This window comes from Tabrizicola sp. (assembly GCF_030694085.1).
In the GTDB taxonomy this organism is placed as follows: Bacteria; Pseudomonadota; Alphaproteobacteria; order Rhodobacterales; family Rhodobacteraceae; genus Tabrizicola.
In genome coordinates this window covers 1-40553 of sequence record NZ_JAUXZE010000077.1, presented here as the reverse complement: position 1 = coordinate 40553, position 40553 = coordinate 1, and the positions used below count along the sequence as shown (strand labels likewise).

The following is a 40553-nucleotide window of genomic DNA, read 5'->3' as shown; positions in this document are numbered from 1 at the left end:
GCGCCGTTCCCTGCAGGGCGGCGCGGGCGTGAAGCTCTACCTCACCCCGTCCGAGCAGAAGACCATCGAAGAGTTAAGCCAGGCCGTGGGCAAGACCACCAAGCGCGTGGTCACGCGGTCCCGCGCCGTTGGTCGCAATCCCTTTGAGGGGCGCAGCGTTTCCGAGCGGACAGAGGACACTCAGCTCCTGACCGAGGATCAGGCCCGGCGCATGGACCTCGACGAGGTGATCCTTGTGATCGACGCGCAGATGCCGATTCGGGCGCGGCGAATCAAGTATTTCGAGGATCCAGCGCTACGGGTGCTGCACGCAGGTCAGGCGGGGAGTTTCCCATACCCTGACGAGGACGGGCTGCGGCGAGATCGCCAGATGTCTGAGACAAGGGAGGCCATGGAAAAGCTGAAACTGGAACTGCAAGAGGTGCGGGCGGCTGCGGGAGCGCAGGGAGCTGCAAAGGCACCAGCTGAAGAGCCCCTCACGGAGCCACATGTTCCAAAGCCTGAAATCCCAGGTCGGGCGCGTGGCCGAGCGGCTCGGGCTGCTGCGGGTAGTGCCGGAGCAAGTCAATTATCCTTCGATCCGGTGGGGCTGGGACTCAGAGAAGCTGACCGAGCGGAACTGGCGGCAGCGGTTCAGACGACACGGGCGATCATTGCAGAATATGCGTGATACGGAGACGCAGGTCTTGCGGTTCAGGAGATGGGATGGATCACGCGTTTGATGGTGCTTCTTTCGCCGCAGCCACAGAATGCGAACATCTTCCCAGGAGTTGCGGCAATCCGCACGGACGCTATGGTTTTCCATCTTCTGGCACCATGGCCTCCCACTCAGTGGTAAAGATCGCCAGTTTAATCAATTGCACTGCTTCAGCTCGCAATTTCGTCGATGACGGCTTGGCGTTCCACCAGAGAAGGTTGAGCAACTCTGTCCACTCATTCTGATGGAAGCATGGACCGTGCGCGATACAGTGACATTCCGTCTGCAAACCTCACAACTTGCACTGGACGCGGGCGATGTGTTGCGCTTCTAACGGTAAGATCAAGACTTTCGGGCACCGCGGAAGCGTGGCCTTATCGAATAAGGTAAGTGCCCAATAGGAGCCCAACGGTTAATTTGTACGGGATTAATGTCCACGAAGTGCGTGTCGATGCGCATCAGTGCACGACTTCGAGCAAAGTCAATTATCCTTTTGGGTTCCGATGTGACGCTCAAGGACACTCATTCGGGTGTTGATGTGGCGTTGAGGTAAGCAGGCATCCATAAATGAAGATACAATCTCGATCATAATCATATTAAGCTTACATTCGCAAAGATAAAGAATTATTTTGAATTCTCTTGTAAATTTGCATTATTGGACGCTCAAAAGTTGCGTAATACAGAACCCCAACAAAAGTGCAAACAATCACAGATGCAATGATGGCGATCAACCATTCAGAACCCAAAAGACCAAAAGCACGCGACGTCAGGGAAAGAAGTGGATTGTGCGTCAGATAAATCGCGTACGATGCGGCTCCACCGAACACGAGCCAGGACGGTACAAAGAACCGCCCTGCCTCCTCGAATCTACAAAGACATGGCAACAAGGAAGCTATGGAAAGCCCAATCAACGCACTTTCATCTCGGTCAGCGCCCAAGACCAGAAAAGCAAAAAGAAACAAAGAAGATAAGCTTACTGACCAAGCTGTAGATGTCTTGTGCTTTGAGAGGAAAAATGACGCGGCCGCCACGCCCGCTATGAATTCAAGGTTTATCGGAGCAAGGGCAATCTTCAGAACTGGCAGTTCCGGGGCCAACCAGATGGGGCCTAGAATGATCGCCAAACCCCACAGAGCCAATCCTGAAGATATCTGGCTTGTGAAGAAGAGCGTTGCGTAGATGAGGTAAAAAACCAGCTCGTGCTGCAATGTCCACGCCACGCTGAGTGCGGGGGGTGCTTCAGTCGGGATTAACGTGAGAGTTGAAAGCCAGCTCCAGCTCCGTCCACTGTCACTCAGGGCAGGTAGCAGAGTGTAAGCAACTGCAAGAGCCACACCAACCGGCCAATACGGTAAAAGTATCCGCCCAAGACGATCGAGTGCAAATTGAGGTGCAGGCCTTGGCTTGAGTGACATCGTGTAGTGAATGATGAACCCGGATAGAACAAAAAAGAAATCAACGCCAAGGTAGCCATACTCAAGAAGGCTGTACACAAACCAAGGTGGAGTTTCGACGAACGCCGCCACACTGATAACCGCATGATGCAAAACGACAGCCATTGCCGCCATGAATCGACCAGCTTGTAGCGTGTTTATCATCAACAATCCCTGCACCCAGGGCCGTAGCCAAGACGAAGACGTTTTATGCCTTCACCAGCCCGACCACAACTGAAGGCTCGCCTTGGAGGCAGTGTTTTGGCCTACACAAGCCAACATGCACCGCGTCTCGAGCCGCTGACTTATGGCAACAAACCCACCGGACGCATTACGTTGGCTCTACGTCAACGCAGCGCGACCAAATGCGATAGCTCTTACAAACCAAAGAAGATTGATTTGCTCTTTTGGTATGGCGGCAAGGGGCCGCCGGTAACGACGTGGCCGCCCTAAGCCGGTGGACTTGTCCAGAAACAGCCCATGGACATCCTGCCGATATTCCGGCGTGCGGGACGGGGCCGCCATCAGCACATCAGCGCACCAGGCCGCTGGAAGAAACCGAATGGCTCTACATCACCGCGCCGGTCGAGGGCGTCTTGATATCCGTCGGGGATGTGTTGCTGCTGGGCGAAGATGTGCAGCGCTTCGAGGACACGCATGATCTTTTCGGCAGGATAGCAGTGGGCGGTGGGCTCAGCGAAGAGTGCGACTACGATTGGCCAGGAATGAATGCCGAAATCACGCGTCGCGTCTTCGAAGAAGGCCTGCTGCCTTCGCAATCCGCCTGGATCCGAGAACTTCAGGATTGGTTCGATGCCCGATCCGAAGATGGCGCTTCCCAGATGAGAACGTCATCGGTAGGCGGCTTAAACCCATTCTTGCGGCTCTGAAATTCAAGAAACCGAAGCGCTAGAACGCTTCCGTCTGCTCTGGGATAACGGCGTCGCAGACGTTGGGTCAGCACTGTGGACGAGGCGTGGCTTTGGCGTGAAGGCACTCGCCACAGCATTCACGCCTGCGCGCAGGGGTGTGTCCATCAGATGCGCATAACGCTGGGTCGTTTGCATCTGGCTGTGACCAAGCAGCTTGCCGATCATCTCAAGCGATGCGCCGCCGCTTACCAGCAGAGAGGCAAAGGTATGGCGCAAATCATGGATGCGCACGTCCTCGATACCGGCGTCGGCCTGAATTCGGCGCCAGAACCGCCGGACCTCCTGCACAGGTTGGCCCAGCGTGTCTCCCGGAAAATGCCAAGGGCAGTCTGGAAAGACATTCTGACGGCGTAGCCGTACTATCGTTGCTGCCTCGTCGGAGATCGGCACACGGTGCACGCGGCGCTGCTTCGTCGTGGTCGCAGGCTTTGTCCATGTCGGGCGCTCGAGATTGAAGCCCTCGAACTTCGCCTGTCGCACCTCCCCAACGCGGGCACCTGTCAGCACGCACAGTAGGATGACATATGCAGCACGCATGTCGTCGGCCGCATCGAGCGCCGCGGCAAGACGTGGGATTTCTTCTTGTGAGAGAAATCTTTCGCGCGGCGTTTCCATTCGACGAAGAAAGCCCATGGCGGGATTGTCATCACGCCAGCCCCACTTTGCGGCATAGGCGAACATCTTCCGGACAACCTCGCCAACAGGATTTGCGCGCACGGGCGTGGGCTTGGCACCCTGCAACTTCCGGACCCGGTTCTTGGGTTTTGCTTTCGAGGGTCTTTCGTGCCCATCCGCAATCTTCGTCAGCAGCAGTTTCACGTCATAAGCGCTGACTTCGGCGACCAGCATCTTGCCCCAAGCGGGTGCAATGAGCCTTTCCATCATTGAGCGCTGATCTGCGGCGCTCACCTTCGCCAGATGCGGCACGTGTACCTCGATGTATCGGTCGATCAGATCGGTGATACGAACTGGCGGCAGCGCTTGGGCGCCTTCATCGGCGGCTTCGATGCGGGTCAGCACCACCGACGGCTGCGAGGGTTCCAGGCGACGCGGGCCCATGTGAATGCGCTGATTGCAGCATCCGGTCCGGACATTACCGCCCGCGCGCGCTGGCTCGTGCGCAACCGGCCGAGACACCCGATCCCGCCAATTATGCCATTTCCTGCGGCATTGACTGGCTGGGGCCCGACAAGGTGCGGATTTCCATTACGGCGATCACCACCGACACTACTTTGACACTCGCCTCCGACCGCCGCACGATCCGCACCTCGGTCGCCCCGCCCGGCGCAGGCCCCGCCGAGGTGATCGTGCCCACCGGCGCGCGCTATGCCCTGCCTTGGGTCGAGGTGTTCGGCACGGGGCACCAGACCGATATCGAGATCGCCAGCCTCGAACGCCTGCCGCTGGCCTCCGTCCCCGTCGCCCGCACCTTCTATGTCACCATGGAAGGCCGCGACAGCAATGCCGGAACTTCGCTTACCGTGCCGCTGGCCACCGTCGCCGAAGGCCTCGCCCGTGCAGCCGCCCTCGGTCAGGCCGCCGTCACCATCATTCAGCCCGGCGAATACACCGTCCCGCGCGAGACCGTGATTCCCGCCAATTGCGCACTCTATGGATATGACCTCCGCGTCACGAAGCTGCGCCTGCTCTCGGGCAGCAGTCAGGAACGCCAAGGCGTTTGTTGCAAACTGGGCGCCCAAGGGTGGGCACGAGGTCTGAAGACGTCGGTGAACAAAAACTAATGCGCGGGCTGGATACCGCCGGCTTTTTTCTATCCATCTCAACAAGAGGGCGTCATGCCTGAATCGATCCGAACGTTCCGCCATTTCCGCGAAGTGCCGGAGAGCGCCTGGCGCTGGGGGAACTTTTCACCAGCGGAGATTGCCTGTCGCGGCACCGGGCAATTAAAGCTCCACCCTGAGGCCATGGACAAGCTGCCGGCCCTGCGCGATCGGCTGGGCAAGCCGCTGATCGTCCGCTCTGCTTATCGTTCGCCCGAACACAACCGTGCAGTGGGCGGCGCGAAGGGGTCGAAGCATACGGACGGCACGGCCTTCGACATTGCAATGGCGAACCACGATCCAGTCGCCTTCGAGAAAGCCGCGCGGGAGGTGGGATTCCTCGGCATTGGGTATTATCCCCGGTCCGGTTTCATGCACATCGACCTTGGGCCAGCGCGGACTTGGGGCGAGGAGTTCCCAGCACGGGCGGTGCCCTTTGCACGGGAACTACCGCCCGCCCGCGAAGTTTGGCCGAAAGCCGGAAATTGCGGGGCGCAGGGTCAGCAGGGGTTGCGACCATGGGCGCGGCGGCTGTCGATGTCGCGCAGGAATTCCTCGCAGAGGTGCAGGGGGGCGGTGCTGCCGCTTGTACCCCATCTCGAAAGCTTGCGCTGGATCTTCATCGCGCTCGCGCTGTCAGGCATTAGCGTGGCGATCTGGGCCCGGGTCGATGACTGGCGCAGGGGGATGCGGTGATGCTGGGCACCATGCTGGCCGCGCTATTCACCCGACCTTGGGCGCGGCGGATCATCGGAGCGGCGCTCGCCGCTCTGACCGCCGTGCTGTTCCTCTTCAACCTGCGCCGTGCTGGCGAGCGCGCTGGTCGCGCAGCCGAACGGTTCGAAACCCTGAAGGCTGTCACTCATGCTCAACGCCAGATGCTCGAAGAAGCGGCACGCCGTCCTCGCAGTCGGGATGATCTTCTTGACCGGCCACGCGACGGGGAGTTCTGAGCACGGCGCACGAACATACTGCCCGCCTGTAGTCGAATACAGCCGTGAAGAGCAGCGGCGGGTGGCGGATGAAGTTGAGGCTCTGCCCGAAGACGCAGTCATCATCGGCTGGCTTGCGGATTATGCCATGCTCAGGGGGCAGCTTGAACCTTGCAGATAAATGTTCGTGTTATGCTCTAATTCGGCTTCTTCAATTCCGCTTCGTCACCGAATTAGGCTGGCCAAGTAAGCACCATAGGCGGTTTTCCCGAACAGATCTGCACGGGCGACCAACTGCGATCCGTCAATCCAGCCTGCCCGAAAGGCAACTTCATCAGGAGACCCGACCTGCAACCCCTGCCGCTCCGTGAGGGTTCGGACGAAGTTTCCAGCGTCCAGCAAGCTGCCATGCGTGCCCGTGTCCAGCCAGGCAAAGCCCCGACCCATTTTCTGCACGCTGAGCATGCTATCCTGAAGGTAGCTTTCCAGCAGGCTTGTGATTTCCAGCTCACCGCGTGGTGAAGGACGCACGTCCCTAGCACGTTCGGCAGCGCTACCATCCACGAAGTAAAGACCGGTGACCGCATAGTTCGAAGGGGGCACGGGCGGCTTTTCAACGATGCTTTTCACCTTACCGTCGACATCGAAATCCACCACACCATAGCGCTCGGGATCGGCAACACGATAGCCAAAGACTGTTGCGCCCATTGTGGTTTTTCCTGCCTCTTGCAGCAACTCCGGCAGGCCGTGCCCAAAGAAGATGTTGTCACCCAACACCATGGCGGCGGGGGCGCCCGCCAGAAACTCCTCGGCCAGAATGAAGGCCTGAGCCAGTCCATCAGGGCTTGGTTGCACCTTATACTGCAGTGCGATGCCCCATTGGCTGCCGTCACCCAAGGTACGGATGAATTGGTCTTGGTCATGGGGCGTGGTGATGACCATGATGTCGCGAATGCCGGCTAGCATCAGCACCGTCAGCGGGTAATAGATCATGGGCTTGTCATAGATCGGCAGGAGCTGCTTCGAGACACCCATCGTGATAGGGTAAAGTCTCGTGCCTGACCCACCGGCCAGTATGATCCCTCTGCGCTCGGTCATGTGGTAAACCCCAGTTCTGTCAATGTGTCGGTCAGCCCTGTGCGCCAGTCAGGGCGGGTGATGCTGAACGTCGTTTCCATGGTGCTGCAATCCAGCCGTGAATTCAGCGGTCGGGAGGCAGGCGTGGGATAGTCCCGCGTCGGAATGCCCTGAACGCGTGTCGAACGGCCTGCCGCCCCGAAGATAGCGCGCGCAAAATCGCACCAGCTTACATCGGGTGCGCCACTGAAATGGTAGGTGCCCGATTTCCCCGGATCGACCTGAAGCTGCCGGGCGAGTTCAAGACAAGCGGCTGCAATGGCCCGTGCAGGCGTGGGCCCGCCGATCTGGTCGTCGACCACGCGCAGTTGGTGATGGGTTTCTGACAGGCGGAGCATGGTCTTGACGAAGTTGGTGCCATGGGCGGAAAACACCCAGGATGTGCGCAAGATTGCGTGGGACGCACCCGTGGCGCGAATACCCTGTTCACCCGCGAGCTTGCCTCGGCCATAGGCATTTTGCGGCGCGGTCGCATCGTTCGGGGCAAACGGGCGCGTGCCACCGCCGTCAAACACGTAATCCGTGGAGATATGCACCAAAGGAATGCGCAGCGCGGCACAGGCTTCGGCCATTGCAGCAGGGGCCGCGCCGTTGATTGCGGTGGCAAGAGCCTCCTCTGCCTCGGCCCGGTCAACGGCCGTGTAGGCGGCGGCGTTGATCACAGCAGTGGGCCGGTGGACACGGATGGCTTCAGCACAGGCAGAAGGTTTGGCAAGATCAACCGTGTCCCGGCCCAAGGCCTGCACAGGCGCGAGACGCCGCAACTCGGTGGCCACTTGGCCGCTGGTGCCGAAGACGAGAATCCTGTTCATGCCCTGCCGAGCCGCTGCCCCACACCCTGGCGCCCCAAGAGCGGGCGCCACCAATCTTCGTTTTCGAGATACCAGCGCACCGAGCGTTCCAGACCTTCTTCCACGCTCACAGAGGGGCGCCAGCCCAGTTCCGTACGAATGCGCGACGGGTCGATGGCATAGCGCGCATCATGACCGGGCCGATCGGTGACGAAGGTGATCAGATCGGCATAGGCGCCGGTTTCCAGCGGTCGCAGCCGATCTAGGATGCCACAGATGGTTTGGACCAGTTGCAGGTTTGTGCGCTCATTCTCGCCGCCGATGTTATAGCTGCGCCCGACTTGGCCCTGGCTGACCACCAGTAGCAGCGCATCGGCATGGTCTTCGACATAGAGCCAATCGCGAACATTGCTGCCATCGCCATAGATCGGCAACGGCTTGCCGGCGAGTGCGTTCAGAATGACGACCGGGATCAGTTTTTCGGGGAAATGGTAGGGGCCGTAATTGTTCGAACAGTTGCTCAGCACCACGGGCAGGCCATAGGTTTCGTGCCAGGCGCGCACCAGATGATCTGACGCGGCCTTGGAGGCGGAATACGGGCTGCGCGGGTCATAGGCCGTGGTTTCGGTGAACTTTACTGACGGGTCTGAAGGCAATGAGCCGAACACCTCGTCTGTCGAGATGTGATGAAAGCGAAACCCCTGGGGCCTGCCTTGCGCCATCCAATATTTGCGCGCTGCTTCCAGCATGTTGAACGTGCCGGTGATGTTCGTGTCGATAAAGTCGCCCGGACCGTCAATCGACCTGTCCACATGGGATTCGGCTGCCAGATGCATCACCGCGTCAGGGCGATGCGCGGCAAAAATGCGATCAAGCGCTGCTCGGTCACGAATATCCGCAGGTTCGAAAGCATAAAGCGGGCTGTCTGCAATAGCGGCCACGTTTTGCAGGCAAGCCGCATAGGTCAGCGCATCAAGGTTCACCACATGATGACCTCGCGCCACCGCCAGCCGCACCACAGCAGAACCGATGAAGCCAGCACCGCCTGTGACAATAAGTTTCATCGCTTATCCTTCGAACTCAAACGGGCTACAAAGATCGGCCAGAAGCGGGGCGTTGGCGTCTTTCTCGCTCAGAATAGCATCTTCGATGATCGGCCATTTGATACCTATAGCCGGATCATCCCAGCGCAGTCCGCCCTCGGCTTCAGGCGCAAAGTAATCACTGCATTTGTAGACGATTTCGCTGTCAGCCTCGAGCGTGACAAAGCCGTGGGCAAAACCCGCCGGAATGTAAAGCTGCGCACCATTCTCAGCACTCAACGTGAAACCCGCCCATTTGCCATAGGTTGGGCTGCCACAACGGATATCGACTACCACGTCGAAAATCGCGCCGCGCCCACAGCGCACCAACTTCGCCTGCGCTTGCGGAGGCGCTTGGAAATGCAATCCTCGCACGGTGCCAACTGCCGCAGAGAGCGAGTGGTTGTCCTGGACAAACGCAACATCAACGCCGAGCGAGGCATAGGTTCGGCAGCTGTAGGTTTCCGCAAAAAACCCACGATGGTCGCCGAACCGCTTCGGCTCAATTAGGATGACGCCCATTAGACGCGTGCTGTGCACTCTCATAGCAGAGGTCTTATCTGAGAAAACTGGGCAATAACATCAGAAACCGACCGGATCGCCACCAGGGAAACCAAAGATCCAAGTCTGATAAGGGATGTAGCACTGCTGGAAATGGTAGGACAATTGCGACCAGACTGTGAAGACCAGAAGCAACCCGAGGTAAGGCACGGCAGAATGGAAGGCCGCGTTCCGGCGGAACGGCAGGAACGGGAGACGGGCGAAGATCATCGTTTGGATGGGGATGAGATAGTATCCGAACCTGTCACCGATGACGGTCGAGATCGGAACGAGGAGAAACGCCAGCGCCATGCCGATCGCGCCGATACTTGCGAGGCTGTAATCTTTCGGAGACGCACCCATCCACGTCTTACGCACAAACATAAAAAAATACAAAGCTGAGAGACCGAGGATTCCGACCCTGAAAGCCGCGCCGGCAGCGTCGATACCACTATCGATATAGCGGCTTGTCGCCACCTCCGCGGCTTCGCTCGAGGCAAGAAAATAAGCGCCAGGAAGCGCAAGAATTGCTGCCAGCATCAAGCGGCCGCGTGTGTAGCGGCCCGTAGCAACAGTGAGCAGTAACATGAAAATCAGAGCGCTGGAATGGAACCCAGCGGCGAGCACGATCAAGATTGCATATTTCAACGGACGCCGATCAATGAACGCCGTGAAGGCAATACATATTAGCCCAATGGCTGCCCCCTGACGAATGCCTGACATCGGCATGTTGATGATCAGGATCGGAAACAAAAGCACGAGAAACCCGAGAGGGTCCGGCTGCCGGCGGGCAAGAACGTGTACACCGGCAAAGAAAACCGCACTCGAGATGACGTTTGCCACTGGATACGGCAAACCGCTTTCGTTGATCCAGGCAAGAATGGCCCACCAGATCGGCTCCTGAATACGTGTCAGGATCGACCAGTCAAAATTGGCAGTACCAGCATACTGAAAGTAGTATCCCGACCAATCGCAGCCAACCTGATAACGAAATGCGGAGAACAGGAAGAGGCTGAAAAGAACAACAGCATAGATCTGCTTGCGTGCGCCGCCCTGCTTTGCGAGGGCATATCGCAACAGAAACAGAAAATTCGTGAGGCCAAGATACAGCATCAGCGGCTTTTGCCCGTACTGGCCACATCTCGCAACATCTGCGCCACGCGCGGCCCCCAGACCTGAAGGGAATAGTCGCGCTCGACCTTCCGACGCCCTGCTTCGCCCATCCGCGCCCGCAAGTTGGCATCGCGCAATAGAGTCTGCAGCGCCTCTGCCCATTCTGCGTCCGAAGAGGCGAGGAGCCCGTTCACCCCATGCTCAACGATCTCGGCATTGACGCCCACGGGCGAGGCGATAACGGGAATGCCGCAGGCCATATACTGGATGAGCTTGTAGCCGCATTTCCCGCGCGCCCAGGGCGTGTCGGTCAGGGGCATGATGCCGATATCCATCTCATGGATCCGCATGACCTCGGACTCCTCGGTCCAAGGCAGGTTATCGAGCAGGGGATACGCCGCGGCTGCGCGGCCTGCGCCGACGGCGGCAATCCGACCCCCGGCAGCCTCGGCCGCCTGTGTCAGAAGCGGCAACTTCGGAGCCATGTATTCGGTCCAGGTGCTGGGGGTGCCGATCCAGCCGATCGTTGGGCCGCTTGCCGAGAAGGTGTCGGGCCGTAGGGTGTAGGCCGTCAGATCCACAACGGTGGGGACGATCTCTACCTGTTGCGCTCCGGCCATCTTGGCACGGTCCGCCAAGTAGCAGTTCCCCGCCGTGACAAGCGAAGCAGACGCCATGAGTCTGTCGAGCTTTCTGCCCAGCAGCCGCCGAACAGCTGCGGATGGATGCAGGTCATAGCGATGAAAGACCGCATCGTCGTAGTCGACCACGAGCGGAACAACCCGCGGCAACATGGCGCATTCTAAGGCCCATGGCAGCCAGGGCAGCGCCTCCTTTTCCAGCCACATGATATCGGCGTGACCTGCACGGATCAGCTGCCCGGCCCGACGCGCATAGGCGACCAATGTTGTGGCGAGGGTCGGGCTACCCGAATAGAGGCGGCGAAGGTAGTTGTCATCAAAGAACGGCTGGAGCGATGAGCTCATGCCCTGCAAGCCCAAAGGCCCTGCATATTGTATCAGCCGCAAGCGACTGGAGGCCCCTGACCTTTCATAGCGGGTGAGCATCAGGGCTTTCACGCGACGTGGGCCCTCCACGCCATCAGCATCAGCACGATCCAGAGCCGGTGGCTCCAGTCCCGTCGGCCTGACAGATGTTCGGCCCAGGTCTGGCGGACTGGTGCGGGATCAATCAGACCATCGCGCCGCAGATTTTCTTCCGATAGCAGATCCTCGGTCCAGCCGCGCAACGGCCCGCGCAGCCAATCCCCCAACGGGATCCCGAAGCCGGTCTTCGGCCGTTCGATCAAATCGCGCGGGACGTGCCGATAGAGGATCTGTCGCAGCGCCCATTTGCCCTGACCGTCGCGGATCTTCATCTGCGATGGCAGCCGTGCCGATGCTGCGAGCACATCAGGATCGAGGAAGGGAACGCGGGTCTCAAGGCTCACAGCCATGGCAGCCCGGTCAACCTTGCAGAGGATATCGTCAGGCAAATAGCTCCGCATGTCCTGCGACATCATGCGGCCCGCTGCGTCATCGGCCATGGATGCAGGAAGTGGGTCATCCAGCAAGGTGTGACCCGCCCCTCTCAACCCGCTTACCATCCTCTCCCCCGGCCATTCCGACACAAGACTGCGATAGAGATCGTCCACCGTCCGTACATCGCGCAGCCTTGCGGCGAGCCTGTGTGCTTTGTCACCCGGCCTTGTCACCCGACCCCCGGTCAAAGTTCCGATGCTGTCCCAGGCGGCAACCGGAACGGTAGCAATTGCACGGCCCAAGCCTTGGCGCAGCGGATGTGGCATCCAGTCCAGACGACGCCAGATGCGTGGACCCCAGAAATAGCGACAGTATCCGCCGAAGAGTTCGTCCCCCGCGTCGCCGGACAGAGCCACGGTCACATTGCTGCGGGCTGCCTTGCAGACAAGGTGAGTCGGAATCTGCGACGAATCCGCAAAGGGCTCGTCATACATCTCGGGCAGCAGTGGAATGACCTGACGCGCCTCGGTTTCGGTGACGGTCAGTTCGGTGTGATCGGTACCCAGATGCCGCGCGACGGCTGCGGCAAAGGGCGCTTCGTTGAAGGCCGGGTTCTCGAAGCCGATGGTGAAGGTGCGCACCGGGCGAGGCGATTGTGCCTGCATCAGCGCTACGATCAGGGAACTGTCGATCCCGCCCGAAAGAAACGCCCCCAGCGGGACATCGGCGATCATCTGGCAGCTGACGGCCCGGCGCAGCGCCTCATCGACTGTCGCCAGCGCCTCGGCCTCGGTCGCAAACCGGGTTCGCGCGCCGCTTTCGATCATCTCGTTCAGAGACCAGTAGCGCCGGATCGACAACGACCCGTGGCTTTCACCAGGGCGCAGGGGGGCATTCGGCGCAGCCGCGGGCAGCGCGCCGTCAACGGTCAGGATGCAGCCGGGTTCGAGCTTGTAGACCCCGGGATGGATGCTGCGCGGCGCGGGGACATAGGCAAAGCGCAGATACTGGGCCAGGGCCTGGCGACAGACGTCGTGCGGAAAATCGGGATGCTGGCGCAGCGCCTTGAGTTCCGATCCGAACACCAAGTCCCGGCCCGCCCACCCCCAGTAGAGCGGCTTCTCTCCGATCCGGTCGCGGGCGAGCGATAACCGCCTATCCCGCCGTTCCCAGAGCGCGATGGCGAACATGCCCGCGCTGCGGCGCAGCGTATCATCCAACCCCCAATGCGCGATCCCCGCCAGAAGGGTTTCGGTATCCGAATGCCCCCGCCAGTCAGGCGCCGCCCCCGCGGCCGCAAGATCGCGGCGCAGGTCGAGGTGGTTGTAGATCTCGCCGTTGAAAGCCATGACAAAGCGGCCGCAGACAGACCGCATTGGTTGGGCGCCGGCGGGACTGAGATCAAGGATCGACAGCCGCCGATGGCCAAGGGCAATGCCGTCTTCCGCCCAAATCCCGTCCGCATCCGGCCCGCGGTGAACGAGGGCCGTAGTCATCTTCTGAACACGGCCATGCAGGGAGTCTGTCGCCCGCTCCCGAGGGGCAAGGATCCCTGTCAGTCCGCACATGAGAGGTCTCCATCGGTCAAATGATGATACAGCCGCGCATAGGAGGCTGTGCCGGCCTCCAGTGAGAAGACCTCTTCTGCCGCCTTGCGGCAGCGGGAGGCAAGATCGGGATCCTCCAGCAATGCCAACAGTTCCGACCAAGCCGCCGACATGGCCTGCGGGTCAGGCCCTTGGGCCAGGACACCCACCCGGTAGTCGCGGATAACGCGGGCCACATCCCCCACGCCGTCATTGGCCACGACGGGCAGGCCGCAGCCGAGGATTTCGGCCATCCGGGTGGGCGAACGGCCCAGTTCAGAGACCTGCCCACCGGCATAGAACATCACCGACGCCGTCTGCCCCTGCAGCACACGCTGCACATCCTCGGAGGCCGAGGCTGCGATCCGCAGCCGTTCGCCCAAACGCCCATCCGGGTCAAGCGCTGCCCGCACATCAGCAGGATCGTCTCGCGTCGTCAGCTCAAAGACGACATCCGGATCGCCTGCGGCTACAACGGAGATGAACGAGGCCAACCAATCCAGCCGGAACCAGCCACTTAGCACCGTACCAAGGCAACCGATGATCTGGCGCGGCGGGCGCTGAACGGCCGGCACGAAGCGATCAAGGTCAGCGCAGGTCGGGATCACGGCGACCCTCTGCCCGGCCATTTCTGCGGGATAGGTGCGATTGAGGTGATCGACCGCTGCATGAGTCAGCGAAACCACCGCGCCCGCCCGCCGAAGACAAGCGCGTTCCGCCGCGACGATGGCGCGGTGTAGCAGCGATCCGCGCCGCAGCCGCGCGGCGGTGATGAGTTCCTCAGGCCAGAGAGCGCGCATGTCAAAGATGAAGGGCGCAAGGGTCAACCATGATACGATCATCGCCACAGATGCGGGAATATAGGATCGCGCATGGATCAGCTGAGCCCCTTGGCCCCGCACCTCGCGGCGCACGAGCCAGATCATCCGCAGCATCGACAGCGCCGGGGCGATCATCTTCGGCCGCGGCCGGAACCGCTGTGGCAGCCAACGAATGCGCAATCCTTCGCATTCAGCGCGCACTCGAGAAAATCTTGTCAAATCAAGAAGATCTTCATTTTTCTCATAAGTAATGAGGGTAATGTGAAAATTTTGAGAAAGTCCTCGCAAGTAAGAAAAAACTTGACTTTGGCCAAGCGGCTCAAGAAGACCGTTTCTTGTTAAGTATATCACCTGCGGCATACTTGGGAAATTCCCTGCATCGTGCACGATTTCTTCGACTATAATCATTTTCGAGTTCCGAAAACTTCACTTGCCAAAAGCGCAATAAACGCCTTGAAATTCCACTTTTGTTTGAGCGAAAGACGGAGGAAGTCATTGTAAAATTTGCCTCCATCAGCCCACCGAAGACTCAAGTAAATACGAGATTTTCGAAATTGAATTAGAGAAGCTTTCTTCGGGTATTTCGACACAATAATTTCTGATGACATCAAATGGTCTTGAATTTCTCGGAGTGACGGCGTGCGGATATCGAAGGAAGTAACATTACTTGAGTGTCTTCTGTGCCGAGCCAGCACCTCGTTTATAAAATTTATTCGCCCTCCACCTGCAAGCGTTTCAACCCAAAAAAGCCAATCCGACGCTATCGGAATGCGTTCATCAAAGCCGCCCGTCGGTGCGGCAGATCGACGAACCATACTTGATACTCCGCCGTTAAAACATCCATACTTAATAGCCAAATTCACATTTCCCTCAAGAGGACGGTCCACTTCACTCTTAAGGTAGATCTTGACATAATCCTCTGTGCGGAAGTACTCTAAATCATGATAGCATATAACACAGTCTGGATGACACTCCATAAAGCGAACTTGCTTGAAGATCTTCTCGGGCAACATAATATCATCACCGGACATCCAAGAAATGTATTTTCCAGAGCATCCCTTGAATGCTCGATTGTGGTTTTTAGTCACCCCTAAGTTTTCGGTCGCATGGCATAGCTTAATTTTATTTGGAAACCGCGAAACGTATTGCTCAACAATTTCTCTCGTGCCATCTGTTGAAAAATCGTCCGCCACGACTATCTCTAAATTCTCATAAGTCTGTGCAAGGACCGATTCTATCGCCTCTGCGACGAATGCAGAATGATTGTAGGTGATTAATGCAACGCTTACCAAAGGCTGCGCATGATAGTCCGCAAGGTTTGAAGCTAGTTCAGCGGTTGTCTGCATCATCTCAGGTGTCCTTTTCAGCACTTCGGGCGAGAGCGGCAATGTCAGAAATATCTAACTCATAGTGATCAAGCACTATGGTCCTAGCGCCAAAGCCTTCTTTTTGAAATACAAGGCCTTCATTTATAGACTGTCCGTCGCGGCCACTTGATGAGCCAAAACTCATAAATTGGAATTCGGGCGCGCTTCTATCAATTATTTCAGAGATTACGAAATCTAGCGCACCAAGATTACGACCCTCTTCTGAGCAGGCTAAATATTGCGTATGCAGTACATCACCAAACTTGAACAGCCAAGTTCCTGCCAGAAGCCGGTCTTCTCGTCTTGCCACAGCTAGCTTTATGTTGTCTGGGAATCTAGACTGTAGCAGGCGCATTTCCTGCAATGAATGAACCGGAGTCGCATTATGCCGGACGAGAACCGAAGATAGAAGTTCATGAAAATCCGATAAAAAATCGCCTTCCTTCATCTCCAAGCCCGCACGAAATGCTTTCTTAACACCGGACAGCCGCTTCTTCGACATTTGCGGCCGATTTCTAAACTTAATCACAGACGATAAATCCCTTCGTACTAAACGAGCTCCAAGGGAAAACAACACATGCAAATCATCTTCAGATGGGTACTTCTGGAAAATATGCGGAACAGGCTTGTAATAAATCTTCGAAATATTGCGCTGTTGGTAGAACTCAACCAACGCTATCATTGCGTCACGTACGTCACTTAAACGCTGCTCGAAACCATAAATTAGCCCTCCGTAGGTCAAGCCGGCATGGCTGAACACGGTGTCACCGACTCGATTCGCGGGAAAGACTGCAATTATTTCATTTCCCTTCCTAATAACGGTTGAAAAGTCCTGATAACGATGGCGGTGATACGACATAAAATCCATCAAGTGCATGAATGTTCCATTGCGGGATCGCAAAATGAACTCATTCCACTCCTTAACAACCTCTTCCGCAAAGAAATGGACACTCATTTCAAGCATTTCAAACCCCATTCGATTGATTTTGTGCTGCAGCTGCCCACAAGATACGCATATTCTATCCAGCGGGCGTCATTACAGTACGCTCGGAACATTCTGATTCGCTTTTCAATTATCTTGCGCCGCAAGCTTTAGTTCCAAACCCTGAACAAGCAAAAGAGAGATATCGTTTAGGATCATCTGATCAACGCACTCGGCAGCGCCGGGATCGCGGCTTGATCGCTTCCGGGACCGCAAGAAGGGTCGTTGGATTTTGCGGCTTCGGGACCGCTGTTTGGGCGTCTTGACGGTTTTAGGGCAGCCTCGTCCTCATGCCATGAGCCTGAGTCGTACCAGGAACTGGTTGCCGAGCGCGAACAGCGTGGACAGTAGCGCGTTGTTTTTGGTGAGACCTCGGTAGTGTTCGCCGCCTGACGGAGGATTCCCATTTGCGGGTGTGTCAGTGTCGAGGTGTGACACGCGAGGACATCTGCATTTATCCTGGCCCCGCCGAGCGTGCGCAGCTGGAAGCGCTGCTCACCGACCGCAACACGTCCCGGAAGGTTGTCTGGCGCGCCGGCATCATATTGGCGACAGCCGACCGCTGGGGCACCAACGAGATCATGCGGCGCGCAGGAACGTCCAAGCCCACCGTCTGGCGCTGGCAGGCGCGCTATCTTGGCGAGGGTGTGGCCGGGCTCAGGCGCGACAAGACCCGGCCGTCCCGGGTGCCTCCGTTGCCCCGGGAGACGCACCTCAAGGTGATCGCAAAGACTGTGCAGGAAAGCCCGCCCAATGCCACGCACTGGAGCCGATCCCTGATGGCCGAGGCGGTGGGCATCTCGCCGTCGAGCGTCGGCCGCATTTGGGCGGAAGCCGGTCTCAAGCCGCACCTGGCAAAAGGTTTCAAGGTGTCGAACGACCCGATGTTCGAGGAGAAGGTCACCGAGATCGTCGGCCTCTACCTCGATCCGCCTGACCGGGCGGTGGTGCTCTGCGTCGACGAGAAGTCGCAGATCCAGGCGCTCGACCGGACCCAGCCGGGGCTGCCGCTCAAGAAGTGCCGCGGCGCCACCATGACGCACGATTACAAGCGGAAAGGCACGACGACGCTGTTCGCGGCGCTCGTTGTGAAGTCGGGCATGGTCATCGGTGAATGCATGCCGCGCCACCGGGCGAAAGAGTTCCTGGCCTTCCTGCGCCGCACCGTCCTCAAGTCGCGCGACGTGCATCTGGTGCTCGACAACTACGCGACCCACAAGACGCCCGAAGTGCAGGCGTGGCTCACGAAGCATCCGCGGTTCAAGCTGCATTTCACGCCAACCAGCGCATCGTGGATGAACCTGGTTGAACGCTTCTTCGCGCAGATCACGGCCCGACGCATACGCCGGGGCAGTTACTCCAGCGTCGACGATCTGGAGGATGCGATCTACGACTACCTGCTGCAACACAAAGCCGAAGCCCTTCATCTGGAGCAAGTCCGCCGAGGATATCGTCTCCCGGGAACATCGCGCCCTGGACGCCCTCGATGCGATCCGCGGAAATCGGTAAAAAGCGTTAGACTCAGAACAGTAGCAAGTTTTCACGTTGCCGAACTGACGCTTTATCATCCGGAAGGGATGTTCTACCATCGCGATCACACGGCTGATCTGCGCGTCGACTAGATGCAGATCGCTGCCCTTCAGCGCCTGCGCACAACCTCCAAGGCAATATCCTCCGGGTAAGCGGCAGGAATTTTTCATGGCGCCGATTGCGTAATGATTTGCCTGCAGAAGCAAATTAAATTCGCATTCATTCTATCGCCATTTTTTTGCTGCACCTAGGAAAAATTTATAATAGCGCGAAGATTTAAATCCGCATGCTATTAGTGAAAACTTTACTCGACGCAAAATTGATGCATTTATTGGATAGAAAATCACCAGATTGATACAAAATTTAATACATTCAAAATTGGACATATTTCGGTGCTCTGGGATAATGAATCTTCCCAGCACAGCGATGCGCCTCCGGAGAAACTTTTCCAGCTTCTTTTTATTCTTGGCGCTTTCGTCGATCCGTATTAAATCATGCAAGGAATTGCAAGAGGCAACAATTCTGCTTCGAACGAGGCGGTTCCATCGGGCGGGCGTATGCACCTGTAAATCATTACTGGAGCTACTTTCATATCGTCCCTGGCGAACAAGCGGAATAGGAATGTATTCTATCGAACCAGAGAGAATAGCCCTCACGGATAAAACCCCATCCTCAATTATGCTGCCTCCAAATAGCGGATCATAATCCTTGAACAGTTCTATCGCATAAGCACAGGTAGGAGCAAAGAACGCAACATTCGGCCCTTTCAAGAGCAAGTCGATCGCTCCACTTTCGTGATCAGCTAATGGCGGCGTTAAACGCTCAACTCCATTACTAGTCATCACTTCCATATCACTATGAACTAACACGGCCGTCTGCCCCGCCTTTGTCCATCTTTCGACGATGGCTTCGCAGCGATTAGGAAGGGAAGTATCGTCTCCAGCCGCGACGACAATTAATGCCCCTTTGGCAATCGAAGCGACGGCGGAGACATGCAGTGCTGTGCCAAGATTTACTTCACTTCTTCTGATTAATATCTTATGCGGTCCGTGATAATCTTTCGCGATAGTTTCCATGAGTTGGAATGTTTTATCGGTTGAACAATCATCAGACATGATGATCTCTAACGGCGAATAATTTTGCGCGAGCCCGGCTGCTAAAGCGTCACGGATACAGTGTTCTTGCATATATCCAAATACAGCGAAGGTCACGAGGGGGAGTTCCGCCGTGCCGTCGGGCAGGTTCGTGTTGCCGTAGGTGCGTATCACAGCGTCCATCTATTCATCCTTTCCCCCAAACGTGTGATGCGGCCTAGGCGGCCGCCTGCTCCCGCCATAGTTGACAGGCGCAGCAGCGCCCAGATGCCCGTGGCCAGCGCCAGCCCCAGGCCCAAGACCGCGCCCAGCAGCTCGGACGAGCGCGACGCGATGTCCACCGCCACCGCGGCGCCGATCACAGCCAGCGCCTGCGCCTTGACCGCTCGGGTCCAACGAAACCCGATCATCCGCCCGCCCAGCAACCAAACCAGTGGCAGATACGCAACATAGAGCGCGAGGAAGGCCACTCCTGTGGCAGTGACGCCCATCAGCGGCAAGCCGATCAGCACACCAAGGACAAAGACGCCCATCCCCAGTGACTCGGTCAGGATGAAGGTCTTGCCTGCCCCCACCGCGAGAAGAACGAAACCCAGCGGCCAACTCATCACCTTGAGGATGTCACCCAGAAGCTGCCAGCGCAGGATCTCGACGGCAGGGGCGAATTCGGCGGAATAGAGCAAATGGATGACCCAGGGCGCCAGGCCGAGCATCGCCAGCAGCACCGGCGCGCACAGCAGCAGCGCGACCTCTGTCTGTTCGTTGACAAGACGGGTGGCGGTGGTGCGGTCGCCGATCGCAGCCGTCAGGCGCGGGTAGTAGTCGGTTCCCATCGCACTGAGGACAAAGCCGAGATAGGTCATCCCGATCGCCGAGGCTGCCTGGAACTGCCCTAGAGCTTCGGTGCCCAACTCTCTCTGCACCAGGGTTCGCGCCGCGAGGTGACCCAGCGTCGTGACAAGCCCGCTGAACATGAACGCAAAGCCCAGCGTCAGCATTGTTTTCCACTCGCGCGCCATCTCAGGCAGGCGGATCGGAGGCCCGGCGGGGGCGCCAAGGCGCGCAACATAGAGGTGTCCGAGCATGAACGTGACAACCGGCGCGATCAGGACCATTGCGATCAGTCCCTGCGCGCCCCAGAGCCACAGTGCCAGAATGCCGAGAGCGGCTCCGATGACCCCAGCACCGGCATTGATCCGCGCGATATCGCCGATCCGGCGCAAACCGGTCAGCAGTGCGCCCTGCGACCCAGCGGCGACAGTGAGCGCAACGCCAAGCGATAGCCAGGCCACATCGTTCGCGCGAGTCTCATCAGCCAAAATCACCCGCGCGATCCAGCCGCTGGCCAGCCAGAACAGGGCCGCCCCGGTCAGGGCAAGAAGCATCGTTCCCCAGAACAATGCGCGGCGCGTGCGGCCTACTGCAACGTCTCCCCCCGCGGCATGGGCTACCGCGATCTGCCGGGTGCCGACGTTGCCTAGCCCCATCGCAGCAACAGACGAGGACGTCTGGATCAGGCTCAGATACAGTCCGATCAGGCCAACGCCCGCAGGCCCGAGCAGCAACGCCACGACCTTCATCTTCACAAGGCCCACAGCAATGTTTATGACCTGTGCCCCCCCGATGATCGAGGAGGAGCGCAGGATCGTGCGGTACGATGATCCGCTCAAACCGCCGCCCTGACTGCGTCGATCACCTGCGCGGCATCTGCCAGCGGGAACTGCGGCCCTATCGGCATGCTCAGCACTTCGCCCGCCAGTTGCCGGGCCAGCGGCAGGGCATCGGGGGCAAGACCCAGATCCGCATAGGCCGCCTGCATATGTGGCGGGATAGGGTAGTGGATCAGCGTGCCAACCCCTCCTTCGGCTAGCCGTTTCTGCAACCCGTCACGGTCAGGCGAGCGGACGACGTAAAGGTGCCAAGCAGGCTCGGCCCAGTCGGGAACATGTGGCAGTATCAGCCCGCTGTCCCGCAGCCCCTCGGCATAAGCACCGGCAATCGCACGGCGGCGGTCTGTCCAGGCATCCAGATGCGGCAGCTTGGCCTGCAGTACGGCGGCCTGGATCGGGTCAAGGCGCGAGTTAACGCCCTGCACCTCGTTCACGTATTTCACCCGGCTGCCATAGTTGCGCAGCACGCGGATGCGGTCGGCCAGATCGGCGCGGTTCGTAGTGATGGCCCCGCCATCGCCCAGAGCACCCAGGTTCTTGCCGGGATAAAAGCTCCAGCACACCACATCGCCATGCGCGCCGATACGCCGCCCCTTGTAGCGCGCGCCATGAGCTTGGGCCGCATCCTCGATCACCGAAAGGCCGTGCTGGTGGGCCAACGCAAGGATCGGGTCAAGGTCGGCAGGCTGGCCATAAAGATGAACGGGCAACAGCGCCCGCGTGGCCGGGGTGATCGCGGCGGCGATGCGGGCGGTGTCGATGTTGTGCGTCGCGGGGTTGGGTTCCACCGGAACTGGCCGCGCACCGACTGCCGTTACCGCCAGCCAGGTGGCGATATAGGTGTTCGACGGCACGATCACCTCGTCGCCCGGGCCGACATCAAGCGCCCGGAGGGCGAGGATCAACGCATCAAGCCCGTTGGCAAGACCCACCGCATAATCTGCCCCGCAATAGGCCGACCATTCGACCTCGAACGCGTCGACCTCGGGCCCGAGGATATACCAGCCGCTGTCGAGGACACGATGGATGGCCGCGTCTATATCGGTCTTGAGCGCACGGTAGGAAGCGCCGATGTCGAGAAATGGGATCATCGAGTTTTATCTTTCAGAGCTTGGAGGAAATCGTCATAGTTTCGAAGATAGTCCGACTCGTCATAGCGATGAGATGCTAGGACCATGCAGACAGCACCTTGGCTGAAGGAATCCATTTCACGCCAGATCAGCTTGCTGAGATAGAGTCCCCTGCGTGGGTCACGCAACCAATATTCGGATCTGGCACTTCCGTCGTCAATCTTCATGCGGAAACTTCCGGACAAAGCAAAAACAACCTGTTCCAACTCTCGATGCGCGTGCCCTCCACGGTTGGAGTCCACCGGTACGTTGTAAAGGTAGTATGCACGCGCGATTTGAAACGGTATGTGAATGCCCCCCTCTACGAAGGTCAGGTCTCCGCGGGGATCATGGATCTGCGGAAGTTGGATTTCAGTGACCGTTCCTCGTTTCATTCGATCTTCTATCATTATTTCCCCATAGTTTGATTCTGTGTTGATGCCGACCTATACCCGCGCAAATAGTAATAGTGGCAAGCATACAGATCTTCTTTCATCACTACGACAGAGTTTAGGCCGATGCAGGCACGGAGACTTCGAGATATTTTGTCTTCGCCCGTCTAACGACCTGTGCCTCAAGCGGAACAAGTATATTTACTTCCTGCTGCCCTTACGAGTCATGTCTTGATTGAAAATGCAGTCCAGCATCAAACGTAACTTGTCGACAAAGGCGGAATTCCTGCGTTGTCCATTAAATTTTACCATAGCAGAGGTCGGGTCGGTCATAATTGACTAGGTTCCGGGTCGCTCTATGGCCATTTCCATGCGAATTACTTCAGACTCGTCCTTACAAACGGCCGAAAAGCCCCAGCGTTCGTAACACTTCACTGCGATTTTGTTTTCGACACTTACGCGCAACCAGATTGTTTGAATCTCCCTATCGACAGCTTTCGATGCCACAAAATCAAACATTTGTCGTCCCACCCCCCGTCCACGAAGCTCTGTAGGGTAGATATACCCCCAGTACTCCGCAGTATGCAAAGACGGATCAATATGCTTCAAACCACAAGCACCAACCCACCCCTCAAATGATTTTACACCCAAGATGTAATAGTCTGTACGCTGACTTAGCGAAGCAAACCAAGCTTCTTGAGCATCTTTTTCAATCTGTTCAGCCATTATGAGGCGCCGGAAATCAGCGTTACTGAACCATTTTCGGGAAACTTCAAGGAATGAGCGGTCAATTTTTTCAAAATTAATCATTAAAGTTTTCTCCTTAGAAAATCGGTTTGTATGCTTACGTGCCAGATACGCGTCGCGTTCAGTCTGCTCAAGATGGCGGGCTTGGATTGGGCGGTGCCAGACTACACCATACTGTACGGGCGGCAGAAAACGCTGTCCTAAACAGAGAGCCCCTGACCGCCGAAATCCGCATCCCGCTGATGAACCGTTTTTCTGGTATTGAAACGGTCGAGATCGTCCTCGGTGCCTGAGCCAGAGGGGTAAATCATGCCTCAGGTCTGACCTGCGCAACGACGCTCAGCACGATCAGTGCAGAGGGCGTAGAGATAGTCCGCACCCTCGGTCCAGATCTGGAGCAGCGTCGGGTTCCGACCCTCGACCTGGTCTAGGCTTTTGGGAACCATCACAACCTCAGGTCACTCTGGTCGCGCGCAAACACGCTTTTAATATCACAAAACATGGCCCCGTCGCGACCATAGCTCCTCAATGCGTCCGGTCCTGACACGCGGAATGCGTCATGTGCCACCGCCAGCACGATACCGTCGTAAGCACCAGCCTCAGGCGTGCCGATCAGGTGCAGCCCGTATTCGTGCCGCGCCTCTTCGACATCGGCCCAGGGGTCGTGGACATCGACCTGCACGCCGTAGTCGCGCAGCTCTGCAATCACATCGACCACGCGGGTGTTGCGCAAGTCGGGGCAGTTTTCCTTGAAGGTCAGCCCCAGCACTAGCACCCGCGCCCCCTTGATCGCGATCCCCTTGCGGATCATCGTCTTTACCATCTGGCCCGCTACATAGGCGCTCATCCCGTCGTTGATCCGCCGCCCGGCAAGGATCACCTGGGGATGATACCCCAGCGCCTCGGCCTTGTGGGTCAGGTAATAGGGGTCCACGCCGATGCAGTGGCCGCCGACCAGACCGGGGCGGAAGGGCAGGAAGTTCCACTTCGTCCCTGCGGCCTTCAGCACGGCCTCGGTATCGATGCCTATCCGGTTGAAGATGATGGCGAGTTCGTTGACGAGCGCGATGTTGAGGTCGCGCTGGGTGTTCTCGATCACCTTCGCGGCCTCGGCCACGCGGATCGACTCGGCCTTGTAGGTGCCAGCCGTGATGATGCTGGCATAAAGCGCGTCGACCTTGTCGGCGATCTCGGGGGTGGAGCCCGAGGTGACCTTGCAGATCGTGGTCAGGCGGTGCGCCTTGTCGCCGGGGTTGATGCGTTCGGGGCTGTAGCCGCAGAAGAAATCGAGATTGTATGTCAGGCCCGAGACGCGTTCGAGGACGGGCACGCAATCTTCTTCAGTCGCACCGGGATAGACGGTCGATTCATAGATGACGATGTCGCCCTTCTTCAGCGCCCGGCCCACGGTTTCGGACGCCTTGATGAGCGGCGTCAGATCGGGCCGCTTGTGCGCGTCGATGGGCGTGGGGACAGTGACGATGAAGATCGTGGCGGCGTTCAGGTCGGCCGGATCTGCGGTCAGGGTCAGGTGCCGCGCCTCGGCCAGTTCCTCGGGTGGAACCTCGCGCGTGTGATCGCGGCCCGCGCGCAGTTCGGCGATGCGGTCGGGCTTGATGTCGAAGCCGATGACCGGGCGGTGCTTGCCGAATTCCACGGCAAGCGGCAGCCCGACGTAGCCGAGGCCGATAATGGCAAGAGTGCCGTCAGGAATGTTCATTCAATCACTTCCCCCAATATTCCCTGAACCATTCGACAAACCGCGCGATCCCGTCGCGGAAATCGGTTTGCGGGCGATATCCGGTCAGCCGCTGCAAGAGGCTCGCATCCGCCCAGGTGGCGGGCACATCGCCCATCTGCATCGGCATGCAATTGCGGATCGCCTTCTTCCCGAGGCACTCCTCGATCGCGTCAATGAAATCGAGCAGCCGCACCTTGTCCGAATTGCCGATGTTGACGATGCGGAAGGGGGCCACGGGCGATAGGCTGTCGCCTTCCAGCACGACCCCATCGGCCGGCCGTTCTGGCACTGCATCTATCAGCAGGCGGATGGCGCGAACCAGATCGTCGACATAGGTAAAGTCGCGATACATGTCGCCTTGGTTGTAGATGTCGATCGCGCGGTCATCGAGGATCGCATCGACGAACTTGTAAAGCGCGAGATCAGGCCGCCCCCAGGTGCCATAGACGGTGAAGAACCGGAACATCGTGGTGGGCAGGTTCCACAGATGCGCATAGGCATGGGCCATGCTTTCATTGGCCTTTTTCGTCGCGGCATAGATGGTCAGCTGTGTGTCGGCCTTTTCCGTCTCGGTGAACGGCATCTCGGTATTGGCGCCGTAGACCGATGAGGTCGAGGCCATCAGCAGGTGTTTGACCTCGAGGCGCCGCGCGGCCTCCATCACGTTGAATGTGCCGATCACATTGCTGTCGAGATAGGCGCGCGGGTTTTCGAGGCTGTATCGAACGCCTGCCTGCGCTGCGAGGTGGACAATCACATCAGGCATGAATTCATCGGCCATCGCATCGAAACGCGCCTGATCCTCCAGCATACCCTCCATAGCTGAAAAATGCGGGTTCTGCAGGAGCATTGCATGACGACGCTGCTTGAGCGTGACGTCATAGTAGTCCGTCATCCCATCGTAGCCCTGCACCCGAAAGCCCTCGACCAAAAGCAGCTTGGCAAGATGAAACCCGATGAACCCTGCGGTTCCAGTGATCAGCACACGACGTGGGTTGCTCTCATTGTTGTTCATCGGCCCACCCCATCGTAAGCTACAAATCCGGCGCCAAGTGCCGTTTCTCGATCATAGATGTTTCGAAAATCGGCCATTCTGGGCGTTTTCATGGCCACTGCGAGACGCGCCAGATCGAGTGCACGAAACTCATTCCATTCCGTCAAGACGATCAGGAGATCTGCACCGGCTGCTGCTGAATAGGCATCATCTTCCCAAGATACTCCCGGCAAAAGCGCTTCGCCCTCACGGCGCCCCTGCGGATCAACTACATGCACCTTCGCGCCGGCGCCGATCAGCCCCGGAACAATGGTCAGCGAAGGAGCCTCCCGCATGTCATCTGTGTTCGGCTTGAACGTAACACCCAACACGGCGACCTTGCTGCCTGCGACGCTCCCACCGCAAAGGTCCACGGCTTTTGCGATCATACGCCGCTTGACGCTGTCATTCACGGCGATGACGGTTTCGGTGATCCTCTGCGGCACGGCATGCTCTTGCCCGATGCGGGCTAAAGCCAGTGTATCCTTCGGGAAACAGGATCCCCCGTAGCCGGGGCCAGCGTGCAGGAACTTGGCTCCGATCCGACCATCCAGACCGATGCCTTTCGCAACGGCTTTGACATCTGCGCCCACCCGTTCACAGAGCGCAGCGATTTCGTTGATGAAGCTGATCTTGGTCGCAAGGAAGGCGTTCGCCGCGTATTTGATCAGTTCAGCGCTTTCGAGCCCGGTGTAAACGATCGGGAAATCTCGCAGAAAAAGCGGACGGTAGATCTGCCCCATTACCTCTTTGGCGCGCTCGGTCTCGACACCCACGACCACACGATCCGGTCGCATGAAGTCCTCGATTGCCGCCCCCTCGCGCAGAAACTCAGGGTTGGACGCCACATCAAAATCAGCGTCAGGACGAGCTTTTCGTATGACCTCGGCAACGCCTCGGTTCGTACCAACAGGAACCGTCGATTTGGTGACCACCACGGCATAGTCGGTCAGGGCGGCCGCAACCTCAGCTGCCGCTGCGTAGACATAGGTGAGATCTGCGTGGCCATCCCCTCTGCGCGAGGGTGTCCCGACGGCTATGAAGATCGCGTCAGCGCCATCGACAGCCTCAGCAACCTGCGTCGTAAACGACAAACGCCCCGCGGCAGCATTCTTGGCCAGAAGAACGTTGAGGCCGGGTTCGTAGATGGGAACCTGGCCCGCATTCAATTGGTTGATTTTCGTTGCAGATTTATCGACACAAACGACATTGTGCCCGAAGTCAGACAGGCACACGCCGGACACAAGCCCGACGTATCCCGTTCCAATGATGGCGATCTTCAAATCAGTCGAGCCTATTCTGTCGTGAGGCGGTCATCAGAGGCCAGATTTGTCTGACACAACCGAGTCACCCAGTTCGTCCTTGAGCGCCTCGATCTCAGCTTTCAGGGCGTCGTATTCCTCGATTTTCCGCTCGAGGAAGCGCTTGGTGATGGCAGCCTTCTCGGCGATGCCTTTTGGCGTCAGGATGTAGGCATAGCGCCGCTTGTCTTGGGCAGCGGTGAAATTCCCGAGCTTGATGAGACCTTTGTCCAGAAGCGCGCTGAGCAAGTAGTGCGCACTGCCATTGCTTATGCCAACGGCTTCGGCGAGGTCGCGCTGGGACAACTCCGGATTGTCATGCAGAAGCCGCAAAACGCGGAACCGCACATCTTCCTGGACCTTGTCGCGCTGGCCTGCCACTATGATTTCTCAGGCTGCCGCAGGAGGACTGCCCGCAGGGCGCCTCAGGATACTCGCTGAATGAACTGATGCTGAATCATCGTCATTGCTCTGATTTGAGCGTTACCAGAATGCCGCAGCCACGGAAAGCCCCTTTCTGATGCTCTTTCGATCATAGTCTTGCACCTAATGATCCGGACGTCCTGCGGAATTTCCATTGCAGCAATGACGCGCGCCCAGACCGCTGGCCAGCGCCCTCAGCATGGATGTGGCCTTGGATCTACCCAACAGAAGGAAAGCTGCGCCAGCCCAGAGACGTCGGCCACCGATGCGAAACCCACGCCCCCCATCCCCGCCACTGGCTGTGGTCAAAGCCCCGTGATCGCTTGCCGGTGCCGCACTTTGAGCCCGCCAGCGAGTCCGCACTGGACCTGCTAAGATCGACCCGCCCTGCCAGCGTCACAAATCCTGAGTGCTCTCGTCTGGACCCTCGGCCATAGAGTCTCCTTCGGCAGCGTTTGTATTCTCGACCCGATCCCAAACGGAACCGTCGCCGCGCTCGGCCTGCTCAACAGCCTCTTCCATGCTGACGGTGTTCAGCACCAGTTCGAACTGATCGAGGATTTCACGCGCGTTTCGATCGACATAGGCGCGAACAGCGTCATTCTAGAGAACATTCTTCGGGTATCCCTTGGCTACGACCAGGTTCAGGAGTTCCGAGCCATAGCTTTCCTCGGCGCGTTTGTATTTCTCCTGAACCTGCCTCATCTTGCGCTCGAGTTTGACGATCTGCTGCAGCGGGTCGCCTTTGGGCTCATCGGGCTTCGGCGGCGCATAATCCGTACGCTGTTCCGGCGGCGTTGCCTTCAGAAGCGCGTCGGCATGGGCGGCCGTGATCGTGTTCGCAGCGATCATCAGTTCCACCGCCTCGACGTCGAAAACCGGTTGATCCGGTGGTTGTAGGTGTAGGTTTCAAAATCCTTGGCGATCAAACAGGGCGCCGTAGCCCGAGCTCTTTCAGCGCCAGAACACGCAGGTTCCCATCGAGCAGCAAAAAGCTTGTGGCGTTCTCAGCCGGCTTGATGACCGACAAGGGCTCAATCAGCCCGATCTCGCGGATGGATGACACGATCTGGCGGAACGTCCGCGTTGTAATCACGCCGTTCGGTACCTTCTTCGAGGGCAACAACTCCTCTAGCGGGATCTGCCAGGTCTCAAGATCAAAACCGAGCGTCAGGTTCAGCGGCGCCTTTGGATAGGGCGCATCGTCCTCTTCGGGCGTAGGCGGGGGAAAAGCTCAGGGAGAGAGCGGCTTGACGGTGCTGTATTGGTTCATGGTGGCCTCCTATGGCTCAGGCAGTTTCGATGCGGTCGGCATGCTTTGCGCGGGCGATCTCGAGTGCCGTGGTCAGTGGGATAGTGCCGTTTTGCACCGCCTCAATCAGGCGCTCCTTCCCCTTTTCAAGCAGGAAGACGATGTCCCGGACGTATTTTTCCGACAAACCCGTTCGCTGGATGATGTCGTCGTTGCTATAATCGCTGGCCAGCAGACGTTCGATGTCGGCAAGGATCTCCAGAAGGCGGTGACCGCGCCGGGCGATGTTTTCCTTCAGCGACATGATGAAGGCGTCTGCGTCGGTCACGTTGACCACCAGACAGATCCTCCTCAATCAGGCAGCGATACATCTTGTTGACCCAGGCCACCTCCTCCTCGGGCCCGGGCATCAGGATGACGTGGTCGGTCTGCAGGGACTTGTGCTCGCCACGCTTCAGCTCGGCCTTGATGTTCCCGCGCCCGTCAATCAGCACCCGGCGCAGGCCATAACCCGCGGGCCCGCCCTGCGATAGCCCAATTCGATCAATCGGCACTGGCCGGTGAAGACCTTGACCGACAATTCCCGGCTGATCTCCCGGCCATGGCGCGCTTGACGCTTGACGATGGTCGAGACGGGGGAGACGTCGTTCTTGAATTGCTCGGCACAATAGGCGACCTGGATGCCCGCGCGCTTGCAGATGTATTCGTAAAAGGCACTTTCGTCCGCATCCTGGAAACGGCCCCAGCGGCTGACATCATAGACGAGGATCACGTTGAAGTCGGCTGCGCCAGCTTCCACATCCGCGATGAGACGCTGCAGGGACGCCCGTCCACCGATGGAGAGCCCACTCTTGCCGTCGTCTGCATAGGTGCGGACGATCTCGATGCCACGCTTTTCGGCATATTCGCGGATCTTGTCGGACTGGTTGTGCGTCGAACACTGCTGATGCTCGGTCGACATGTGCACATATTGCCCTGCGCGGAACTCCGTTACTGCGCCACTCCCGTCCAACTCACCCTCCATCGCTGCCCATTTCGAGGTAGACGTTTGCGTGACGTGCGGGAGCTATCAAGTCATGACTGGCCAAGTTCCAAGCGAATACAATAGCTTGGTGAGATAGCGGCTCCATGACTTTACTTTTGATACCTTTGCATTCCAAAGAGCATTTGCCTCAGGACGCCAAGTGACGCCACACGCTCAGAGATGAGCGGGGAATCGCGATGACGTTTCACGATCGAGGGGCGAGTTGGTTTCTGGCGCAGTTGAAGCCGAACTGCGGTCACATTGCTGAGCGCAATCTGAAGTTGCAAGGGTTTCGGACTTTCCTGCCGACAGAAGACAATACGAAGCAGGTGCGAGGCAAGTTCATTACCGCGCCGCGGCCGCTGTTTCCTGGATACATCTTCGTGGCGTTCAACACGGGCGCCGGGCATTGGCGCACGATCAACTCGACGAACGGGATCACGCGACTGGTGAGCTTCGGCAAGGAGCCGGCAGCCGTGCCACTCGATGTCGTCAGCCAGCTGCTGCTGCGATGCGATGCAGACGGCAAGCTGTTGCCGCCGAAGGTTCTGAGGCCGGGCGATCAGGTGCGGCTGACTTCGGGCCCCTTTGCGGATTTCGTGGGGACGATCGAGACGATCGCACCAGAACGGCGCGTATGGGTCCTGATGGAGATCATGGGCGGGCAGACCCGCGTGGCGGTGGCCGCTGACCAGTTGCGAAACGTCTGAAACTGTTACTACATAGAAGTGCCTATTTCGCGTAACTCATGAATTTTCGGCTGTGCAGCACCATCCAAAGCCTGGTTTTCAGCTTAACATGGCGTCCTGAAAGGCCCCAATATGAAACCTGTTCGCAAAGCTGTCTTTCCGGTTGCTGGCTTTGGCACGCGTTTCCTGCCGGCAACAAAGGCGATGCCGAAGGAATTGCTGCCAATCGTCGACAAGCCCTTGATCCAATATGCGGCAGAAGAAGCAATCGCGGCTGGAATTGATACGCTGATTTTTGTGACAGGGCGCAACAAGCGGGCGATCGAGGATCATTTCGACAGCAACCAGGAGCTTGAGGCCGCGCTGCGGGCCAAAGGCAAAATCGAACAAGCAGACATGGTGCACAGTATCCTGCCACAGGGCGTCGAATGCATCTTTGTACGCCAACCGGAACAGCTGGGTCTTGGCCACGCTGTGCTCTGCGCTGAGCGGGCTGTGGGTGATGATCCCTTTGCCGTGCTCCTGGCAGACGATTTCTTGACCTACGATGGCGCCGGCGTGACCGCTGATCTGGTCAAAGGTTATCACTCGACAGGACGGACGCAATTGTCCGTTATGCAGGTAGATGGGCCTGATATTTCAAAGTATGGCGTGGTTCGGCCTGGCGCAGTCACGGGCAGTGTTGCAGGTCTCGTTGAAAAACCTCCCTATGAACAGGCACCGTCAAATCTCGCGTCGATCGGCCGTTACGTGCTGACACCTGATATCTTCAACATCTTGCGCGGACAGGCTCCTGGAGCAGGTTGTGAAATTCAGCTCGCAGATGCAATCAACACCCAAGCGGCAGCCGGTCAAGTTGACGCTGTGAGGTTAAAGGGGCGGCGCTTTGACTGCGGGTCGGTGAAAGGTTTTCTCGAAGGGATTTTGTACGTGGCGGAGCGTGACGGTTTGGTGTGAACGTGGTTTAGCGTCCAGAGAGGCGATAAGCGATTTGCGCAACCTGTTCGCGGATCCCTGTATTCAGCACAAGCAGGTTGCGGATGAGGTTCCAACCCATACCGTCAACGAAGGCCGAGGTCCGGTAATCGACGGGCCACGGAACGAGGTCCGTCCAACCGGCCGTCTCGAAACTGCGCATGGCACGCGGCATGTGGAACGCGCTGGTCACAAGCACCCAGGTTTCGTCTGGCCCAGGAGCGGCCAGAGCAAAGCTGAGCCGCGCATTTTCGGCCGTGTTGCGGGACTGGCCCTCAAGCAGCAGGCGCTCGGGCGAGACGCCTTGATCGCGGAAGAAGCGTCCCGCCATGTCTGCCTCTGAAGTCTCTGCCCCAGCCAAGTCTCTCAGCGCACCACTGCCGCCGGTGAAGAGAAGCCTCGCTTCCGGAAAGCGCCTGGCCAGTGCCAGGGCCGCCGTGTACCGCTCGCCGCCCTCATTCAGTTGCATCTGATTCCAGAAGGCGCTGGCGCGCGCGTCCTCGCCACCTCCCAGCACGATAATCCCGTCGACCTGTTCCAGTGCTGGCTCCACAGGGTAGGTCCGCTCGATCGGCTGCAGAATCATATCGCCGAGGGGAAGGATCGCTAGGGCGACCAGAAGGCTCAACGTGATGCTTCCGACCCAAAGCGCAAGGCGCCTGCGGTTCAACAGCAGCGCCAACACCACGACAGCCAGTGCCAGGACGATCCAAGTATCTGGCCGCAGCAAAGTGCCGATCAGTTTCGAGGCGATGAAGAAGATGGTGTCCATCAGCGCGCGCCCCGCCGCCCGCGTGCGATGATATCCAGTGCTGCGCGATAGGCGTCGACAACAAGCGCCTGATCGTATTCGTTTTCCATCTTGGCGCGACCGGCAGCGCCCATGGCTTGCTGCGCCTCATAAGAAAGGGTCAAAAATCGCTCCATTGCAGCAGCGAGGCTTTCAGCATCGCGCACGTCGCAGAGAAAGCCCGAAACATCCCGATCGACCACGGCCCGGCACCCTGGCACGTCTGTTGCGATCAGCGGCCGCGACATGGCGGCGGCTTCAATCAAAGTCCGCGGCGCACCTTCTCGGTAGGAGGGCAGAACCACGCAGGACGCCGCCGCGATCGCAGGACGCACGTCGGCTGTCGTGCCGAGATATTCGACCACGCCCTCTGCCACCCAAGCGTCGACGGTCGGGCGATCGATGGCGCTTCGGTTTTCAGATCCAACAGCGCCTAACAGCTGGAAGCGCACCTGCGGATGGCGCGCTTTCACTAGGCGCGCGGCCTCGACGAATTCCAGCACGCCCTTGTCGCGCAACAGCCTCGCGATCATCAAGAACACAGGCGGCTCCTGGGGCGCGGGCAAGGGGGCGGGCGCAAAACGCTCCAAATCGATGCCAGAGCCGGGCAGAAGCCGCACCTGATCCGCTCGCACCAGGCGGCGGTTCAGAAACAGATCTCGATCGTCCTCGTTCTGGAAAAACACAACAGGCAAGGCGGCAAAGGATCGGCTGTAGAGTTGCTCTGTGACCGTCTGCAAGAACTTGCCAGACAGGAAGGCCGTCCCCAGCCCGGTCACATTGGGCAGGAAGGGAACATCACATGATATTGCTGCTCGAGCGCCGAAGATATTGTTCTTGATGGTATAGCTCAGTACGGCATCAGGCCGTTCCTCGCGGAAAATCCGGCCAAACCGCCGCTGTAGTTTCAGATCCTCGATCGGGTTAAGCCCCTTCACGCTCATCTCGAGCGGGCGAACGCGGCAACCCAGACGTTCCAGCTCAGGGACCGCCTCATCAGGCGGCGCCAACACCGTGATCTGGTGGCCATCGCCCGAAAGCGCCTCAACCAGCGGGCGGCGGAAGTTCCAGATGTTCCAGGCGGCATTCACCGTCATCAGAATGTGCATGGCGGTCGCCCCACGAGAATCGCATCAGTACGCCCGCTGCCCTTAGCAGAGATCACAGCGGAACAAAATTCGAGGCTATCGCTTTCAGTGCGACGCAACGGCCCGGACCTCAGAACCGAATGACGGCGATCGCTTGATGGACTTGGTCGACTTGCAGCTGTAGGCATTTCCGGCTTGAACGCCTATTTGTGTGTCGCCTTCGCTACCATCTACAGCCTCCCCGCCATGCGCAGCGCATTGTCTTCAACGGCTTCGGCGGTCTGCACGACATATCCCTCAGCGGCACTCAGCAGCGCGGCCACTTCATCGGTGATCTTCGCTCTATTCGCCACCATCGCGTCGACGATCTGCTGGACGCGGTTTTTCACATCGGTGGGGCGATAGCCGATTTCGCGCGCGATGGCTTCCCAGTGCCGACCCGCGATCATGTCCGGGCGCCGCCTCTTGCCATCGATGGATTGAGCGTAAGTCTTCGCGACATGAGGCCAGGACAGTACCGTCGAGACATCGTAAAGCGGCGCCAGGCGCGGCGCGGCGCCCACCGGCAGGATCAGGGAATAGTTCTTGGCATGCGCATCAGTATTGGCGACGAGTATGTTGAAGATCACCTGGTCCAGCAGCGCCAACGCATCTGTTGCGCTGACATGACGACCGGTCTCGAGAAGGGTTTTGAGGTCGAGCCCGGGCCGAGTGCCGCGTTCGTATTTCCGGCCGGGCGGCAGGCCATTGGCCTGGGCAAAGTCTTCCTGATGAAGGCGCAAAAGCTGACCGCTGCGCCCGATCCTGCGATCATAGCGAAGCACACCGATGGCAGTTCGCTTTGACGACTGGAGGATGGTCGCTTGCGCAGCGTCGATCCCGATGGCTTGAGCCATCCGCAGACACCAGACCTCGTTCTCGGTGATGCCGGGCAGGTTGGGATTGTCGGGCTTCACCACCATAGTGGACGGTGCCCCGTTCAGGGGGATGGCAAGGACGTCACCCCCTTGCGGCAGACGCAGCACTGGCTTGCCCGTCTCGTCCAGCACAGCCAAGGCTGATTTTTTCTGGCCGCCTGCCAGGGACTGTCGAACGCCCTCCTCGCCAACGAGAAACGGCCTGAGACCGAGATCTTCGAAGTGGCGCTCGAGCGCCAGAAGCGGATCGGCGGTGTCGTAGAAGCTGGTGAGCGGTGCATAGGCCCAAAGCGCCCGATCCGTCACTGCGCCGAAGGACAGGGCGCCGGCCGTATCCCCCCCAATCTCTGCCAGCACGGCCAGAACATCTGCCTGGTCGAGACCGAGAGACCGGGTCAGCACCTGAAGCTGTTCTTCCTCTGGCAAGAGGTTTGCCAGCCAGGGGGAGATGACATCAGAGGGATAGTGCTCGGCTCGGAGCGGCATGGTGACTGACAGAGGGAACGCCCCGGCCGTCTGCAGCCATCGCTCGGCGTATCGCAAAGAGAGAGACCCATCCGTCGCAACGTCGACCTGCCCTACCGTAAGGTCATCAAACCAGATGGGGACGGAAGCTTTCACTGATACTCTCCGAGATCATACCCTACAGAGGAAGGCGAAGCGTTGGGCTGGTTTAGTCCAGAGCCGTCTGCGATCAACGTTGCGAGGGAGACACGTAACGCATCAGAGATCCGCTTGATCGTCGTCAGCCGTGGATCGCGTTTGCCGGTTTCGATCAAGGACAGCGCAGGCGCGCTGATCCCGGTGAGGCGTGCCAGTTGCTCAAGGCTCAAGCCCTGCTCCGCCCGGGCCTCGCGGATCCGTTTTCCGGCATCCGCCAGCAGCTTCTTTTCGGTATCATCGACCATCTCCGCCACCTTACCTTTTTCAGTAAAGATAGGGACGAAATGGGCTTCGCTCAAGGGGATTTATCTTTAACGGTAAGAGCAGTACTGTGCGCCATCGCAGCAGCCAGCGCTTACCGAATAAGGTAAAGATCTTAGACGTGCCCGACGGCCATTTTGGAGGGCTGAATTCCGGCGAATGCAGGCCGATGCACATCAGTGCACCCGATTGCGTGCGGATGCGTTATTTTCTGTTGGGGTATCGGGCTGCCTGAGGGGGAAATGACACACAGACAGGAAACGCCTATGAAACGGTCAACGTTCCGCCACGCCATCGATCCCCTCGCGCCGCGCCGCCTTGATGAACTTTCTGATCGAAGGTCACGAATTTCTCAGTCCCCCCGGACTTTCCCAGATGCAGCGCATTTGCGAAATCCATGCCGCGTTCGACCCTGTCCAAGGCCTCGGCCACGATCAGGGCATCGTCATAGGTCACGCTGGGCAGGCCACCAAATGCGCGCAATGCACGCGCGACGTCTGGTGCCCGCTGACCGTACGCGCTGCGCAGGACCTATTCCGCCTCCCACAGAACCCTCACCGGAACGAAAACGGGTTTGGCATCCACCAAGGCACGCGCCCGGCTGGATTGGTACGGGTGAGCGCCCGTCAGGTAGCGACGACGATATTCGTATCAATCGCGCTTGCGGGCCTCGGCCAGAACAGCGGCGTCCATGCCTTCAAGCGACACCGGCCGGCGACCTGTCGCAAGGAGCCCAAAGACCTGATCCGGCGCCGTGGGCGCGAAAGCTGGGGACCCGAACGCCTGCGCCAGGCCCGATCATGCCCCTTTCACCGCCCGGATCAATTGCGTCAGCGCGGCCATCTCCAGCGTCGGATCAAAGCGCAGGCAGCGCCCATTCGCCAACAATAACTCGCAACCGCATCGAGATCATGTTCGCCAGGTTGAAGGACTGGCGCCGCATCGCAACCCGTTACAACAGATGTGGGAAGACCTGCCTCTCCGCCGGCGCACTTGCCGCAACCGTCATGTTCTGGATTTGACGATTAATGAGCCTGGAGCCTAGCCAGTGGTGGTCTCCGATCAAGCGGGCCAGTTGTTAAAAGACCTCGTGCGGAGAATAGCTGCGCCAATCTCCGCATAACTTACGGCGTTAAATCTTGCAGAAGCGGCGAATAGGATGCATTATCACCGCATCTGGCGCGGAGTTTACGATGTGCATCTGGGAGAGGCCAGACTGGCCGACACTGACCTGGCGCGCTGGCAGCATCGTGACACCTCTTGCGGCAGTGCGGCACGATCAGGGTCGACTGATCGGCCGGATGGAATCCCTTGGGTTCAAGCTGCGCGAAGAAGCGGTGCTGCAGACACTCACACAGGATGTGCTCAAGACCAGCGAGATAGAAGGCGAGGCGCTGGACGCCACACAGGTCCACTCATCGCTTGCAAGACGCCTTGGCATCGATATCGGCGCCCTGCCCCCGACCGACCGCAACGTTGAGGGCATCGTCGAGGTGATGCTGGATGCGACCCGGAACTACACCGCACCCCTGACGGCGGAGCGTCTGTTCGGCTGGCATGCCGCCCTGTTCCCCACCGGGCGCAGCGGCATGACACGCATCCGCGTCGGCGGCTGGCGCGACGACAGTTCGGGGCCCATGCAGGTGGTGTCGGGACCGGTCGGCCGAGAGCGCGTGCATTTTGCGGCCCCTCCAGCTGATGGGGTCGCCGCGGAGATGGGCGCATTCCTGACATGGTTCAACGCACCCCTTTCCACCGATCCGGTGATCAAGGCGGCTCTGGCGCATCTGTGGTTCGTAACGATCCACCCGTTCGAGGATGGCAACGGCCGCATCGCCCGCGCCATCGCCGATCTGGCGCTTGCGCGATCCGAGGCAAGCCCGCAGCGGTTCTACAGCATGTCGGCGCAGATCCGGATCGAGCGGTCAGACTATTATGATGAGCTGGAGCGCACCCAGAAAGGCGCGACGGATGTGACGGAGTGGCTGACGTGGTTCCTTGCCTGCCTTGGTCGGGCAATCCGCGGCGCCGATGGCGTCTTGGCAACAGTCATCGCCAAGGCCCAGTTCTGGGAACGCGCCGCGGCGCTGGCGCTGAACGAACGCCAAATAAAGATCCTGAACCGATTACTTGACGGTTTCGAGGGCAAGATGACATCGTCCAAATGGGCGACCATCGCGAAGTGCTCTCAAGACACCGCGAACCGCGATATCGCGGGATTGCTGGATCTGGGGCTGCTTCGCAAAGGGGAAGCTGGTGGCCGCAGCACAAGCTACGAGCTCACCCTGTAAGCGTTTCTGCGCATAGCCAGCCTTGACAGCAGCCCGCCCGTTTGGGCTCAATTATCTGGCAATGACCACACGGATAAGAAGCTTTGGAATATGCACTTATGGGAGGCGAAAGAACGACTCCGCAAGCTGGTCTTATCGGGCAATGTCCTATTTGCGGCGCTTCGGTAACCGCAAAATGTGGTGAAGTCAGGATTGGGCGCATAAGGGCAGGAAGCACTGCGATCTCTGGCAGGAGAATGAAACCGAATGGCACAGATCTTGGAAGCATCAGTTGCCCGCAGCATGGCGCGAAACGATGGTGCAATCAGTAGACGGCACGCGCCATGTGGCCGACATAAAAACGGACACAGGATTGGTCGTCGAGTTCCAACATTCCCATCTTTCAACAGTCGAGCGGCTAGGTCATGTTCTACCTATTTTGGTTGCGGTGACAGGATTCGAACCTGTGACCTTCAGCTTATGAGCTTGAATAGCCTATCTGCCCAACCGCTTCGCCCTATCAGCCATCCTGACCACCTGCGCGCTTGCCGTCGCCGCGGCGCTGCGAACGACCGCGGGTGCCTGCACCGCCCCGCGCCCGATCGCTTCACCCGTCGTGAGCGCCCCGATCCGCGCCCTGCCCTGCGCACCGGACGTGTTCAACATTCCCCGCAGTACCCCTGCAGATCCGCTGACGATCGCAGGTGCCGCGGCCACCATAAGGTTCCCCGAGATACCCCGCACGATCAGGGGCGTTGCCGCGACGAAGCCCTTGGCCAGAAACACCATGACGAAGAACGGCACCAACGAGCCGATATTGGTGGCCGAGTTCGGATCGCCAAGCTGGGCCAAGAGTGAATTCGCCATGCCGACGACGGTCGAGAACATGGCGGCGATGACGATGGGGTAGAAGGCATAGCTAATCGTCGTCGAGACCCATCTGTGGAAGAAATCCTTCGTCGCATCGAAGAGCGACAACGCAATCATGATCGGGGCGAGGCCGAGCATGAGGGTCAGCATCATCTTGGCGAAGATGAGGACGATGCCGGTCATGAAGCCAAGCAGGCTGAGGAGCACCAGGCCGATGCCGCCAAGGATCGCGCCAGTCATCCAGTTCAGGTTGCTGCCGATCGCATTCAGGTATGTGGCGAAGCGTTCAATCAGATTGTCGAACTCTCCCGCGAAGTGGCTGGCGCCTGCGCCACCGCCGCCGACCGACGACACCAGTGCGCCGGCGACATAGTCGAGCCCCCCGATGACGGCGTTGGAAACTGCATTGAAGTTGGCCCAGTTGAAGGCAAAGAGCCCTATCAGCGTCAACTTGACGAGGTACCAGAAGAAGCTGGCCCCATCCATGCTTCGGAACTGGAAGGCCATGTTGATGCAGACGCCGATCAACGAGATGGTGACCATCAGCAGGACGATCGTGCCGGTATTGCTCGCCACAGCCCCAAACTGGGACTCGGCGGCATCGACAAGGAACCCGTCAGCAGTTTCGACCATCCAGCTGACGACGCTCATTACCAGTTGCCTTGTGCTTCGCAGAGGTCCTGTACTGCGTGGCGAAGATCATTGCGCTGCTGCCTGATGTCCCGCTGCGCTGCCGTGTGTTCCGCAGCTGAGGCCATGAGGTAGATTTCATCGAATTCGCCGGAGGCATCTTCCCATTCCGGGAAGCGGACGTCGCAGCCGCAGCTGCCTGTCTCGACGATCTGTTCCCATGCCCGCAATTCGTAGAGGTCCATCAGCGTCAGCGCCTTGTAGGACTCGCGCGGGTGGACCTCATCCATCCAGGTCGGCCGCGTCGGCCGATCATTGCAGATCCGGTATTGCTGGGGAGACATGGTCACGGTTAGATCGTTCGTGACCTGAGGCGAGGTCTGGGCCGCGAGCGGAGCGGCGAGCAGGGTGACAGCTGCGGCGAGGATGGTCTTGTGCATTGGGTTTTCCTTTCGGTTCATTCGGCCGCGACAGCGGGGCGCTTAGTGCCCTCGATCCCGGCAGCGTTCTGATCTGGATTTCTTGTCTGGCCGGGCAGGAAGAACTCGGTGATGCCGCGAGCACCGTCATGGCGACCGGCCTGGATGATCACGTCGATGGAACCTTCGATGTAATCGACCATGTCGGCATAGGTCATCGGCACATCTGTCTTGAGGGCTGCGATGGCGAGACGGCGGACGGCCAGTTGCGGGGTCTCGGCATGCAGCGTGGTCAGCGAGCCGCCGTGGCCGGTGTTGATCGCCTCGAGGAAGGTCATGGCCTCGCACCCCCGGACCTCGCCCAGCACAATCCGGTCGGGCCGCATGCGCAAGGTCGAGGCCAAAAGCACATCAGCACTGCGAGCCTCGGTGTCACGGTCGGCGATCAGCGTCACGGCATTTGGCTGCTCGGGGCGGAGTTCGGCCGCCTCCTCGATGGTGATAATCCTTTCCACGGGCGAGATCAGTGAGAGGATCTTACGGGCCGCGACCGTCTTGCCGGTGGATGTGCCGCCCGAGACGATCATGTTGAGCTTGTTTTCGACGCAAAGACGCAGCGCAGCGTCGATATCGCCTGAGGCCACGACATCACGCAGCGCGGCATTCCGTTCGCGGCGGAGGCCTTCGAGGCTGCGCTCCTTGCCATAGAGGAACCCGAGCTTGATTGCCTCCAGAGGCAGGGAAGAGAAGAACCGCAGCGAGATGGAAAACCCCCCTTCCACTGCCGGTGGCTGGATCACCTGCGCCCGGATCGGGCGGTCGCGGTATAGGATTGAGACCGATACGATAGGCTTCTTGGTGCTGAGCGTGGTCGAGGCGGCCGAGGCGATCTGGTTGCCGAGGTCCTTGATCTCAGTCTGGGTCAGCGGCATGCCGAGGCTCCGCATGAAGTGATCGCCTTGGAATTCGCCCCAGACCTGCCCGTCGGGG

The 40553-nt window shown here is 58.9% G+C and carries 41 protein-coding genes, 1 tRNA gene and 4 pseudogenes; 13 read left to right on the top strand and 33 right to left on the bottom strand.

Features of this window, described 5'->3' with window-relative positions:
- Together Q8M85_RS18250 and Q8M85_RS23445 are read left to right on the top strand one after the other, a co-directional pair.
- Positions 1–670 (top strand): type IV secretory system conjugative DNA transfer family protein (locus tag Q8M85_RS18250; RefSeq protein WP_305547225.1); only part of this gene is annotated, 670 nt, incomplete at its 5' end.
- Between the two features lie 247 nt (positions 671–917).
- Positions 918–1031, top strand: a pseudogene (locus Q8M85_RS23445) (phage tail protein); the annotation flags it as partial.
- 268 nt (positions 1032–1299) lie between these two features.
- On the opposite strand, the gene Q8M85_RS18245 reads toward Q8M85_RS23445, so the two are convergent.
- Positions 1300–2295: an acyltransferase gene (locus tag Q8M85_RS18245; RefSeq protein WP_305547223.1), complete on the bottom strand. Its 996-nt coding sequence runs from the start codon at positions 2293–2295 to the stop codon at positions 1300–1302.
- Between the two features lie 275 nt (positions 2296–2570).
- Between Q8M85_RS18245 and Q8M85_RS18240 the strand changes: the two genes are divergently transcribed.
- The gene (locus Q8M85_RS18240; RefSeq protein ID WP_305547221.1) at positions 2571–3020 is read left to right on the top strand and encodes a hypothetical protein; all 450 of its coding nucleotides are present in this window, start codon (positions 2571–2573) and stop codon (positions 3018–3020) included.
- 3 nt (positions 3021–3023) lie between these two features.
- Here Q8M85_RS18240 and Q8M85_RS18235 read toward each other — a convergent pair whose 3' ends face one another.
- Positions 3024–4082: a tyrosine-type recombinase/integrase gene (locus Q8M85_RS18235; RefSeq protein ID WP_371135305.1), complete on the bottom strand. Its 1059-nt coding sequence runs from the start codon at positions 4080–4082 to the stop codon at positions 3024–3026.
- On the opposite strand from Q8M85_RS18235, the pseudogene Q8M85_RS18230 reads away from it, so the two are divergent.
- The 4 genes and pseudogenes from Q8M85_RS18230 to Q8M85_RS18215 form a co-directional block, all read left to right on the top strand.
- Positions 3981–4187, top strand: a pseudogene (locus Q8M85_RS18230) (hypothetical protein); the annotation flags it as partial. The gene Q8M85_RS18235 and the pseudogene Q8M85_RS18230 sit on opposite strands and share 102 nt — an antisense overlap.
- A 68-nt stretch (positions 4188–4255) precedes the next feature.
- Entirely contained in the window at positions 4256–4804 is a 549-nt protein-coding gene (locus Q8M85_RS18225; RefSeq protein ID WP_305547219.1) for a hypothetical protein, read from the top strand.
- A gap of 54 nt (positions 4805–4858) precedes the next feature.
- On the top strand, positions 4859–5539 hold the full coding sequence (locus tag Q8M85_RS18220) for a D-Ala-D-Ala carboxypeptidase family metallohydrolase (RefSeq protein WP_305547218.1): 681 nt from the start codon (positions 4859–4861) through the stop codon (positions 5537–5539).
- Positions 5539–5796, top strand: a complete 258-nt coding sequence (locus Q8M85_RS18215; protein ID WP_305547216.1) for a hypothetical protein — start codon at positions 5539–5541, stop codon at positions 5794–5796. The genes Q8M85_RS18220 and Q8M85_RS18215 overlap by 1 nt, the downstream gene beginning before the upstream one ends.
- A 204-nt stretch (positions 5797–6000) precedes the next feature.
- Here Q8M85_RS18215 and rfbA read toward each other — a convergent pair whose 3' ends face one another.
- The 10 genes from rfbA to Q8M85_RS18165 all read right to left on the bottom strand — a co-directional run bounded on the left by rfbA (position 6001) and on the right by Q8M85_RS18165 (position 16657).
- Positions 6001–6873 (bottom strand): glucose-1-phosphate thymidylyltransferase RfbA, encoded by an 873-nt coding sequence (gene rfbA / locus Q8M85_RS18210; protein WP_305547214.1) that lies wholly within the window; start codon positions 6871–6873, stop codon positions 6001–6003.
- Complete coding sequence (gene rfbD / locus Q8M85_RS18205) at positions 6870–7724, bottom strand: dTDP-4-dehydrorhamnose reductase (RefSeq protein WP_305547213.1); 855 nt, start codon at positions 7722–7724, stop codon at positions 6870–6872. The genes rfbA and rfbD overlap by 4 nt, the downstream gene beginning before the upstream one ends.
- The gene (rfbB, locus tag Q8M85_RS18200) at positions 7721–8767 is read right to left on the bottom strand and encodes a dTDP-glucose 4,6-dehydratase (protein WP_305547212.1); all 1047 of its coding nucleotides are present in this window, start codon (positions 8765–8767) and stop codon (positions 7721–7723) included. The genes rfbD and rfbB overlap by 4 nt, the downstream gene beginning before the upstream one ends.
- Positions 8768–8770: 3 nt before the next feature.
- Complete coding sequence (rfbC, locus tag Q8M85_RS18195) at positions 8771–9331, bottom strand: dTDP-4-dehydrorhamnose 3,5-epimerase (protein WP_305547209.1); 561 nt, start codon at positions 9329–9331, stop codon at positions 8771–8773.
- A 36-nt stretch (positions 9332–9367) separates the two neighbouring features.
- Entirely contained in the window at positions 9368–10438 is a 1071-nt protein-coding gene (locus tag Q8M85_RS18190) for an EpsG family protein (protein ID WP_305547207.1), read from the bottom strand.
- On the bottom strand, positions 10438–11424 hold the full coding sequence (locus tag Q8M85_RS18185) for a glycosyltransferase family 4 protein (protein WP_305547205.1): 987 nt from the start codon (positions 11422–11424) through the stop codon (positions 10438–10440). Before Q8M85_RS18185 ends, Q8M85_RS18190 begins: the two co-directional genes overlap by 1 nt.
- Before the next feature lie 89 nt (positions 11425–11513).
- The gene (gene asnB / locus Q8M85_RS18180; RefSeq protein WP_305547203.1) at positions 11514–13487 is read right to left on the bottom strand and encodes an asparagine synthase (glutamine-hydrolyzing); all 1974 of its coding nucleotides are present in this window, start codon (positions 13485–13487) and stop codon (positions 11514–11516) included.
- Positions 13475–14734, bottom strand: a complete 1260-nt coding sequence (locus tag Q8M85_RS18175) for a glycosyltransferase (RefSeq protein ID WP_305547201.1) — start codon at positions 14732–14734, stop codon at positions 13475–13477. Before Q8M85_RS18175 ends, asnB begins: the two co-directional genes overlap by 13 nt.
- Positions 14731–15675 carry a glycosyltransferase gene (locus Q8M85_RS18170; RefSeq protein WP_305547199.1) on the bottom strand — a complete coding sequence of 315 codons (945 nt, stop codon included), beginning with the start codon at positions 15673–15675 and terminating at the stop codon, positions 14731–14733. Before Q8M85_RS18170 ends, Q8M85_RS18175 begins: the two co-directional genes overlap by 4 nt.
- A 1-nt stretch (position 15676) precedes the next feature.
- Positions 15677–16657: a GNAT family N-acetyltransferase gene (locus Q8M85_RS18165; RefSeq protein ID WP_305547198.1), complete on the bottom strand. Its 981-nt coding sequence runs from the start codon at positions 16655–16657 to the stop codon at positions 15677–15679.
- Positions 16658–17106: 449 nt separating this feature from the next.
- Here Q8M85_RS18165 and Q8M85_RS18160 point away from each other — a divergent pair.
- Positions 17107–18184: pseudogene (locus tag Q8M85_RS18160) on the top strand (IS630 family transposase).
- 245 nt (positions 18185–18429) lie between these two features.
- Here Q8M85_RS18160 and Q8M85_RS18155 read toward each other — a convergent pair.
- From Q8M85_RS18155 to Q8M85_RS18095, 13 genes are all read right to left on the bottom strand, one after another.
- On the bottom strand, positions 18430–19482 hold the full coding sequence (locus Q8M85_RS18155; RefSeq protein ID WP_305547197.1) for a glycosyltransferase: 1053 nt from the start codon (positions 19480–19482) through the stop codon (positions 18430–18432).
- Complete coding sequence (locus Q8M85_RS18150; protein ID WP_305547195.1) at positions 19470–20969, bottom strand: O-antigen translocase; 1500 nt, start codon at positions 20967–20969, stop codon at positions 19470–19472. The genes Q8M85_RS18155 and Q8M85_RS18150 overlap by 13 nt, the downstream gene beginning before the upstream one ends.
- Complete coding sequence (locus tag Q8M85_RS18145; protein WP_305547193.1) at positions 20966–22060, bottom strand: DegT/DnrJ/EryC1/StrS aminotransferase family protein; 1095 nt, start codon at positions 22058–22060, stop codon at positions 20966–20968. Before Q8M85_RS18145 ends, Q8M85_RS18150 begins: the two co-directional genes overlap by 4 nt.
- Positions 22057–22473 carry an FdtA/QdtA family cupin domain-containing protein gene (locus tag Q8M85_RS18140; RefSeq protein ID WP_305547191.1) on the bottom strand — a complete coding sequence of 139 codons (417 nt, stop codon included), beginning with the start codon at positions 22471–22473 and terminating at the stop codon, positions 22057–22059. Before Q8M85_RS18140 ends, Q8M85_RS18145 begins: the two co-directional genes overlap by 4 nt.
- 336 nt (positions 22474–22809) lie before the next feature.
- Positions 22810–23280 carry a GNAT family N-acetyltransferase gene (locus Q8M85_RS18135; protein ID WP_305547189.1) on the bottom strand — a complete coding sequence of 157 codons (471 nt, stop codon included), beginning with the start codon at positions 23278–23280 and terminating at the stop codon, positions 22810–22812.
- 382 nt (positions 23281–23662) lie between these two features.
- The gene (gene tviB / locus Q8M85_RS18130) at positions 23663–24937 is read right to left on the bottom strand and encodes a Vi polysaccharide biosynthesis UDP-N-acetylglucosamine C-6 dehydrogenase TviB (protein ID WP_305547187.1); all 1275 of its coding nucleotides are present in this window, start codon (positions 24935–24937) and stop codon (positions 23663–23665) included.
- A 4-nt stretch (positions 24938–24941) separates the two neighbouring features.
- Positions 24942–25973 (bottom strand): GDP-mannose 4,6-dehydratase, encoded by a 1032-nt coding sequence (locus tag Q8M85_RS18125; protein WP_305547185.1) that lies wholly within the window; start codon positions 25971–25973, stop codon positions 24942–24944.
- Positions 25970–27274, bottom strand: a complete 1305-nt coding sequence (locus Q8M85_RS18120) for a UDP-glucose/GDP-mannose dehydrogenase family protein (protein ID WP_305547183.1) — start codon at positions 27272–27274, stop codon at positions 25970–25972. The genes Q8M85_RS18125 and Q8M85_RS18120 overlap by 4 nt, the downstream gene beginning before the upstream one ends.
- A gap of 33 nt (positions 27275–27307) precedes the next feature.
- Positions 27308–27673 (bottom strand): MarR family EPS-associated transcriptional regulator, encoded by a 366-nt coding sequence (locus Q8M85_RS18115; RefSeq protein WP_305547181.1) that lies wholly within the window; start codon positions 27671–27673, stop codon positions 27308–27310.
- A 645-nt stretch (positions 27674–28318) separates the two neighbouring features.
- Positions 28319–28576: a plasmid partitioning protein RepB C-terminal domain-containing protein gene (locus tag Q8M85_RS18110; RefSeq protein WP_305547180.1), complete on the bottom strand. Its 258-nt coding sequence runs from the start codon at positions 28574–28576 to the stop codon at positions 28319–28321.
- 64 nt (positions 28577–28640) lie between these two features.
- Positions 28641–28856 carry a ParB/RepB/Spo0J family partition protein gene (locus tag Q8M85_RS18105; protein WP_305547226.1) on the bottom strand — a complete coding sequence of 72 codons (216 nt, stop codon included), beginning with the start codon at positions 28854–28856 and terminating at the stop codon, positions 28641–28643.
- A 148-nt stretch (positions 28857–29004) separates the two neighbouring features.
- The gene (locus Q8M85_RS18100) at positions 29005–29295 is read right to left on the bottom strand and encodes a plasmid partitioning protein RepB C-terminal domain-containing protein (RefSeq protein WP_305547178.1); all 291 of its coding nucleotides are present in this window, start codon (positions 29293–29295) and stop codon (positions 29005–29007) included.
- A gap of 159 nt (positions 29296–29454) precedes the next feature.
- On the bottom strand, positions 29455–29979 hold the full coding sequence (locus Q8M85_RS18095) for a recombinase family protein (protein WP_305547176.1): 525 nt from the start codon (positions 29977–29979) through the stop codon (positions 29455–29457).
- Positions 29980–30188: 209 nt separating this feature from the next.
- Between Q8M85_RS18095 and Q8M85_RS18090 the strand changes: the two genes are divergently transcribed.
- Positions 30189–30701, top strand: coding sequence for a transcription termination/antitermination protein NusG (locus Q8M85_RS18090; RefSeq protein WP_305547174.1), 513 nt, complete (start codon positions 30189–30191; stop codon positions 30699–30701).
- Between the two features lie 111 nt (positions 30702–30812).
- Complete coding sequence (galU, locus tag Q8M85_RS18085; protein ID WP_305547172.1) at positions 30813–31637, top strand: UTP--glucose-1-phosphate uridylyltransferase GalU; 825 nt, start codon at positions 30813–30815, stop codon at positions 31635–31637.
- A gap of 7 nt (positions 31638–31644) precedes the next feature.
- Here galU and Q8M85_RS18080 read toward each other — a convergent pair whose 3' ends face one another.
- The 4 genes from Q8M85_RS18080 to Q8M85_RS18065 form a co-directional block, all read right to left on the bottom strand.
- Positions 31645–32427, bottom strand: a complete 783-nt coding sequence (locus Q8M85_RS18080; protein WP_305547171.1) for a YdcF family protein — start codon at positions 32425–32427, stop codon at positions 31645–31647.
- Positions 32427–33554, bottom strand: coding sequence for a glycosyltransferase family 4 protein (locus Q8M85_RS18075; RefSeq protein ID WP_305547169.1), 1128 nt, complete (start codon positions 33552–33554; stop codon positions 32427–32429). The genes Q8M85_RS18080 and Q8M85_RS18075 overlap by 1 nt, the downstream gene beginning before the upstream one ends.
- A 209-nt stretch (positions 33555–33763) precedes the next feature.
- Entirely contained in the window at positions 33764–35071 is a 1308-nt protein-coding gene (locus Q8M85_RS18070; protein ID WP_305547167.1) for a HipA domain-containing protein, read from the bottom strand.
- Positions 35068–35412, bottom strand: a complete 345-nt coding sequence (locus Q8M85_RS18065) for a helix-turn-helix domain-containing protein (RefSeq protein ID WP_305547165.1) — start codon at positions 35410–35412, stop codon at positions 35068–35070. Before Q8M85_RS18065 ends, Q8M85_RS18070 begins: the two co-directional genes overlap by 4 nt.
- 283 nt (positions 35413–35695) lie before the next feature.
- On the opposite strand from Q8M85_RS18065, the gene Q8M85_RS18060 reads away from it, so the two are divergent.
- The 3 genes and pseudogenes from Q8M85_RS18060 to Q8M85_RS18050 all read left to right on the top strand — a co-directional run bounded on the left by Q8M85_RS18060 (position 35696) and on the right by Q8M85_RS18050 (position 37665).
- On the top strand, positions 35696–36265 hold the full coding sequence (locus Q8M85_RS18060) for a hypothetical protein (RefSeq protein WP_305547230.1): 570 nt from the start codon (positions 35696–35698) through the stop codon (positions 36263–36265).
- A gap of 2 nt (positions 36266–36267) precedes the next feature.
- Positions 36268–36396, top strand: a pseudogene (locus Q8M85_RS18055) (IS5/IS1182 family transposase); the annotation flags it as partial.
- 171 nt (positions 36397–36567) lie between these two features.
- A complete protein-coding gene (locus Q8M85_RS18050) occupies positions 36568–37665 on the top strand; it encodes a Fic family protein (protein WP_305547163.1) in 1098 nt (365 codons plus the stop codon).
- A gap of 423 nt (positions 37666–38088) precedes the next feature.
- On the opposite strand, the gene Q8M85_RS18045 is transcribed toward Q8M85_RS18050, so the two are convergent.
- From Q8M85_RS18045 to Q8M85_RS18030, 4 genes are all read right to left on the bottom strand, one after another.
- Positions 38089–38155 (bottom strand) — tRNA-Ser (locus Q8M85_RS18045).
- Entirely contained in the window at positions 38140–39165 is a 1026-nt protein-coding gene (locus tag Q8M85_RS18040) for a type IV secretion system protein (RefSeq protein WP_305547161.1), read from the bottom strand. Before Q8M85_RS18040 ends, Q8M85_RS18045 begins: the two co-directional genes overlap by 16 nt.
- A complete protein-coding gene (locus tag Q8M85_RS18035; protein ID WP_305547159.1) occupies positions 39165–39584 on the bottom strand; it encodes a hypothetical protein in 420 nt (139 codons plus the stop codon). The genes Q8M85_RS18040 and Q8M85_RS18035 overlap by 1 nt, the downstream gene beginning before the upstream one ends.
- A gap of 17 nt (positions 39585–39601) precedes the next feature.
- Positions 39602–40553: ATPase, T2SS/T4P/T4SS family (locus Q8M85_RS18030; RefSeq protein WP_305547157.1), on the bottom strand; the 952-nt coding region annotated here is incomplete at its 5' end.

Coding starts and splice junctions, on each gene's coding strand:
- rfbB (WP_305547212.1), bottom strand. CDS start 8,767: ATGAAACTTATTGTCACAGGCGGTGCTGGCTTCATCGGTTCTGCTGTG.
- Q8M85_RS18190 (WP_305547207.1), bottom strand. CDS start 10,438: ATGCTGTATCTTGGCCTCACGAATTTTCTGTTTCTGTTGCGATATGCC.
- Q8M85_RS18185 (WP_305547205.1), bottom strand. CDS start 11,424: ATGAGCTCATCGCTCCAGCCGTTCTTTGATGACAACTACCTTCGCCGC.
- Q8M85_RS18215 (WP_305547216.1), top strand. CDS start 5,539: ATGCTGGGCACCATGCTGGCCGCGCTATTCACCCGACCTTGGGCGCGG.
- Q8M85_RS18035 (WP_305547159.1), bottom strand. CDS start 39,584: ATGCACAAGACCATCCTCGCCGCAGCTGTCACCCTGCTCGCCGCTCCG.
- rfbA (WP_305547214.1), bottom strand. CDS start 6,873: ATGACCGAGCGCAGAGGGATCATACTGGCCGGTGGGTCAGGCACGAGA.
- Q8M85_RS18175 (WP_305547201.1), bottom strand. CDS start 14,734: ATGATTATAGTCGAAGAAATCGTGCACGATGCAGGGAATTTCCCAAGT.
- Q8M85_RS18155 (WP_305547197.1), bottom strand. CDS start 19,482: ATGGACGCTGTGATACGCACCTACGGCAACACGAACCTGCCCGACGGC.
- Q8M85_RS18050 (WP_305547163.1), top strand. CDS start 36,568: ATGTGCATCTGGGAGAGGCCAGACTGGCCGACACTGACCTGGCGCGCT.
- Q8M85_RS18140 (WP_305547191.1), bottom strand. CDS start 22,473: ATGAAACGAGGAACGGTCACTGAAATCCAACTTCCGCAGATCCATGAT.
- Q8M85_RS18075 (WP_305547169.1), bottom strand. CDS start 33,554: ATGCACATTCTGATGACGGTGAATGCCGCCTGGAACATCTGGAACTTC.
- Q8M85_RS18060 (WP_305547230.1), top strand. CDS start 35,696: ATGAACTTTCTGATCGAAGGTCACGAATTTCTCAGTCCCCCCGGACTT.
- rfbC (WP_305547209.1), bottom strand. CDS start 9,331: ATGAGAGTGCACAGCACGCGTCTAATGGGCGTCATCCTAATTGAGCCG.
- Q8M85_RS18090 (WP_305547174.1), top strand. CDS start 30,189: ATGACGTTTCACGATCGAGGGGCGAGTTGGTTTCTGGCGCAGTTGAAG.
- Q8M85_RS18145 (WP_305547193.1), bottom strand. CDS start 22,060: ATGATCCCATTTCTCGACATCGGCGCTTCCTACCGTGCGCTCAAGACC.
- Q8M85_RS18170 (WP_305547199.1), bottom strand. CDS start 15,675: ATGATGCAGACAACCGCTGAACTAGCTTCAAACCTTGCGGACTATCAT.
- Q8M85_RS18080 (WP_305547171.1), bottom strand. CDS start 32,427: ATGGACACCATCTTCTTCATCGCCTCGAAACTGATCGGCACTTTGCTG.
- Q8M85_RS18165 (WP_305547198.1), bottom strand. CDS start 16,657: ATGCTTGAAATGAGTGTCCATTTCTTTGCGGAAGAGGTTGTTAAGGAG.
- tviB (WP_305547187.1), bottom strand. CDS start 24,937: ATGAACATTCCTGACGGCACTCTTGCCATTATCGGCCTCGGCTACGTC.
- Q8M85_RS18135 (WP_305547189.1), bottom strand. CDS start 23,280: ATGATTAATTTTGAAAAAATTGACCGCTCATTCCTTGAAGTTTCCCGA.
- asnB (WP_305547203.1), bottom strand. CDS start 13,487: ATGTGCGGACTGACAGGGATCCTTGCCCCTCGGGAGCGGGCGACAGAC.
- Q8M85_RS18220 (WP_305547218.1), top strand. CDS start 4,859: ATGCCTGAATCGATCCGAACGTTCCGCCATTTCCGCGAAGTGCCGGAG.
- galU (WP_305547172.1), top strand. CDS start 30,813: ATGAAACCTGTTCGCAAAGCTGTCTTTCCGGTTGCTGGCTTTGGCACG.
- Q8M85_RS18245 (WP_305547223.1), bottom strand. CDS start 2,295: ATGATAAACACGCTACAAGCTGGTCGATTCATGGCGGCAATGGCTGTC.
- rfbD (WP_305547213.1), bottom strand. CDS start 7,724: ATGAACAGGATTCTCGTCTTCGGCACCAGCGGCCAAGTGGCCACCGAG.
- Q8M85_RS18040 (WP_305547161.1), bottom strand. CDS start 39,165: ATGAGCGTCGTCAGCTGGATGGTCGAAACTGCTGACGGGTTCCTTGTC.
- Q8M85_RS18125 (WP_305547185.1), bottom strand. CDS start 25,973: ATGAACAACAATGAGAGCAACCCACGTCGTGTGCTGATCACTGGAACC.